59 protein-coding genes (2 of these 59 running past the window's edge) are annotated in these 54,778 nt (G+C 72.9%); 18 read left to right on the top strand and 41 right to left on the bottom strand.

What is annotated here, in order from left to right:
• Both GA0074694_RS06445 and GA0074694_RS06440 read right to left on the bottom strand, forming a co-directional pair.
• Positions 1-209: the start of an LppU/SCO3897 family protein gene (locus tag GA0074694_RS06445; protein ID WP_176737932.1), read on the bottom strand. The gene continues 313 nt to the left of window position 1, outside the view; only the first 209 of its 522 coding nucleotides appear in the window; it begins with the start codon at positions 207-209; its stop codon lies off the left edge, out of view.
• Between the two features lie 351 nt (positions 210-560).
• Positions 561-3,758 carry a UvrD-helicase domain-containing protein gene (locus GA0074694_RS06440; protein ID WP_091453907.1) on the bottom strand — a complete coding sequence of 1,066 codons (3,198 nt, stop codon included), beginning with the start codon at positions 3,756-3,758 and terminating at the stop codon, positions 561-563.
• Between the two features lie 279 nt (positions 3,759-4,037).
• Between GA0074694_RS06440 and GA0074694_RS06435 the strand changes: the two genes are divergently transcribed.
• The 3 genes from GA0074694_RS06435 to GA0074694_RS32630 are packed head-to-tail and all read left to right on the top strand — an operon-like array spanning position 4,038 to position 4,891.
• Positions 4,038-4,487: a hypothetical protein gene (locus tag GA0074694_RS06435; RefSeq protein ID WP_091453904.1), complete on the top strand. Its 450-nt coding sequence runs from the start codon at positions 4,038-4,040 to the stop codon at positions 4,485-4,487.
• Positions 4,484-4,615, top strand: coding sequence for a hypothetical protein (locus tag GA0074694_RS33550; protein ID WP_281189709.1), 132 nt, complete (start codon positions 4,484-4,486; stop codon positions 4,613-4,615). Before GA0074694_RS06435 ends, GA0074694_RS33550 begins: the two co-directional genes overlap by 4 nt.
• 48 nt (positions 4,616-4,663) lie before the next feature.
• Positions 4,664-4,891 carry a hypothetical protein gene (locus GA0074694_RS32630; RefSeq protein WP_245714565.1) on the top strand — a complete coding sequence of 76 codons (228 nt, stop codon included), beginning with the start codon at positions 4,664-4,666 and terminating at the stop codon, positions 4,889-4,891.
• 9 nt (positions 4,892-4,900) lie between these two features.
• Here the strand turns inward: GA0074694_RS32630 and GA0074694_RS06425 are convergent, their stop codons facing one another.
• From GA0074694_RS06425 to GA0074694_RS06410, 4 genes are read right to left on the bottom strand one after another with little or no spacing between them, the layout of a single operon-like run.
• Positions 4,901-6,148, bottom strand: a complete 1,248-nt coding sequence (locus GA0074694_RS06425; RefSeq protein WP_091453900.1) for a metallophosphoesterase — start codon at positions 6,146-6,148, stop codon at positions 4,901-4,903.
• A gap of 12 nt (positions 6,149-6,160) precedes the next feature.
• Positions 6,161-6,406 carry a MoaD/ThiS family protein gene (locus GA0074694_RS06420; RefSeq protein WP_091453897.1) on the bottom strand — a complete coding sequence of 82 codons (246 nt, stop codon included), beginning with the start codon at positions 6,404-6,406 and terminating at the stop codon, positions 6,161-6,163.
• 1 nt (position 6,407) lies between these two features.
• Positions 6,408-7,421, bottom strand: coding sequence for a GTP 3',8-cyclase MoaA (moaA, locus tag GA0074694_RS06415; protein WP_091453894.1), 1,014 nt, complete (start codon positions 7,419-7,421; stop codon positions 6,408-6,410).
• Entirely contained in the window at positions 7,418-8,335 is a 918-nt protein-coding gene (locus GA0074694_RS06410) for a fructosamine kinase family protein (protein ID WP_091458758.1), read from the bottom strand. Before GA0074694_RS06410 ends, moaA begins: the two co-directional genes overlap by 4 nt.
• Before the next feature lie 239 nt (positions 8,336-8,574).
• Between GA0074694_RS06410 and GA0074694_RS06405 the strand changes: the two genes are divergently transcribed.
• Positions 8,575-9,618 (top strand): DUF4192 domain-containing protein, encoded by a 1,044-nt coding sequence (locus tag GA0074694_RS06405; protein WP_091453891.1) that lies wholly within the window; start codon positions 8,575-8,577, stop codon positions 9,616-9,618.
• A 55-nt stretch (positions 9,619-9,673) separates the two neighbouring features.
• Here GA0074694_RS06405 and GA0074694_RS06400 read toward each other — a convergent pair whose 3' ends face one another.
• Positions 9,674-10,285 (bottom strand): tyrosine-protein phosphatase, encoded by a 612-nt coding sequence (locus GA0074694_RS06400; protein ID WP_091453887.1) that lies wholly within the window; start codon positions 10,283-10,285, stop codon positions 9,674-9,676.
• A gap of 101 nt (positions 10,286-10,386) precedes the next feature.
• Positions 10,387-11,232 (bottom strand): formate dehydrogenase accessory sulfurtransferase FdhD, encoded by an 846-nt coding sequence (fdhD, locus tag GA0074694_RS06395; protein ID WP_091453883.1) that lies wholly within the window; start codon positions 11,230-11,232, stop codon positions 10,387-10,389.
• A 147-nt stretch (positions 11,233-11,379) separates the two neighbouring features.
• On the opposite strand from fdhD, the gene mobA reads away from it, so the two are divergent.
• From mobA to GA0074694_RS06380, 3 genes are read left to right on the top strand one after another with little or no spacing between them, the layout of a single operon-like run.
• Positions 11,380-11,985: a molybdenum cofactor guanylyltransferase gene (gene mobA / locus GA0074694_RS06390; protein ID WP_425413579.1), complete on the top strand. Its 606-nt coding sequence runs from the start codon at positions 11,380-11,382 to the stop codon at positions 11,983-11,985.
• Positions 11,982-12,239 (top strand): DUF6457 domain-containing protein, encoded by a 258-nt coding sequence (locus GA0074694_RS06385; RefSeq protein WP_091458756.1) that lies wholly within the window; start codon positions 11,982-11,984, stop codon positions 12,237-12,239. The genes mobA and GA0074694_RS06385 overlap by 4 nt, the downstream gene beginning before the upstream one ends.
• Positions 12,240-12,290: 51 nt before the next feature.
• Positions 12,291-13,403, top strand: coding sequence for a T3SS (YopN, CesT) and YbjN peptide-binding chaperone 1 (locus GA0074694_RS06380; RefSeq protein WP_091453877.1), 1,113 nt, complete (start codon positions 12,291-12,293; stop codon positions 13,401-13,403).
• 149 nt (positions 13,404-13,552) lie between these two features.
• Here the strand turns inward: GA0074694_RS06380 and GA0074694_RS06375 are convergent, their stop codons facing one another.
• Positions 13,553-15,439: a beta-propeller domain-containing protein gene (locus GA0074694_RS06375; protein ID WP_091453874.1), complete on the bottom strand. Its 1,887-nt coding sequence runs from the start codon at positions 15,437-15,439 to the stop codon at positions 13,553-13,555.
• A gap of 141 nt (positions 15,440-15,580) precedes the next feature.
• Positions 15,581-16,039: an Lrp/AsnC family transcriptional regulator gene (locus GA0074694_RS06370; RefSeq protein WP_091453869.1), complete on the bottom strand. Its 459-nt coding sequence runs from the start codon at positions 16,037-16,039 to the stop codon at positions 15,581-15,583.
• 59 nt (positions 16,040-16,098) lie between these two features.
• Here GA0074694_RS06370 and ddaH point away from each other — a divergent pair, with 59 nt between their 5' ends.
• Positions 16,099-16,932, top strand: a complete 834-nt coding sequence (gene ddaH / locus GA0074694_RS06365) for a dimethylargininase (protein ID WP_342670918.1) — start codon at positions 16,099-16,101, stop codon at positions 16,930-16,932.
• A gap of 60 nt (positions 16,933-16,992) precedes the next feature.
• Here ddaH and GA0074694_RS06360 read toward each other — a convergent pair whose 3' ends face one another.
• Positions 16,993-18,180, bottom strand: a complete 1,188-nt coding sequence (locus tag GA0074694_RS06360; RefSeq protein ID WP_091453862.1) for an ABC transporter substrate-binding protein — start codon at positions 18,178-18,180, stop codon at positions 16,993-16,995.
• Positions 18,181-18,248: 68 nt separating this feature from the next.
• The gene (locus GA0074694_RS06355) at positions 18,249-19,067 is read right to left on the bottom strand and encodes an alpha/beta hydrolase family protein (protein WP_091453859.1); all 819 of its coding nucleotides are present in this window, start codon (positions 19,065-19,067) and stop codon (positions 18,249-18,251) included.
• Positions 19,068-19,144: 77 nt separating this feature from the next.
• Between GA0074694_RS06355 and GA0074694_RS06350 the strand changes: the two genes are divergently transcribed.
• Both GA0074694_RS06350 and GA0074694_RS06345 read left to right on the top strand, forming a co-directional pair.
• Positions 19,145-20,107 carry a GNAT family N-acetyltransferase gene (locus tag GA0074694_RS06350; RefSeq protein WP_245714564.1) on the top strand — a complete coding sequence of 321 codons (963 nt, stop codon included), beginning with the start codon at positions 19,145-19,147 and terminating at the stop codon, positions 20,105-20,107.
• 58 nt (positions 20,108-20,165) lie between these two features.
• Positions 20,166-20,771: a bacterial proteasome activator family protein gene (locus GA0074694_RS06345; RefSeq protein WP_091453856.1), complete on the top strand. Its 606-nt coding sequence runs from the start codon at positions 20,166-20,168 to the stop codon at positions 20,769-20,771.
• 15 nt (positions 20,772-20,786) lie between these two features.
• Here GA0074694_RS06345 and GA0074694_RS06340 read toward each other — a convergent pair whose 3' ends face one another.
• The 3 genes from GA0074694_RS06340 to GA0074694_RS06330 form a co-directional block, all read right to left on the bottom strand.
• Positions 20,787-21,626 carry an HAD family hydrolase gene (locus GA0074694_RS06340; RefSeq protein WP_245714563.1) on the bottom strand — a complete coding sequence of 280 codons (840 nt, stop codon included), beginning with the start codon at positions 21,624-21,626 and terminating at the stop codon, positions 20,787-20,789.
• The gene (locus tag GA0074694_RS06335; RefSeq protein ID WP_091453852.1) at positions 21,626-22,447 is read right to left on the bottom strand and encodes an HAD family hydrolase; all 822 of its coding nucleotides are present in this window, start codon (positions 22,445-22,447) and stop codon (positions 21,626-21,628) included. Before GA0074694_RS06335 ends, GA0074694_RS06340 begins: the two co-directional genes overlap by 1 nt.
• A 175-nt stretch (positions 22,448-22,622) precedes the next feature.
• Positions 22,623-23,480, bottom strand: a complete 858-nt coding sequence (locus GA0074694_RS06330; RefSeq protein WP_091458748.1) for a hypothetical protein — start codon at positions 23,478-23,480, stop codon at positions 22,623-22,625.
• A gap of 224 nt (positions 23,481-23,704) precedes the next feature.
• Between GA0074694_RS06330 and GA0074694_RS06325 the strand changes: the two genes are divergently transcribed.
• The 3 genes from GA0074694_RS06325 (at position 23,705) to GA0074694_RS06315 (ending at position 25,415) form a co-directional block, all read left to right on the top strand.
• Positions 23,705-24,136 (top strand): OsmC family protein, encoded by a 432-nt coding sequence (locus GA0074694_RS06325; RefSeq protein ID WP_091453849.1) that lies wholly within the window; start codon positions 23,705-23,707, stop codon positions 24,134-24,136.
• Between the two features lie 98 nt (positions 24,137-24,234).
• A complete protein-coding gene (locus tag GA0074694_RS06320; RefSeq protein WP_176737798.1) occupies positions 24,235-24,597 on the top strand; it encodes a metallopeptidase family protein in 363 nt (120 codons plus the stop codon).
• Positions 24,598-24,692: 95 nt separating this feature from the next.
• A complete protein-coding gene (locus tag GA0074694_RS06315) occupies positions 24,693-25,415 on the top strand; it encodes an AIM24 family protein (protein ID WP_091453846.1) in 723 nt (240 codons plus the stop codon).
• A 106-nt stretch (positions 25,416-25,521) separates the two neighbouring features.
• Here GA0074694_RS06315 and pheA read toward each other — a convergent pair whose 3' ends face one another.
• The 5 genes from pheA to GA0074694_RS06290 form a co-directional block, all read right to left on the bottom strand.
• Positions 25,522-26,478, bottom strand: coding sequence for a prephenate dehydratase (gene pheA / locus GA0074694_RS06310; RefSeq protein WP_091458741.1), 957 nt, complete (start codon positions 26,476-26,478; stop codon positions 25,522-25,524).
• A 10-nt stretch (positions 26,479-26,488) separates the two neighbouring features.
• The gene (locus GA0074694_RS06305; RefSeq protein ID WP_091458743.1) at positions 26,489-26,992 is read right to left on the bottom strand and encodes a hypothetical protein; all 504 of its coding nucleotides are present in this window, start codon (positions 26,990-26,992) and stop codon (positions 26,489-26,491) included.
• 99 nt (positions 26,993-27,091) lie between these two features.
• Entirely contained in the window at positions 27,092-27,481 is a 390-nt protein-coding gene (locus tag GA0074694_RS06300; protein WP_091453842.1) for an ACT domain-containing protein, read from the bottom strand.
• Between the two features lie 61 nt (positions 27,482-27,542).
• Entirely contained in the window at positions 27,543-28,001 is a 459-nt protein-coding gene (locus GA0074694_RS06295; protein WP_091453840.1) for a hypothetical protein, read from the bottom strand.
• Between the two features lie 166 nt (positions 28,002-28,167).
• Complete coding sequence (locus GA0074694_RS06290; RefSeq protein ID WP_091458739.1) at positions 28,168-28,908, bottom strand: hypothetical protein; 741 nt, start codon at positions 28,906-28,908, stop codon at positions 28,168-28,170.
• A gap of 163 nt (positions 28,909-29,071) precedes the next feature.
• Between GA0074694_RS06290 and GA0074694_RS06285 the strand changes: the two genes are divergently transcribed.
• Positions 29,072-30,280: an arginine deiminase gene (locus GA0074694_RS06285; RefSeq protein WP_091453836.1), complete on the top strand. Its 1,209-nt coding sequence runs from the start codon at positions 29,072-29,074 to the stop codon at positions 30,278-30,280.
• A 123-nt stretch (positions 30,281-30,403) separates the two neighbouring features.
• Here GA0074694_RS06285 and GA0074694_RS06280 read toward each other — a convergent pair whose 3' ends face one another.
• The 13 genes from GA0074694_RS06280 to GA0074694_RS06220 form a co-directional block, all read right to left on the bottom strand.
• The gene (locus GA0074694_RS06280) at positions 30,404-31,288 is read right to left on the bottom strand and encodes a DUF5926 family protein (protein WP_091453833.1); all 885 of its coding nucleotides are present in this window, start codon (positions 31,286-31,288) and stop codon (positions 30,404-30,406) included.
• Between the two features lie 70 nt (positions 31,289-31,358).
• Positions 31,359-31,778 (bottom strand): ATP-binding protein, encoded by a 420-nt coding sequence (locus GA0074694_RS06275; RefSeq protein ID WP_176737931.1) that lies wholly within the window; start codon positions 31,776-31,778, stop codon positions 31,359-31,361.
• Positions 31,779-31,851: 73 nt separating this feature from the next.
• A complete protein-coding gene (locus tag GA0074694_RS06270; protein ID WP_091453828.1) occupies positions 31,852-33,300 on the bottom strand; it encodes a sensor histidine kinase in 1,449 nt (482 codons plus the stop codon).
• Between the two features lie 67 nt (positions 33,301-33,367).
• On the bottom strand, positions 33,368-34,153 hold the full coding sequence (locus GA0074694_RS06265; RefSeq protein WP_091453825.1) for a glycerophosphodiester phosphodiesterase: 786 nt from the start codon (positions 34,151-34,153) through the stop codon (positions 33,368-33,370).
• Positions 34,154-34,163: 10 nt separating this feature from the next.
• Entirely contained in the window at positions 34,164-34,499 is a 336-nt protein-coding gene (locus GA0074694_RS06260) for a rhodanese-like domain-containing protein (RefSeq protein ID WP_091453823.1), read from the bottom strand.
• Between the two features lie 29 nt (positions 34,500-34,528).
• Positions 34,529-35,527 carry an LCP family protein gene (locus GA0074694_RS06255; protein WP_425413578.1) on the bottom strand — a complete coding sequence of 333 codons (999 nt, stop codon included), beginning with the start codon at positions 35,525-35,527 and terminating at the stop codon, positions 34,529-34,531.
• A gap of 155 nt (positions 35,528-35,682) precedes the next feature.
• Positions 35,683-36,897: an LCP family protein gene (locus GA0074694_RS06250; protein WP_091453821.1), complete on the bottom strand. Its 1,215-nt coding sequence runs from the start codon at positions 36,895-36,897 to the stop codon at positions 35,683-35,685.
• A gap of 206 nt (positions 36,898-37,103) precedes the next feature.
• Positions 37,104-38,324: an LCP family protein gene (locus GA0074694_RS06245; RefSeq protein WP_091453818.1), complete on the bottom strand. Its 1,221-nt coding sequence runs from the start codon at positions 38,322-38,324 to the stop codon at positions 37,104-37,106.
• A gap of 77 nt (positions 38,325-38,401) precedes the next feature.
• Positions 38,402-39,379 carry an NAD-dependent epimerase/dehydratase family protein gene (locus GA0074694_RS06240; protein ID WP_091453815.1) on the bottom strand — a complete coding sequence of 326 codons (978 nt, stop codon included), beginning with the start codon at positions 39,377-39,379 and terminating at the stop codon, positions 38,402-38,404.
• Positions 39,380-39,495: 116 nt separating this feature from the next.
• The gene (locus tag GA0074694_RS06235; protein WP_091453811.1) at positions 39,496-41,169 is read right to left on the bottom strand and encodes a solute symporter family protein; all 1,674 of its coding nucleotides are present in this window, start codon (positions 41,167-41,169) and stop codon (positions 39,496-39,498) included.
• Positions 41,147-41,515, bottom strand: a complete 369-nt coding sequence (locus GA0074694_RS06230) for a DUF485 domain-containing protein (protein WP_091453807.1) — start codon at positions 41,513-41,515, stop codon at positions 41,147-41,149. The genes GA0074694_RS06235 and GA0074694_RS06230 overlap by 23 nt, the downstream gene beginning before the upstream one ends.
• Positions 41,516-41,680: 165 nt before the next feature.
• Positions 41,681-42,256: a flavin reductase family protein gene (locus GA0074694_RS06225; protein WP_425413608.1), complete on the bottom strand. Its 576-nt coding sequence runs from the start codon at positions 42,254-42,256 to the stop codon at positions 41,681-41,683.
• Positions 42,243-42,734, bottom strand: a complete 492-nt coding sequence (locus GA0074694_RS06220; protein ID WP_091453800.1) for an SRPBCC family protein — start codon at positions 42,732-42,734, stop codon at positions 42,243-42,245. The genes GA0074694_RS06225 and GA0074694_RS06220 overlap by 14 nt, the downstream gene beginning before the upstream one ends.
• A gap of 104 nt (positions 42,735-42,838) precedes the next feature.
• Between GA0074694_RS06220 and GA0074694_RS06215 the strand changes: the two genes are divergently transcribed.
• Entirely contained in the window at positions 42,839-43,093 is a 255-nt protein-coding gene (locus tag GA0074694_RS06215) for a hypothetical protein (RefSeq protein WP_245714562.1), read from the top strand.
• A gap of 56 nt (positions 43,094-43,149) precedes the next feature.
• Here GA0074694_RS06215 and GA0074694_RS06210 read toward each other — a convergent pair whose 3' ends face one another.
• The 4 genes from GA0074694_RS06210 to GA0074694_RS06195 all read right to left on the bottom strand — a co-directional run bounded on the left by GA0074694_RS06210 (position 43,150) and on the right by GA0074694_RS06195 (position 47,803).
• Positions 43,150-44,838, bottom strand: coding sequence for an ABC transporter permease (locus tag GA0074694_RS06210; protein ID WP_091453792.1), 1,689 nt, complete (start codon positions 44,836-44,838; stop codon positions 43,150-43,152).
• Entirely contained in the window at positions 44,823-45,587 is a 765-nt protein-coding gene (locus GA0074694_RS06205; protein ID WP_091453788.1) for an ABC transporter ATP-binding protein, read from the bottom strand. Before GA0074694_RS06205 ends, GA0074694_RS06210 begins: the two co-directional genes overlap by 16 nt.
• Before the next feature lie 166 nt (positions 45,588-45,753).
• Positions 45,754-47,394: a sodium/solute symporter gene (locus GA0074694_RS06200; protein WP_091453784.1), complete on the bottom strand. Its 1,641-nt coding sequence runs from the start codon at positions 47,392-47,394 to the stop codon at positions 45,754-45,756.
• 1 nt (position 47,395) lies between these two features.
• The gene (locus GA0074694_RS06195) at positions 47,396-47,803 is read right to left on the bottom strand and encodes a hypothetical protein (protein ID WP_091453781.1); all 408 of its coding nucleotides are present in this window, start codon (positions 47,801-47,803) and stop codon (positions 47,396-47,398) included.
• A gap of 235 nt (positions 47,804-48,038) precedes the next feature.
• Here GA0074694_RS06195 and GA0074694_RS06190 point away from each other — a divergent pair, with 235 nt between their 5' ends.
• Positions 48,039-48,485: a hypothetical protein gene (locus GA0074694_RS06190; RefSeq protein WP_091453778.1), complete on the top strand. Its 447-nt coding sequence runs from the start codon at positions 48,039-48,041 to the stop codon at positions 48,483-48,485.
• Between the two features lie 35 nt (positions 48,486-48,520).
• Here the strand turns inward: GA0074694_RS06190 and GA0074694_RS06185 are convergent, their stop codons facing one another.
• The 4 genes from GA0074694_RS06185 to GA0074694_RS06170 all read right to left on the bottom strand — a co-directional run bounded on the left by GA0074694_RS06185 (position 48,521) and on the right by GA0074694_RS06170 (position 53,272).
• Positions 48,521-49,279, bottom strand: a complete 759-nt coding sequence (locus GA0074694_RS06185; protein WP_091453775.1) for a LytR/AlgR family response regulator transcription factor — start codon at positions 49,277-49,279, stop codon at positions 48,521-48,523.
• Positions 49,276-50,520 carry a sensor histidine kinase gene (locus GA0074694_RS06180; protein WP_091453772.1) on the bottom strand — a complete coding sequence of 415 codons (1,245 nt, stop codon included), beginning with the start codon at positions 50,518-50,520 and terminating at the stop codon, positions 49,276-49,278. The genes GA0074694_RS06185 and GA0074694_RS06180 overlap by 4 nt, the downstream gene beginning before the upstream one ends.
• 58 nt (positions 50,521-50,578) lie before the next feature.
• Complete coding sequence (locus tag GA0074694_RS06175) at positions 50,579-52,090, bottom strand: sugar transferase (protein ID WP_245714561.1); 1,512 nt, start codon at positions 52,088-52,090, stop codon at positions 50,579-50,581.
• Between the two features lie 321 nt (positions 52,091-52,411).
• The gene (locus tag GA0074694_RS06170) at positions 52,412-53,272 is read right to left on the bottom strand and encodes an Fpg/Nei family DNA glycosylase (RefSeq protein WP_091453765.1); all 861 of its coding nucleotides are present in this window, start codon (positions 53,270-53,272) and stop codon (positions 52,412-52,414) included.
• Between the two features lie 24 nt (positions 53,273-53,296).
• Between GA0074694_RS06170 and GA0074694_RS06165 the strand changes: the two genes are divergently transcribed.
• A complete protein-coding gene (locus GA0074694_RS06165; RefSeq protein WP_091453761.1) occupies positions 53,297-54,478 on the top strand; it encodes a glycosyltransferase family 4 protein in 1,182 nt (393 codons plus the stop codon).
• 247 nt (positions 54,479-54,725) lie between these two features.
• On the top strand, positions 54,726-54,778 hold the 5' portion of the coding sequence (locus GA0074694_RS06160) for an NYN domain-containing protein (protein ID WP_176737797.1). The gene runs 601 nt beyond the window's last position; the window shows 53 of its 654 coding nt (coding positions 1-53); the start codon lies at positions 54,726-54,728; the stop codon falls past the right edge of the window.

Here is a 54,778-nt window from a genome sequence, read left to right as displayed (position 1 = left end):
TGCCCGGTCGGGGCGGTCGTGGCCGAGGGCAGCGCGGTGACCGGCGGCGGGTCGGCCCGGTCGGTGCCCGCGAGATAGAACAGGGTGGCGCCGCCGCCGAGCACCAGCAGCGCCAGCACGGCGAGCACCGCGACCATCCGGCCCCGACCGCCGGAACGCCGGCGTGGGTCGGTCGGCTGCGAGGGATGGCGCTCCGGCTCGTCGCCCAGGTACGCCGGTTCCCCGACCGGGTACCCCGAGCCCTGCGGGTCGTCGTCGGCCCACGGTTGGTGGCCGGGCTGCGGCGGGTCGTCGCCGTAGCGGCGGTCGCCGCGCCACGGGTACGACTCGTCGGGCGGTCGCCCGTGCCACGGCTCCGGGCCGTTCGCACCCGGTGGTCCGTAGTTCGCCATGCTCGCCTCCTGGGCACGAATGGTGGGCGGCCGGACCCCACGGAGGACGCCGCGGCCCAGGTCACGGTAGCGTGACCGGCCTCTCCGCTCACGCCCCACGCAATGCTTCGGCGGACGCGGGCGGCGGGCCGCTCACCGTCCGGAGGGGCCGGCCAGCGGCCCGACCGTTCACATGAGCCGGAGCTGACGGTTCTTCGGCCGGGCCGGCTCCGCGCCACCGAGCCGCTCGAACAGGCCCGGGTCGATCACGTCGAGGAAGGGCGACGGACGGCAGTCACGTTCCGACCCGTGCCGGACCCGCCGGCCCGTGTGGCTGACGTAGAGCCGGTCCTGGGCGCGGGTCAGCCCGACGAAGAACAACCGCCGCTCCTCCGCGACGTCGTCCTCGTCCGGGCTGGAGCCGGGCCAACGCAGCGGCAGCAGCCCGTCCTCGCAGCCGACCAGGAAGACAACCGGGAACTCCAGGCCCTTCGCGGCGTGCAGCGTGAGCAGGGTGACCGCCTCGGCGCGTGGGTCGAGCGCGTCGACCTCCGCGCCGGTGGCGAGCTGCGAGAGGAACAGCGGCAGGTCGTCGCCGCAGCGCCGGGCCAGCGGGGTGAGCAGGTCCACCGCCGTCCGGACGTCCTCGGGGCGGACCGAGCCGGTGGAGTCCAGGGTGGGCGTGGCGAACCGGTCGGCGAGAACCTGCCCGACCAGGCGTACCCGGGCCGGCAGGGCCCCGTCGAGCCCGTCGGCGTGGCGCAGCTCGCGGGCGATGGCCGACACGCCCGGCCGGTCCCGCAGCCGGTCGTGTGAGCGCTTCTGCACCGGGATGTTCGCCCGGGCCAGGGCGTCCACGATCGGGGCCGCCTGGGCGTCGGTGCGGTACAGCACGGCGATGTCGGAGAAGGACACCGTCGAGCTGCGCCCGTCGATCCGGCCCGAGTCCAGCGACCGGTGGGAGAGGCCGCCGACCAGATCGTCGATGGTCCGTACCACGAAGTCGGCCTCGTCGGCGACGGTGGCCGCCGGGTAGCGGCCGACCAGCGGCGCCTCCGGATCCAGGCGGGCCGGGTCCAGCCGGCGTCCCCGGACCAGCGAGGACGGTGTGATGGCCTGCACCGCCGCGGCCAGGATCGGGGCGGACGAACGGTAGTTGCGGTTCAGCCGCACCAGCCGGGCGTCGGTGAAGTCCTGCGAGAACCGGAGGAAGTAGCCGACGTCCGCGCCCCGGAACGAGTAGATCGCCTGGTCCGGGTCACCGATCGCGCAGAGGTTGCCGTCCGCCGGGCTGAGCAGCCGCAGCAGCTCGTACTGGACCGCGTCGACGTCCTGGTACTCGTCTACGAAGATCCACTGCCACCGGTCCCGGTACCGCTGCACCAGCCTCCGGTCGCCGCGCAGCAGCTCGACCGGGAGGGTGAGCAGCTCGTCCAGGTCGACGAGTTGCTGTTTGCGCAGCAGGGCGGTGTAGGCGGCCGCATCCTCGCCGGCCTCGGTCCGGGCCGCCGTCCGGTCCGCGTCGTCGGCGATGCGGAAGTCCCCCGGCAGCCCCACCGCCTCGGCGTTCTCCCGCAGGATGGTCAGCCCGAGCGAGTGGAACGTGCCGACGGTGACGTCCTCCGCGACCGGGCCGAGCAACCCGTCGAGACGGTGCCGCAGTTCCTCGGCGGCCCGCCGGGTGAAGGTGATCGCCAGGCAGGTCTCCGGGAAGACGCCCAGCTCGGCGCAGAGGTAGGCGATCCGGTGGGTCAGCGTCCGGGTCTTGCCGGTGCCCGGCCCGGCCACGATCAGCAGCGGACCGCCCGGCGCGGAGGCGGCCACCCGCTGCATGGCGTCCAGCCGGTCCAGCAGGCCGGTGCCGACCTCCTCCATCCCGGCGAGCATCGGCTCGAACGGCTCGTGTGGCGAGGGCGGGGGCGCGATCGGCGGGGCGGGCACGGCCGCCTCGCGTGCCGGCCGCCGTTTCGGTTCGGCCTTCGCCGGGCTCTTGGCCCGGGGCGCGGCCGGCGGCTCCTTCGGCGACCGCTGCTTCGGCACCGGTACGTCGAACAGCGTCTCCTGCCCGCCCGACCGGCCGTCCGCGCCCAGCTCGGCGGGGTCGAAGAGGGTGATCACCCCGTACTCGCCGTCGAAGCCCGGCACCCGGCGCACCTCGCCCCGCCGGAGCCGGCCGATCCCCTCGGCGAGCAGTTCCCCGCCGACCCGCTGGATCTCGTCCAGCGGGGAGGTGGTCAGGATCTCCAACTCCGGGCCGAGGCCGGCGACCAGGTCGTTGAGCTTCCCCTCCACCTTCTTCGAGCGGGGACCCACCTTGTTGATCTCGCCGAGGATCTCGGCGAGCGGCACCAGGTGGGTGACGTCTCGGGCCTGCTCCGGGCGGTGCCCCTCGGTCCGGTCGGCCAGCTCCTCGACCCGGCTGAGCACGCCGACGGTGAGCGGCTTGCCGCACTCCGGGCAACGCCCGCCGGCCGCCCGGGTCTGCTCGGGCGACCAGTTCACCCCGCAGACCCGGTGCCCGTCGGCGTGGTACTTCCCCTCCTCCGGGAAGAACTCGATCGTCCCGGCCAGCCCGTCGCCGGTCCGCAGCGCGTCCCGGATGGCGAAGTAGTCCCGCCCGGTGGCGAAGACCGTCGCCTCGCGGGCCAGCGCGGGCGGCGAGTGGGCGTCCGAGTTGGAGACCAGCCGGTACGCGTCGAGGCTGGCCACCCGCCAGTTCATGGCCGGGTCGGAGGAGAGCCCGGTCTCCACCGCGAAGATGTGGCCGGCCAGGTCGGCGTAGCAGTCGGCGATCGCGTCGAAACCGGACTTCGAGCCGAGCGCGGAGAACCACGGCGTCCAGATGTGCGCGGGGACGAGGTACCCGTCCGGGCTCGCCTCCAGGGTGATCTCCAGTAGGTCCCGGGAGTCCAACCCGAGGATCGGGCGGCCGTCCGAGCCGAGGTTGCCGATCCGGCCGAGGGCGGCGTTGAACCGGGCCACCGCGTCCAGGTCGGGCAGGTAGATCAGATGGTGCACCTTGCGGGTCCGGTCGCCCCGCTTGTAGATGGTGGAGATCTCCACGCTGAGCATGAACCGGACCGGGTCCGCCTCGGCCGCGTCGGACAGCCGGGGCGGGAGCCGGCGCGCGATGTCCCGCTCGGCCTCGGGACCGAGCCGGTACAGGCCGGGCTCGGCCGGGTGCAGGGTCTCCCGCAGGTGGTCGTACCAGGCGGGGTGGGTGAAGTCGCCGGTGCCGAGCACGCCGATGCCCTTGCGCCGGGCCCACCAGCCCAGATTCGGCAACGTCAGGTCGCGGCTGCACGCCCGCGAGTACTTCGAGTGGATGTGCAGGTCCGCGACGAACGGCGAGGGGCCACCGGAGGGTGCGGCGCTGAACGGAGGCACGCCGCATCCTGTCACGCCCGGTTGGAGGCCCGCTTCCCGCCACGCGCGGCGGTGACGTGGGTAATCCTCGTGAGGCCAGCCGTCCCATCGTCGTCCGGCCGCCGAGGGTGACGCTGCCGTGACGACCGGCCTGCTGTCATGAGCCATCCATGCAGAGGAACGGACGATGAGAGCAGCGGTGGCGACCTGGCGGATTTCTCCGGGCCCTGGCGGACAGGGCCGAACCCGTGGTGGCGGGAAACCGGTCCGGCGGATCCACCAGGGGCCGGAGGAGACGCGGTGGGAAGAATCCTCGACCAGACACGCATCCGTCCGTTCGAGACGGTGGTACTCCTGGTGGCGCCGATCTGCGGCGCCCTGCTGGTGGCGCTGGACGTCCGGCCCCCCTCGGTGGAGCAGGCCATGCCGGATCTGGTGCAGACGGGCTGGGCGGCCGGCCTGCTGGTCGCGGGTCTGACCGGACTGCTGGGCATCTTCTGGCCGGGGCGGTGCGCCACCCGGCTCGGGATCGAACTGGCCGCCGTCCTCATCCTCGCCACGGTGACCGGGATGTACGTGGTCGCCCTCTCCGCCACCGCGGGTCGACAGGCGATCCCCGCCACGTCGTTCATCGTCGCGGTCGCCCTCGGCTCGGTCTGGCGTTCCGTGGAGATCGTGCTTGTGCTCCGCCGGCTGTCTCGCAACGGTCGGGAGGTGGAGCGCGAGTCACCACTCGGGCGGACGCGGTGAGGACGCCGACCGAGGGGCCGACCCCGAGCGTCCCGAACGCGCCGCAGTGGGTCCAGGTGCTGCTCTCCGTGCTCGGGGTCGTGGGTGGTCTCGGCGGTCTGAGCGCGATCGTGGCGGTCATCTTCTAACGGGGCAAGTTCAAGGCCGACGCTGCGGACACGCTCACCGACGCCGCGTTGACGCTGGTGCAGCCGTTGCGGGCGCGTCTGCTCGAACTGGAGCGGGAGATGGTGGAGTCCCGTACCGAGCTGGTGTCGGCGCAGCGGACCATCGCCCAGCTCAGCGCCCGGGTGTACGAACTCCAGGCCTTGGTCGAACGATGGCGGGAGGCGGTGAACGACCCCGAGGCGACGCTGCGCAAGGTCCGCGTCATCGTCAGCCGCAGCTACCGGCCACCGCCGTAGCCGGCGGGATCAGCGGGAGCGGAGTTCGACCAGGGTGATCTGGGGCTCCGCGCCGACGCGTACCGGCGGGCCCCAGAAGCCCGCGCCGTTGGTCACGTAGACCTTCGTGCCGTCCACCTCGCCGAGCCCGGAGACCACCGGCTGCTGGAGCCGGACGGCCAGGTTGAACGGCACGATCTGCCCACCGTGGGTGTGCCCGCTCAGTTGCAGGTCCACGCCGAACGTCGCGGCCTCCACCGCGGCCACCGGCTGGTGGGCCAGGAGCACCACCGGTCGGGAGGGGTCCCGGTCGCCGAGCGCGGCGACGTAGTCCGGCCCGGCGGCCAGCCCGGTGCCGCCCTCGCCGGCCGGGTCGTTCACCCCGGCCAGGTCGAGCACCCCACCCCGCGCGGTGATCTCCAACCGCTCGTTCTGGAGCACCTGGAGGCCGATCCGGTCCAGCTCCCGCACCCACTCCTCGACGCCGGAGTAGTACTCGTGGTTGCCGGTGACGAAGTAGCTGCCGTAGCGGGAGCGCAGGCCGCGCAGGGGTGCGGCGGCCTCGCCCAACTCGGCGACACTGCCGTCGACCAGGTCGCCGACGACCGCGACCAGGTCCGCGTCGAGCCGGTTGATGGCGGCCACGATCCGCTCGGTGTGCGCCCGGCCGCGCAACGGACCGAGGTGGATGTCGGAGACGGTGGCGATCCGCAGGCCGTCCATGCTCCGGGGGAGCTTGGCCAGCGGGATCTGCACCCGGTCGAGCTGGGGCGGGCCGAGCGCGGTGCGGATGCCGTACCCGGTGACACCGGTCGCGGTGAGCCCGGCGAAGATCGCCGCGCCCCGGGCCAGCAGCAGCCGCCGGGCCGGGTCGTGGTCGGGCTGCCCCACCGCCTCGGCGGCCGGCGGGTCGGCGGTGCCGGTGGCCCCCACCAGGGCCGGCTCCGGCGCGGCGGCGGTCGGCTCGGCGGCGACGACCCGGCGGCGCAGCACCAGCCGGGTCACCAGCATCGGCACCTCCAGGGCGACCAGGGCCACCAGCAGGTAGAACATCACCGCCAGCCAGAGGTATCCGGGCCAGGCGAGCCAGTAGAGGCCGGCCTGGGTGCCGGCCATGGTGACCGGTACGAGCAGCGCCAGCACCAGCGCGCTGACCGTGCCGATCCGCCGCCAGCGGCCGGGGCGGGTGGTGTCCCGGACGAGCCGCCTCCAGAGGTAGAGGTGGATCAGGCCGGTGACCAGGGCCAGGGTGCCCACGAAGCCCAGGACCGCCAACACGCCATGCCTCCCTCAGCCCCCGGCGAACGGGGGTAGGACGTCGATCGTGGCCCCGGCCGGGAGCGGGGTTCGACGATCATGACAGGTCACGCCGTCGACCAGGAAGCTCGCGACCCGGAGCACCCGGGCGAGCTGGTCGCCGTGCCGCGCGGTCAGCTCGTCGAGGACCTCGTCGAGCGTACGCCCGCCGGCCGTGTGCTCCTCGGCGCGTCCGGCGGCGGCCCGAGCCCCGGCGAAGTATCGGATGGTCACCTGCACGTCAGCCTCCGATCGCCGACATGGGTCGGGCCGGTTGCAGGAAGGTGGGGTCGTCGATGCCGTGTCCGGCGGCCTTGCCCCACATCGCCCGCCGCCAGCGGTGGGCCAGTTCGGTGTCGTCGGCCCCGGCGCGCAGCGCGCCGCGCAGGTCGGACTCGGAGGTGGCGAAGAGACACGACCGGATCTGCCCGTCGGCGGTGAGCCGGGTGCGGTCGCAGTCGCCGCAGAACGGCCGGGTGACACTGGCGATCACCCCCACCCGGGCCGGACCGCCGTCGACCAGCCAGCTCTCGGCCGGGGCCGCCCCGCGTACGGCCGGGTCCGGGCTCAGGTCGAACTCCCCGGTCAGGGTGGTGAGGATCTCGTCGGCGGTGACCATGGTGGACCGGTCCCAGCCGTGCTGGGCGTCCAGCGGCATCTGTTCGATGAACCGCAGCTGGTAACCGTGGGCCAGGGCGAAGCGGAGCAGCGCGGGCGCCTCGTCGTCGTTGACCCCCCGCATGAGCACCGTGTTGACCTTGACCGGCCGGAGCCCGGCCGCTGCCGCGCCGGCCAGGCCGGCGAGCACGTCGGCGAGGCGGGGACGCCGGGTCAACCGGACGAACCGGTCGGCGTCCAGGGTGTCCAGGGAGACGTTCACCCGGTCCAGCCCGGCGGCGGTCAGCGCGGGTGCGACCCGGTCCAGCCCGATCCCGTTCGTGGTCAGCGAGATCCGGGGCCGGGGTTCCAACGCCGCCACGGCGGCCACGATGCGGGGGAGGCCGGGGCGGATCAGCGGCTCCCCGCCGGTGAACCGCACCTCGGTCACGCCGAGCTGGCGTACCGCCACCCCGACCAGCCGGACGACCTCGTCGTCGGTGAGCAGATCGGGCCCGGCCAGCCAGGGCAGCCCCTCCGCCGGCATGCAGTACGTGCAGCGCAGGTTGCACTTGTCGGTCAACGAGACGCGCAGGTCCCGGGCGGTGCGCCCGTGCCGGTCGACGAGTCCGCCCGCGCTCGGCTGGTCTGCGCTCATCGCTCGACGGTAGCGCGGCCGGCGGCGCCGTCGAGCACCCGCCGGGCGGCCCGGCCGACCGCCTCGCGCCAGCTCGCGCCGAACAGCGCGGTGTGCACCAGCAGCAGGTGGAGCTGGTGCAGGGGCACCCGCGCCCGCCACCCGTCGGCCAGCGGCCACGCCTCCCGGTAGGCGGCCAGGACCCGGTCCAGGTGAGGTGCGCCACCGAAGAGCGCCAGCTGGGCCAGGTCGGTCTCCCGGTGGCCGCCGTGCGCGGCCGGGTCCACCAGCCAGACCCGCCCGTCCAGGCCCCAGACGAGATTGCCCGGCCACAGGTCGCCGTGGATCCGGGCCGGCGGCTCGTCCCCGCCGTACTCGCCGATGGTGTCGACCACCCGCTCGACCAGCGCGGTCTCGGTGGCGGTGAGCGCACCCCCGTCGACCGAGCGCCGCAGGTGGGGCAGGAGCCGGCGCTGCGCGAACCAGGTGGACCACGGTCCCGCCTGCGGGACGTTGTCCTGGCCGAGCGCGCCGACGAAGCCGGGCCAGTCGGCCCCGAACGTCGGCGCGCCGCTGCGGTGCAGGGCGGCCAGCTCTCGCCCGAACCGCTCGGCGGCGGCGGGCGTCGGCTCGCCGGGCTCGACCCACTCGACCGCCAACAGCTCCGGCAGCGCCACCAGCACCTCCGGTACGGCCACCGCGTCCGCCGCGCGCAGCCAGCGCAACCCGGCCGCCTCGGCCGCGAAGAACCCCGCCGGGACCGGCTGGGCGGCCTCCTCGGGCCAGCTCTTCGCGAAGACCGAGTGACCGTCGTCCAGGGTGAGCCGGGAGGCGGCGCAGATGCTGCCGCCGGAGACCGGCGTCTCCCGGATCCGCTGATGGGTCAGGAAGGTCGGCAGGTGCGCCGGGTGCGCCCGCAGATAGGCCAGGTCCATGAGCGCAAGGTAGCTGGTCGGCGGCGGCATGGTGCCCGGCGGGACGCTGTCGAGCTGCCCCGTCTGTGCGCCCGCCGGCCGGCACGTCGCCCCTCGGGTGGCCGGCTTCCGCCGCACGCACAACCTGCACTGACTGCACGTTCGCGCTGACCTGGGCCGGACGGTCCCCGGCCTGTGGACGGGACGCGTGTCGTCCACAGGGCCTGCCCGCCGACCCGTTCGCCACGCAGGCTGCCGGCATGAACTCCACCGACCGCCCCCGGCTCGCCGTCCGCTCCCCTGCCGATCTCATCGCCGCCGTGCCGTACCTGCTCGGCTTCCACCCGGCCGACAGCGTGGTGGTGGTCGCGCTCCGGGAGAAGCAGATCATCTTCGCCGCGCGCGCCGACCTGACACCGTCCGGTGCCGACCCCGGACCCGTCTCCCGGTATCTCGCCGCCGTGATCGGCCGGCAGGGTGCCGACTCGGTCACGGTCGTCGGGTACGGTCCGGCCCTCCGGGTCACCGTGACGCTGGACGCGGTCCGCCGGGAGCTGGACGAGGCCGGCCTCGCCGTGCTGGACGCCCTGCGGGTCGAGGACGACCGCTACTGGTCGTACCTCTGCGTCGATCCCGGATGCTGCCCGCCCGAGGGCACCCGATACGACCCCCGGGCCAGCCAGGTCACCGCCGCCGCCGTCTTCGCCGGGCAGGTCGCGCTCCCCGACCGGGCGGCGTTGACCGCCCAGGTGGCCCCGGTGGAGGGGCCGGTCCGGGAGGCGGTGCGCGAGGCCACCGTCCGGGCCCGGGAACGGCTCGGTGACCTGCTCGGTGCGGTGGCCCCGGAGGAGCTGATCTCCGGAGAGGCGATGATCGGGGCGGCCCGGCAGGCGCACCACGCTGCGGTGGAACGGACCCGGCGTGGGGAGCGGTCGACCGACGACGAGATCGCCTGGCTCGGCGTCCTCCTGACCTTCGTGCCCGCGCGGGACGTGGTGTGGGAACGCACCGACGGCGCGGACGAGCACATCGTGCTCTGGACCGACGTGTTCCGCCGGAGCGAGCCGGAGGTGACCGCCGCCCCGGGCTGCCTGCTGGCCTTCGCCGCGTTCCGGGCCGGTCAGGGCGCGCTGGCGGCGGTGGCCCTGGAGCGGGTGCTCGCCCGGAACCCCGACTACCCGATGGCGCTGCTCCTCGACGACCTGCTCCGCCGGGGCGTGCCACCCGCACGACTGGCCAACTGGCCGGTGCTCAACGACAAGCGCACCAGCCGTCGCCGCCGTCGCCGCCGCGGTGGCCGCTGACCTACGGGCCGCACTCGACCGCGCCGACCTTCGGCCGGGCACCGGCCGACTGCACTCACTCCAGCAGCCGGTCCCGGACCGCGGTCAAAGTGGCAGCCCGGACGCCCGTTCGCCTCAGGTACGCCCGGACGCCGCCGTAACGGTCGTCGAGATGGGTGAGGGTACGCAGCATGGTCTGCGGCGAACAGCCGTCGGTGCGTCCGTAGTCTGCGGCGACGTCCCCAGCGGCGACCCCGGCCACGGCCAACAGGAGTGCCACCAGCACCCCGGTCCGGTTCCGTCCGGCCGTGCAGTGCACGAGGACGCCGCCCGATGGTGCCTCGGCCACGGCCCGGAAGGCCGTACCGATCCGCTGGTGGTTGTGGTCGAGCATCGGGGCGTAGGTGTCCGGCGGCGGAGTGTACGGCAGGACGTCGTCGAGCATCGGCACGTGCCGGTAGACCGGATCGCCGACGAACGGACTCGGCCGGGCCTCGCACTCCCAGGTCCAGCGCAGATCGACGACACGGCTCACCCCACCGAGACGGAGTGCCTGGACGGTGTCCGCTGTCAGACGTTCGTGGCTGTCCGAGCGCAGCAGCGCGCCCGTGCGGATCCGGCGACCGTCAAAGGTGAAGCAACCACCCACGTCACGTGCATTACCGCAGCCCGACCAGTCCAGGACCATGTCTGGAATCAGATCACGTTGGATCAGCGGCAGGCCGAGGGGAAACCTGTCGGGATCTTCGCGAGCGGCACCTGGACAGCCGGGGTCTCGCCCGCAGCCGGTCAGCGGCTGATCCGGTGGTCGCCGGTGTAGACGTTCATGCTCTCGTCCCGCAGGAAGCCGACCAGGGTCATCCCCGCCTCGGCAGCCAGGTCGGCGGCGAGGGTGCTCGGCGCGGAGACCGCCGCCAGCAGCGGTATCCCGGCCATCCACGCCTTCTGGGTCAGCTCGAAGCTGGCCCGTCCGGAGACCAGGAGCAGGTGCCCGGCCAGCGGCAGCCGTCGTTCCCGGACGGCCCAGCCGACCACCTTGTCCACCGCGTTGTGCCGACCCACGTCCTCCCGCAGCACGACCAACTCTCCGGTGGGGGTGAACAGGCCGGCGGCGTGCAGTCCACCGGTGCGGTCGAAGCCACGCTGGGCGGAACGCAGCGTGTCCGGGAGCGCGGCCAGCACCCCGGCCGGCACGATCGTCGGGTCGTCGGCGACCCGGTACGCCGAGCGGGTCCGTACCGAGTCGATGCTCGCCTTGCCGCACACCCCGCAGGAACTGGTGGTGTAGAAGTTGCGGGCCGGATCGGTCAACGGCTCGGGCACGTCGGGGGCCAGCACCACGTCGACCACGTTGTACGTGTTCGGGGTGTCCGCCCCGGCGCAGAGTTGGGCGGTCTGCACGTCGTCGGTGGACCGGATCAGCCCCTCGGTCAGCAGGAAGCCGAGCGCCAGGTCGAGGTCGTCCCCGGGGGTGCGCATCGTCACCGCGAGGGGGCGCCGACGGGCCGGGCCGGCCGGGCCGACCCGGATCTCCAGCGGCTCCTCGGCGGCCAGGTTGTCCGGCCGGCGGACCACCCGCCCCTCCGGCCCGAGATCGATGCGGAGCACCCTGCGTCGGTCAGTCGCCCGTCCCATCCGCCCATCCTGCCCCGGCCGGTGGTCGTCGGTGGCCCGCCCCCGCCGACAGACGGACGGAGCCTGTCGGTGGGGGCGACGTGCCCCCGGCGGGCTGAGATGCCCCCGGCGGGACTGGGATGCCCTCGGCAGGGCTACCGTGGTCGGGTGTCCGGCTATGCGGCGGTGGTGCTGACCGGTGGCGCGGCGCGCCGGCTGGGCGGGGTCGACAAGCCCGGCCTCGCGGTCGGAGGCCGCCCGATGCGGGACCGCGTCCTGGCGGCGGTCGCCGACGCGGAGCCCCGGATCGTGGTCGGCCCGGACACCACCCCCGTGCTCGCCGACGTCCGGCTGACCCGGGAGGAACCCGCCGGTGGCGGACCGGTCGCGGCCGTCGCCGCCGGGCTGGCCCTGCTACCGCCGGGTACGACCACGGTCGCGCTACTCGCCGGTGACCTGCCGCTGCTCACCGCCACGGCAGTGGGTGAGCTGCGCCGGGCGCTCGCCGCCGACGCCACCGCCGACGGGATCTGCCACGTGGACGCCGACGGACGACGCCAGTTCCTCTGCGGCATCTGGCGTGCGGCTCCGCTGCGGGCCGCCGTCGACCGGCTCACCGCCGACCGGGGCGGGACGCTCACCGGGGCGTCGGTCCGGGCGCTCCTGGCCGGGCTGACCGTGGCCGAGCTGCACTGGTCCGGCGGCGGCCCGCCGCCCTGGTTCGACTGCGACACTGACGACGACGTACGGCGGGCGGAGGAGTGGACGCGATGACGCGGATGGACGACTGGGTGGCGGCGGCCTGTGCCGAACTGGACCTCGACCCGACCGGGGTGCCGGTGCCGGAGGTGCTCGACCTCGCCCGGGACGTCGCCCACCACGTGGTGCGCCCGGGTGCCCCGGTCACCGCGTACCTGCTGGGGCTGGCGGTCGCCCGGGGTGCGGACCCGGCGGCCACCGCGACCCGGCTCGGTGGGCTGGCCCGGTCCTGGCCGGTGGAGTGGGGTGGTGAGGGCACGGCGGGTTGATTGGCCGGGTGGGGGCCGTGGGTAGGGTGGCCCTGACGGACGGAGACGATCATGAGGGCAGACCACCCCCCGACGCCGGCCGATGACGCGGCCGGCACCATGCCGGATCACCATGAGTCGATCCTGCTCGACGAGCCGACCACCGCCGACCTGCGCGCCAAGGTCACCGAGGCGTGGCGGGAGTTCGCCCGGGCGCTCGCCGCACGGCTCGGCGACCTGCCGGTGGGCGCGCACCTCGCGGTCACCCTCGATCCCACCGCCTCCGGCACCGGCGACGCGGTCTACTCGATCAGCGTGGACGTCGACGACGACGGACGGCTCGTCGCCCGAGCGGTCGGCAACGCCACCCTGCCGGAGGGCTACCGGCTGGACCGCGCGGCGGTGGCCGACATGATCGCGCTCGGCTGGTCGCCGCCCGGCGTGGTGGAGGGTTCCGGCGAGTACTTCGGCCTGATCGGCTCGGCCGACGGGGCGACCCGCCTGGCGGCGGCCGTCTCCCGTACGCTCCGGGACGTCTACGGGGCACCGCACCCGGCGTTCCTGGTCTACCTGGTGCACGACGCCGGGGGAGAGCCGCTCCCGACGGGCCCGCTCGGCACCGCCCGCAGCGAGTTCGGCCCGGACCACGACGTCGAGGCGGACCTCGACGAGGCACTCGCCGCCGCGGCCACCCAGACCGGGACGAACGACGTCCTGGCGCTTGCCGAGCAGGTGCGCACGGTCGTCTCCAGCATGCTCAAGTCCGACTCCGACAAGCTCCAGGTCGACTCGGACGGCGACATCAACATCCGGGCCGGCTCGGCGATGGTCTTCGTCCGGGTCCGCGACAATCCGCCCCTGGTCGACGTCTTCTCCCCGGTGCTCACCGAGGTGGAGCCGACCGAGCGCCTCTACGTCAAGCTCTCCGAGCTGACCAACCGCATGCCGATCGGGCGGCTCTACTGCGCCGAGGACACGGTGTGGGCCTCCATCCCGGTCTTCGGCCGAAACTTCCAGGCCACCCATCTGATGCTGGCCGTGCAGGTGATGACGGGGCTGGCGGACGAGCTGGACGACCGGTTGCACGGCGAGTTCGGCGGCAAGCGGTTCTTCGGGGAGGGCGACAAGCCCAGCCGGCGCGAGCAGGACGAAGAGGGCGGGCACCGCACCGGCATGTACCTCTAGCGCAGCCTCGTCGTCGCCGGGCTCTCCGGCCGTGCCGTCGACCTGCTGACCGACGCGCCGGTGGTGGGGTGCGTGGGGCTGCGGGGGGAGGGCGGTTGGGGCCCGGCAACCCCGAGAGCCGGGCCCCAACCGCTTGAGGGGAGGAAGGATCAGGTGGCCGGGATCCAGCCCCGGGTGGTGAGTCCGACGGGGTCGGTGGCCTGGAGCCCGACGCCGGAGAGGGTCCAGAGGGTGTCGCCGACGACCAGGGAGCGCATGATCCCGCCCTGGTGGCCGTCGCCGGGGTGGGTGATCCGGCCGACCTCGGTGAGCCGCGACCCGTCGGTCCGCAGCACCAACGCCTCCTGCCCGACACGCTGCGGCCCGGACACCGGCAGCACCACCAGTCCGCTCGCCGGCCAGAACAGCAGGGCGTGCGGATCGTGCTCGGCCGGCGAGTACGCCTCCGGCCGGTGGTAGTGCGCCAGCCGTGTCGGCTTCGCCGGGTCGGCGACGTCGAAGAGGGAGACCAGCAGGCCCTGACGGGCACCCCGCGTGTCGGCCTCCTGCCCGACTCCGAGCAGCCGGCCCTCGCCCGCCGGTTGCAGGTGCCCGGAGTAGCCGGTGATCTTCAACTCTCCGGTGACCCTCGGGGTGGTGGGGTCGCGCAGGTCGAGCGAGTAGAGCGGGTCGGTCTGCCGGAAGGTGACCACGTATCCGGTGCCGCCGAGGTAACGCACCGAGTAGATCCGCTCGCCCCGGCCCAGCCCGGTGACCGCGCCGACCTGGCGCAGCTCGTCCCCGTCGGTCCGTAGCACGTACACCGCCGAGCTGGAGGCCCCGCTGCGGGAGCGGCCGCCCGGGTCGGTGGTGGTGGCGACCCGCAGGTGCCCCTCCCACTCGGAGAGCGCGTACTGGTTGAGCAGGTGGCCGGGGACGGACCCGGAGGCGACGTACCGGGGGCGGCCGGGCGAGGTCAGGTCGAACCGGTGGAGCCCGGTGCTCACCTCGGACGGGGTGCCGGAGCCGCCCATCCGGGTGACCATTCGCCCGCCCTGGTTGTGGGCGACGTAGAGGCTGGTGGCGGTGCCGTAGACGGTGTCCCCCTCCGCCACCACCCCGATCGGGTCACCGTCGCCCAGCCGTCCGGCGTCGAGATCGAAGCTGAGCAGGTTCAGCAGCGCGGCGCCGGTGTGCCCGGCCGGCCGGGACACCCGGTCGCAGGGAAGCTGGCCGGTCCGTCGGCCACCGTCGTCGCTCCACTCGTACCGGGGCAGCCAGTTCTCCAGCGGAGCCCGGTCGATCGCCGCCTGGTTCGCCGCGACCCGCTCCGTGTCGGTGGCGTCCCGGGCATGCTCCGGGAAGGCGATGCGGGGCCGGGACCGGACCACCACCCGGGCGGTGTCGCCGATCCTGCGGGCGTCGACCAGTTCCCCGTCGATCCGGTACGAGCCGAGCATCCGGGGGGTTCCGGCCAGGTCGACCAGGAGTACCCGGGTCTCCATCGAGGGGCCGACGTCGGGCCGGGGGATGCCGCGTGCCGGGCGGAACGCGTCGGCGGCCAGGACGATCGCCCGGTCGCCGTGCAGCAGCAGCTGGCTGGCCCACCAGTGGCCGTCCCCGGCGACCCGGTTCAGGTCGAGTCGGCCGGCCGCCGCACGGCGGGCGGGGTCGACGACGCGCAGCACGCCCCCGGTGAGCGTGACGATTCGTTTTCCGTCGGTCTTGACCACGTCGGGCTCGTCGGCGTCGGCCTCGTGGTTGTTCGTGGCCGAGTGTGGCTGTTGTTCCGGGGCGGCAGCGGCCGGACCGGCACCCGATCGTGCGCCACCTGCCTCGGCCGCGACGGACAGCGGCACCGGGCCGCCCGGCAGGCCCCACGGACCGACCGCGCTCCGGGCAGCGGCGCGCAGGTCGGTCAGGGCGTCCGCGCAGGAGTCGAAGGCGACCAGTCGCATGGCGACCACGGTGCGGTCGGTGCGGTCCCGCTGTGACGTGCCGGCCGTGCAACCGGTCACCAGGGTGAGCGCGGTGAGGGCGACGATTCCCCGTCTCATGGGGTGTTCCGACGCACCCGGCGCCTGTTCGGTTCCGTCGCCCGGCGACCCTGTCCGGTTCGGTGTCCGCCGTGCCGTTCCCCGGCGGCGTGCGTCCCGTCGTGCCGCCCGTCCGTACCGCGGCCGGGCCGGATCGGGACCTCAGCGGGCGGAGGGGCCGACCCCGGGCGACTCGACCAGCCGGGACAGCACGATGGCGCTGCGGGTCGAGGTGACGAAGGGCTCCGCGCGGAGCCGTTCCAGCGCCTGTTCGAGGTGGCTCATGTCGGCGGCCCGCAGGTGCACCAGGGCGTCCGCCTCGCCGGAGACGGTGTACGCGCCGACCACCTCCGGGTTCCGGCGGGCGACCGCGCCGATCTGGGCCGGGGTGGTCCGGCCGGCACAGAACAGCTCGACGAACGCCTCGGTCGTCCAGCCGACGGCGGCCGGGTCGACGACGGCGGTGAACCCCCGGATCACCCCGGTGGCCCGCAGGCGGTCGACCCGGCGCTTGACCGCCGGGGCGGAGAGCGAGACCCGACTGCCGATCTCCGCGTACGAGGCGCGGGCGTCGGCGACGAGCAACGCAATGATTCGCTGGTCTACGGCGTCGATCTGCAACGTTCCGCCCCTTGGAAGCAATGGTTGTGGCTGTTGACGACGGTCAACCGTACCTAATCTTGGTCATCGTGAACCAGCAGCGAGTGCCGCGAAAGCGGACATATCTCATGTGCTCGCCGGAGCGCTTCGCGGTCGAGTACGCGATCAACCCGTGGATGGACGTCACCACGCCGGTTGACACCGCACTGGCCGTCAAGCAGTGGGACCGGCTGCGGGAGACCCTGGTCAACCTCGGCCACACCGTGCACCTGCTGAAACCGCAGGCGGGCCTGCCGGACATGGTCTACGCCGCGAACGGCGCGTTCGTGGTGGACGGCATCGTCTACGGGGCGCGCTTCAGGCACGAGCAGCGCGCCGCCGAGGCCGCGGCGCACCGCGCCTTCTACGAGGAGCAGGGCTGGCGGTTCATCGCCCCGAACGAGACCAACGAGGGCGAGGGCGACTTCGCGTACGTGTCGGAGGCCCACGGCGGGCTGGTCCTCGCCGGCTACGGCTTCCGCACCGACCCGGCCGCCCACGCCGAGGCGCAGGAGGCGCTCGGTCGTCCGGTGATCTCGCTGCACCTGGTCGATCCGCGCTTCTACCACCTGGACGTGGCGCTCGCCGCGATCGACGACACCAACATCGTCTACTTCCCCGGCGCGTTCTCCCACGCCAGCCAGCGGGTGCTGGCCCAGCTCTTCCCGGACGCGGTGGTCGCCGACGACACCGACGCCCTCGCCTTCGGGCTCAACCTGGTCAGCGACGGGGCGCACGTGGTGCTCAACAGCGAGGCCACCCGCCTGGCCGAGAAGCTGAAGGCCGCCGGGTACACCCCCGTACCGGTCGAGCTGGCCGAACTGAAGAAGGGCGGCGGCAGCGTGAAGTGCTGCATCGCCGAGTTGCGGCACTGACCGCAGCCGTACGCGACGACGGTCGGTGACCGGGCACCGGTCACCGACCGTCGTCGTCGCTCAGCCCAGCGTGGCCAGCTCGGTGACCAGCATGTTCGCCAGCACCTGGCCGTCGAGCTGCACCCGGCGCAGGTACCACCGCTGCTGCGGGGTACGCGGCTGGTTGAACTGCCAGGAACCGCGTGGGCTGTCGATCTGGCCGACCTTGCCGAGCGCCAGGTTCACCTGCTGCGAGTTGGCGTTCGGGCCGGCGAGCCGGATCGCCTTGTCCAGAACCTGCGCCGCGTCGTACGACGCCATCGCGTACGTGGTCGGCGAGGCGTTGTGCTTCTTCCGGTACGCCGCCGCGAACCGCCGGTTCGCCGCGTTGTTCAGGTCGGCGGAGTAGTTCAGCGAGGTCATGATGTTCGCCGCCTCGGCCGGCTTGATCTCGCTGAGCACCGAACCCTCGGTGAGGAAGCCGGGGGCGTAGACCGGGCCCCGGTAACCGGCACCGCGCAACTGGCGGATGAACTGCACCGCCGCCGAGCCGGCGTAGAAGCAGAAGATGGCGCCCGGGTCGCGGGCCAGGGCCTGCTGGATGTCGGCGCGGAAGTAGTCGCCGCCTGGGTCGGTGGAGAAGCGGGTCCAGATCGGCTCGCCGACCAGCCGGGGGTCGGACGCCCCGAACTCCTGCCGGAACCCCTTGACGACGTCGAGGCTGCCGACGTTCTCCGGAGCGATGATCACCACGCGGCTGCCCGCCGGCATCTGCTGCCTGAGGTAGCCGCCGAGGGCCCGGCCCGGCTCGTCGAGCACGTACGACGTCCGCCAGATGTAGACGACGCTCTGCAGGGTGGCGGGGGAGGCGTCGGAGCCCATCAGGGGCACCCGGGCCTGCTCCACCGTGTCCCGGATGCCGACCATGACGGAGGAGTTGACCACCCCGGTCAGGGCGAGCACGCCCTGCTGGAGCAGGTTGTCGACGGCAGCCTTGCCGCTGGCGGCGTTCTCCCCCTCGTCGGCGGTGAGCAGGGTGACCGGTCGGTTGCCGAGGTGCTGGTCGTTGAGGTCGAGGAAGAGCTGGAAACCGTTCAGAAGCTCGTCGCCGATCGGCTTGTAGCCCCCGGCCCGGGGCGCGATCAGCCCGATCTTGATGGGGCTGCCCGCCTCCGGCGCGTCGTCGCCCATGTCGGTGCCGCACGCAGCGGTCAGCCCTGTCGTCCCGACTGTCGCGGCCAACAGTTGAAGCACCCGCCTGCGGTTCATCTGCTACACCGAGTTCCTTCCGGGAGGTGTTGCCTGGACAGTCGCAGTCCCTCCGGCGTTCTACTCTCTCATCGACGCTGCGTCAATGGTCGTTGACCTTGTTGTAATGATCGCAGCGCGCCCGTCACCTCCGGCCACGCCGGCGAGGCTGGGTCGATAAGCCCGAAATGCTCGCACCTGGCCAGCTCGACCAGCGAGACGGGTGCGCCCATGGCCCTGGCTTTTGCGACGAATGCCCGACTCAGTGCGATCGGCACCTGCTCGTCCAGCACACCGTGAACGACCACCGCAGGTGTTCGCGTCGGCACCGAGATCGACGGGTCGGCGTGCGCGTACCGGTCGGGCACCTCTGTCGGGCCGCCGCCGAGCAGCGCGGCCACCGCCCCGCCGTCCAGGTCCCGCCGGTACGCCTCGGCCAGGTCCGCCACCGGGGCCAGGGCCAGCACCCCGGCCATGGTCTCCGGGGCCGTGGCGGCCACGTACAGCGCGAGGTGGCCACCGGCGGAGTGCCCCACCAGGAGCGGCGGCCCGGGGGCGACCCGGTCGGGCAGCTCCCGCGCCGCCAGGCCGGGCAGCGTGGCCACCGCGTCGCGGACGTCGGTGAGCGTCGCCGGCCAGCCACCCCCGGGCTGCCCGGTACGCCGGTACTCCACCTGGGCCACCGGGTACCCGAGCGCGGCCAGTCCGGCCGCCAGCGGACCGGTGTGCGCGCGGTCGTACTCCGCCCGCCAGAAGCCGCCGTGCACCACCACGACCAGCGGTCGGGTCGGCCCGGCCCCCACCGGCCGACGCAGGTCGGCCACCTGGTCCGGCAGGGCGCCGTAGGCGACCGTGACGTCCGGGTCGGGGGCGGGGCGGGTCAGCACCTCACGGGGGCCGCTGGACATGCCGTGACCGTAGAGCGCGGCGCGACCCGGCGAAAACGGGGTGTCCGCCCGGACCGCCCGTGGGTACCGTGCCCGCCATGCCCCGCCTGGAGATCCGACCGTTCGGCACCGAGCATCTGGCGGCCTGCGGTGCGCTGCTGGCCGACCGGCACCGTCGCCACCGCGCCGCCCAACCGTTGCTGTCCCCCCGGTTCGCCGACGTCGACGCGGCCGTCGCGGAACTGACCGCCGTGTTCGGGACGGCGGACGCGTCCGGCGCGGTCGCGTTCCGCGCGGATGTCCCGGTCGGCTTCGTGCTCGGTGCCCCGAAGCCGTCACCGGTGTGGGGACCGAACGTCTGGGTCGAGGCGGCCGGCCAGGCGGTCACGGACGCCGAGGTGGCCCGGGACCTGTACGCGGCCGCCGCCGCCCGCTGGGTCGACGAGGGCCGCACGGCGCACTACGTCCTCGTGCCCGCGCACGACACGGAGCTGGCGCACGCCTGGTTCCGCCTGGGCTTCGGCCAGCAGCACGCGCACGCCATCCGGCGGGCGTCCGGCCCGACCCCGACCACCGGGCCGCCCGTGCGCCGAGCCACCCGGGCGGACGTCCCGGTGCTCGCCCGGCTCGACGTCGAACTGCCCCTGCACCAGGGGCGCTCCCCGACCTTCTCCGCCGGCCGGCTAGGCAGCGTCGAGGAGAGCCTCGCCGAGTGGGCGGAAGACATCGACAACCCTGACTACGCCACTTTCGTGGTCGAACGCGACGGCGAGGTCGTCGGGTCGGCCGTCGGATGCGCCATCGAGAAGTCCGGGTCCCACCTCGGCCTGGCCCGACCGGAGAACGCCGGGTTCCTCGCGTTCGCTGCGGTCTTCCCGCCCGCCCGGGGGACCGGGGCCGGCCGGGCACTGGGCGCTGCGGTGGTCGACTGGGCCGCCGACAGCGGATTCGACAGCGTGGTCACCGACTGGCGGGTGACCAACCTGCTCTCCTCACGCGCCTGGCCGGCGCTCGGCTTCACCGAGACGTTCCTCCGGCTGCACCGCCTGGTCGGCTACTGAGCACCGTGGCGGCCCGGTCGGCGTCCCGGCGAGCGGTGGCACCCCGGCCTGGGTAAAGATGGGTGCCATGACCGAAGGACGTTCCGCTGAACAGAACGAGGAGCCGGGCCGGGACGGCACCGGGCACTCCGGCACCGTGGTGGTGGTCGGCCCGGACGGCCGGCCGGTGGGCACGGTTCAGACCGACGAGGCGCACCAGGAGGACCCCACCCGTCTGGTGGAGCAGCCGGCCAAGGTGATGCGGATCGGCAGCATGATCAAGCAGCTTCTGGAGGAGGTCAAGGCCGCCCCGCTGGACGACGCCAGCCGGCACCGGATGCGGGAGATACACGAGCGGTCGATCGTCGAGCTGAAGGAGGGTCTCGCCCCGGAACTCCGCGAGGAGCTGGAACGGATCTCCCTACCCTTCACCGAGGAGAAGGCCCCCAGCGAGGGCGAGCTGCGGATCGCCCACGCCCAGCTCGTCGGCTGGCTGGAGGGTCTCTTCCACGGCATCCAGGCGGCGCTGGTCGCGCAGCAGATGGCCGCCCGGGTGCAGCTCGAACAGATGCGCTCCGGAGGCCGGCACGCGCTGCCCAGCGGCCCGGGCGCGGTGGTCCCCGGCATGCCGGGGATGCCCCCGTCGCCGACGGGAGAGGGGCACAGCACCGGCCAGTACCTCTGACCCCGGGACCGGGCGTCAGCTCGCGCTGAAGACCCGGTCCAGGTACGTCGCCACGCCGTCCTCGGTGTTCGCCGCCGTCACCTCGTCGGCGATCGCCAGGACGGCGTGGTGCGCGTTGCCCACCGCCACCGCCCGTCCGGCCCAGGTCAGCATCGGTACGTCGTTCGGCATGTCACCGAAGGCCAGCACGTCCCGGGCGGACAGTCCCAGCCGGGAGCAGTACCAGGCCAGCCCGGCGGCCTTGGTCACCCCCGAGGCGGAGATCTCCACCAGCCCGGAGCGCGACGAGTGGGTGGCCTCGGCCAGCCCGGCCAGTGCCTCCGCCACCACGGAGGTGAACCGGTCCGGATCCTGTTCCCCGGCCCGCGCCAGCAGCTTCACCGCCGGGGCGGCGTGCAGTTCCTCCGGCGTCTCGATGGCCCGGATCACCGTCGGGTCGGCGTCCCAGTACAGCGGGAAGTGCGCCTCGTGCCGCATCTGACGGCTGTCCACCACCTCCACCGCGAGGCTCACCCGCGGCACCGCCGCCCGTAGCCGCCGGGCCACCTCGGCCAGCAGGTCCGGGGCGAGCGGGTCGGCACGCAGCACCTCGTCGGCGGCCGGGTCGTAGACCACCGCCCCGTTCGCACAGATCGCCGGCAGCGGCGCGTGGAGCTGCTCGTACACCACCTGTAGCCAGCGGATCGGACGGCCGGTCACCAGCACGACTGGCGTGCCCCGGGTGCTGATCCGCTCCAGCACCCGTGCGGTGTACGGACTCAGCGTCCGGTCCGGGCCGAGCAGGGTGCCGTCGATGTCGGTGGCGACGAGCCGAGGGGTGGGCCGGATGGTGGCGAGGGGCGGGGTCGGGTCCATCAGCCGGACAGTAGCCGGTCCAGGTACACCGCCACCCCGTCGTCGTCGTTGCGCAGGGTCACCTCGTCGGCGACGGCGCGCAGCACCGGGTGGGCGTTGGCGACCGCCACCCGAGCCCAGCCGGCCCACTCGAACATCGGCAGGTCGTTGGGCATGTCCCCGAAGACCAGCACGTCGGCCGGGTCCACGCCGAGCGCCTCGGCCACCACGGTGAGGCCGGTCGACTTGTCCACTCCCGGCGGGCAGATCTCGACGAAGCCGAGCCCGGCCTGGGTGAGCGTGGCCACGTCGGCCGGCACGATGCCCCGCGCCACCTCCAGCAGCTCGTCCACGTGGTGGTCCTGCGTACGCGCGAACGCCTTGATCACGTCGCGGGTCAGGCACTCCGCACGGGTACGCGGCTCGAACAGGTCCTGGTAGGGCCAGCTCGGGTGGTAGTCGCCCCAGAGCGGTGCACTCGGGTCGTCCAGCGCCTCGACCATCACGGTCAGCGGGCCGACCGCCGCCTCCAGGTCGGCGACGATCTCGGCCAGCACCGGCCCGGGAAGCCGCTCGTCGCGGAGCACCACCGGTCCGTCCGGGTCGCTCTGGTCCACCACCCGGCCGCCGCCGGCCATCACCAGGTAGTCGGCGGCCCGGATGTCGTTGCGGGTCAGTTCGGTCAGTCTCGGCCCCCGACCGGTCGCGCCGACGACCGGAATGCCGGCGGCCCGGACCCGGTCGAGCACCCCGTGGGTGTACGCGGAGACCGTCTCGTCGCTGCGGACGAGCGTTCCGTCGAGGTCGGTGGCGATCATCTTCGGCAGTCCCGGGCGGGTCATCGCTCCTCCTTCGCCCGCCGCCGCCGCGCCACCCGAATGGTCGTCGGAGCCTCGCGGTGCGTGACGGCGGGCAGCCACCGTACCTCGCTGATCCGCTCGCGACCACGGCTTCCCGGCGAATCGACCACCAACTCCCGGTGTCGGTTCGGCTACCCGCGCCGGACGGGGAGCGCCGTCAGCGGTCGGTGGGTGGCTCGGGGCCGGCGAACGGGGCGGACGGCTCCACCGTGAGCCCCTCCGGCGCGGGCGGGTGCTCCTCCGCCGCCCGGCGCCGCCGCCTCGGCCACCACGGCCGGTCGGAACGCTCCGCCGTGGCCCCCGGCTCCGCCGTCGCCTGCTCCGGGGAACGGGCCGTCCCGTCCCGCGCCGCCGGCCCGTGCTCCGGGGAATCGCCCGCCCCGCCGCGCGCCGCCGGCCCGTGCTCCGGGGACCGGGAGCCGTCCCCGGACTCCGGACCCGGCCCACGTTCGGCCGACCCGCCCAGTCGTAGCGCCGAGCCGAGCAGCGCCACGGCCACGAACGCCATCACCAGTCCCCGCCCGTACTCGACCTGGAAGCCGCTGTCGGCGCTGTAGAAGAGGGACCGCCGGGTGGAGTCGTCGAGCGAGACGGCAGCCGCGACGAGGAGCGCGAGCAGCGCCACCGCGAGGCCCGAGCCGAGCACCCGGGCGTTGCGCCGGGCGTCGCGGGTGCCGCCGAGTGCGAGCGCCGCCGCGCCGGCCAGGCCGAGCAGCCCGACCAGGTAGGTGACCCCGAAGCCGCCCACCTCGGAGACCCCGCCGGGGACGCGGAGACGGCCACTGCCCTCCGGCCCGTTCTCCGGCAGCGTCATCACCAGCCACTCGCCCATCAGCGAGGCGAGCGCGGCGGCACTTCCCAACCCGACCAGGACGACGGGGAGCCGGGGGTCCCGGCCGAGCCCGGCCACCGTACGGGTGAGGCGTTCCGGCGCGGGGTCGGCCGCGCCCCACTCCAGGATGGCCGGGCCGTCGGACCGGTTGCTCTGGCGGGGAATGGGGAGATCCTGGGACATCGGCCACCCTTCCGCGGTCGCGGGTCCGATCTGCACCGTTCGTGGGCCTGCGCCGAATCATGACACAACCGGCCCGGGACGGCCGGGAGCACCGGGCCGCGCCCGGCCGGCTGGACCGCCGGCCGTGTGACCTGCGCTCCGGGCCGCACGGTGGGGACGACCCGACCGGGTCACGGCGGACGCACCCGGTCGCCGGGCGGGGGCGGGTCGGATAGCGTCGGGACATGCCTATCCGAACCGCATCCGCACGCTGGCAGGGCAACCTGACCGAGGGCTCCGGCACGCTCCGCACCGGCCAGGGAGGGTACGAGGGGAACTACTCGTTCAAGTCCCGCTTCGAGGAGGGCGCGGGGACCAACCCGGAGGAGCTGGTCGGCGCGGCACACGCCGCCTGCTTCTCGATGGCTCTCTCGAAGGCACTCGCCGACGCGGGCACGCCGGGCACCTCCGTGGAGACCACGGCCAAGGTGCACCTGGACAAGACCGACGCCGGCATGACGGTGACCCGGATCGACCTCGACACCACCGGGCAGGTGCCCGGCATCGACGAGGCGGGGTTCACCGCGCTGGCCGAGGAGGCCAAGCGGAACTGCCCGATCTCCCGGCTGCTCTCCCCGGGAGCCGAGATCAGCCTCACCGCCCGCCTGGCGTCCTGAATCCGGGGCGTCGCCCGTCCCGAGCCGGAGCCGGGGGCCTCGCCGCGTCCCGAGCCGACGTCGAGCGGGACGTCGCCGGGGCCACCGGCTACGGCAGAATGGGTGCCGTGCCGGTCGAGATGAGTCGCGAGCGCTTCGAGGAGCTGGTCGGCGACGCCCTCGACGAGGTGCCCGAGGAGCTGCTCAGCCTGATGAGCAACGTGGTGATCCTGGTCGAGGACGATCCACCGCCCGGCGATCCCGAGCTGCTCGGCCTCTACGAGGGGCACGCGCTGACCGAGCGCGGCTGGGACTACTCCGGGGTCCTGCCGGACCGGATCCTCATCTACCGACGGCCGATCCTGCGCATCTGCGACAGCGACGAGGACGTCGTCGACGAGGTCGCGGTGACCGTGGTGCACGAGATCGCCCACCACTTCGGCATCGACGACGACCGCCTGCACGAGCTGGGCTGGGGCTGACCGCCCACCGGTCGTCGGACCCACCACCGCCGGCACGCCGGTTGCGGCGGTCACCTACCCTCCGGGCAGGCAACCCGGATTCAGGAGGAAGACCCATGCGCAGCGCGCTGTTCTCCGCGGAGAACCTCGAGAAGGAGTCCGCTCAGCCCGGCATGCGGCTGCAGAACTCCAAAATGTTGAAGATCGAGCTGAACGGCGAGGCGATGGCCCGCGTCGGCTCGATGGTCGCGTACCAGGGGCAGGTGCAGTTCCAGGCCCTCGGCTCCGGTGGCCTCGGCAAGTTCCTCAAGCAGAAGCTCACCGGTGAGGGCGTCCCGCTGATGAAGCTCACCGGCCGGGGTGACGTCTTCCTCGCCGACTTCGCCAAGGACGTACACATCATCGACCTCGAACCCGGCGACGCCCTGTCCATCAACGGTTCGAGCGTGCTGGCCTTCGACTCGTCCCTCCAGTACGACATCAAGATGGTCGGCGGCACCGGGATGGCCGCGTCCGGCCTGTTCAACTGCGTCTTCAGCGGCCACGGCCGGATCGCCATCACCACCAAGGGCACCCCGGTGGTGCTCAACGTCGACGCGCCAACCTACGTCGACCCGCAGGCCGCCGTCTGCTGGTCGGCGAGTCTCCAGACCGGCTACCACCGGGCGGAGCAGCTCGGCCTGGGCACCCTGCTCGGCCGGAGCACCGGCGAGGCGTTCACGATGAGCTTCGCCGGCCAGGGCTTCGTGGTGGTCCAGCCCTCCGAGGAGCCCCCTCTCCAGGGCAGCGGCAGCACCCAGCAGCAGCAGGGCGGCCTCCTCGGCGGCCTGCTCAGCTGATCCACCTGCCCGCTGAGTGATCCACTGCCTGCAGGGGCCCCTTCCTCACGCATTTTGGTGAGCAGGGGGCCCCTGCAGGCATCTCAGCCGGGCAGCGGGGCGCGGATCAGGGCAGGGTGCCGGCGCGGATGCGGGCCAGCCAGGCCGCCGCGTCGGTGTAGTCGCCGTCGGAGAGGCCGGCGGGGGCGGGGACCGGCCGGTCACCCGGCGCGTCGCTGGAGCGGTGCCGGGGGTACGACCCCAGGAAGCGGACGTCCGCGCAGACCCGGCGCAGCCCCTGCAACGCCTCCCCGAGCCGGACGTCGGCGACGTGGCCGGCGCAGTCCAGGAAGAAGACGTACCGGCCGAGCGCCTCACCGGTCGGGCGGGACTCGATCCGGGTCAGGTTCACCCCGCGTACCGCCAGCTCCATCAGCACCGACAGGAGTGCCCCGACCCGGTCGTGGGCGATGTAGACGGCCAGCGAGGTGAGGTCGTCGCCGGTCGGCGGGGGCGGCGGGCCCGGCCGGGAGACCAGCGCGAACCGGGTCACCGCGTCCGGGTGGTCGGCGATCTTGTCGGCGAGCACCGCCAGTCGGTGCCGGGCGGCGCCGATCGGGGCGCAGACCGCCGCGTCGTACTCGCCGGCGGCGGCCCCGCTGGCGGCGGCCCCGTTGGAGAGGACGTCCACCACCACCGCGTCCGGCAGGTGGCCCCGCAGCCAGTTCCGGCACTGCGTGGACGCCTGTGGATGGGCCGCGACGGTACGGATGTCGGCGAGGGTGGTGCCGGGGCGGGCCCCGAGGACGAACTCCACCGGCAGGACCACCTCGCGGGTGATCACCAGCGGCTCCCCCTCGGCCATCTCGTCGAGCGTCACGCCGACCGCGCCGCCGATCGAGTTCTCCAGGGGCACCAGGGCGGCGTCCGCCTCCCCCGCCCGTACGCCGTCCAGCGCCTCGCCGACGCTGCGCGCGGGCGTACGGGTGCCGCGCTCGGCGGCGGGGACGGTGCGCAGAGCCTGCTCGGCGAAGGTGCCCTCGGGGCCGAGGTAGACGAAACGGGTCGGCGGTGTTCCCGGCATGCCGACCAGCCTACGCACCCGGCAGGCCGCCCGTGCCGTCACAGGCCAGCGTCCGGATCCCGGTCGGCGCGGCAGTCCGCACCTCGATCGTGCAGACGTCCGTGCCGGCGGTGACCAGCCGGAGCGCACCCGGTCGCCCTTGGCTGACCACGGTCAGATCCTCGTACCCGGAGACCGCGAGCACCGTGTACTGCCAGTCGTCCGTGCAGAGCGGCGCACTGCGCACCCGGACCCCGGTGTCCCCGGGCAGCACCCCGGCCGAGCCGCGCACCAGCCGCAGGACCTGCTCACCGGAGGGACCGTTGCGACAGGCGACGGCGACCGCGCCGGAGCCGGGGGTGGACGGCAGGCCCGTCGGCGGCGGGAGCGGAAGACCGGTGGGTGGGGTGGGGGAGGCGGTGGCGGGCGGGACAGCGGTGGCGGTGGGCGTCGACCGTCCGGCCGACTGCTGCTCCAGCTCCGGTGGAGCCCCGCACCCGCCGAGTACGACGGTCAGCAGGCTGAGCGCCAGCATCCGGGAGAAGGTGGTGGGCACGAACCGGTCCTTGACATAGGTGGAGGTCGTTCCGACGGGGTCGTGCCCATGGTAGGTCGAGACGGCCCCGGGGTGAAGTCAGTCGGCGATCCGGTGTCCGGCCTCGCGCAGGGCGGCCGTCGCCTCGACCAGGCGTACCGCCGGCACCAGAAGGTGGTCGGTGTCGTAGGTGGAGAATGCCACCGCGTCGACTCTGGCCTCGGCGAGCGGCCCGACCAGTGCGGCGAGCATCCCGGTCACCACCGAGCCCAGCGGGCCGACGACGCGCAGGCACCGCCAGGCCGTCTCCACGGGAAGGCCGCCGGGCATCCGGTCCACCGGGCAGATCACGGAGACCCCGTCGGCCGCCCAGCTCACCGAGACGACCTGCCCGGTGCCGAGGTCGCTCCAGAGCCCGGGTGGGAGGGCGGCACCGGCGGTCAGCCGGCACACAGCGTACTCGCCCGGCAGCAGAGCGATATCCAGCATGAGGGCACCTTACGGCGTCGAGGAGGCCCCGGTACACGCCTGTTGCCGCGTCGGGCGGACTTCAGACCTCGGAGAAGAAGGTGAGCGAGCCGGCGACGACGCCGTCGGCGAGCACCGGCGTGGAGATGGCGTCGACGGTGGCGTCCGGCGCGTCCGCGCAGGCGGCCTGCACCCGGAGCAGGCCACGGGCGAGTCGACCGGAGGAGAGGGCCAGCAGCGGGGGGATCTTGTCGACCTCCTGCTCGGTCAGCTCGCACCGGTTGGCGGTGAAGTCGAGCAGACGCAACCCGCCGTCGAGCAACGGCAGGCCGATCAGCTCGTCCGGCGTGCCCAGGCAGAGCAGTTCACAGCCGGACGCCGACACGGCGGCGACCTTGGTCTCCACGTCGATCAGAAGGCAGGGTTCCAGGGCGCGGGAGACCGTGGTGGACCATTGCTCGAAGTTGCCGAACCCGTGCTCTGTCGGGGTTCGCGCCGCCGGCACGAACACGTCCGAAAGCGAGAGTTCGACGTGGGCCACCGAGCCTCCTCTGTGCACCGCCGGGCTGTCCATGCTGGCTGGCCGCCTGCCCACCGGCGACCCGCGGAAGCCACCGGACCGCAGGTGGAAAGGGTGCCCGCCAGCGGATGACCGGCGACGGCGCGGACCGGTGGGGGACCCCGGCCGCGTAGCGTCGCCGGTGACGTTACCGGTGGTTGGCCCGCTTGTCAGCGGCCATTCGGCTCTCCTCGTACCACCGGTAGTCGGCAGTTGGACGGTAGGTGTCGTTGGTCCAGGTCCCTGGATGCTGGGCGACCTGCGCGAGCTTCTCCGCGGTGGCCGGGCTGATCCGCGCGCCACCGGCGATGAGCAACCGGTCGAGTTCGCGGTGGGTGGCCATGAGGATGTCCTTCGGCAGGCCGTAGACGCTGATGTCACCGGACCCGACGAAGGCCAGCACCGGCGTCACCGGGATGGTCTTGCCGACGGCCTTGGTGAGCGCCTTGCTGGCCCGCTTGGCGTCCCGGCGGGCCTCCGCCACGTACGGCGGGCGCTTGCCGTTGATCTGGACGACGTCACCGGCGACGAGCACGCGGGTGCGGCCGTGGTCGACGATGCTGATCGCGAACAGCCCGCTGGGGCCGATGGCGAGGAACCCGGCACGGTCGTCGTGGACCGGGTCGAGCAGTGTGTCCGCCAGGTCCGCCCGCGGCCACTCGATCACGTGCCAGGCCGGCCCGAGGGTGTCGAGCTGGCCGAGCGCGCGGGCCCCGGCGGCCTCCAGCCGACGGGCACCCCGTTCCGCGCGGCGACGACGTGCCCACCCGAACGGCGAGGGCCGAACCGGGGCGGGGAGGCCGGAAGCCTCGATGTGGGACGGTGGAGCCCCCATGGGCGGCAGTGCCCGGCTGGTGGGTACGGCTCGACGTGCGGGAAAGACAGACATCGCGACCTCCGGCAAAAGGTCCCTCGAAGTTATGTCCTCACTACCCTACGTGGCTAGGCCGGTGTGTCGGCAAGTCGAAGCACCGGAGTGAGTGTGGATGAATGTCACATTCATGACCACCTCTTTTCCCGGATGCCGTCAACCACTGGCCTAGGCTGCGTGGGTGACCCACTACGTGGACAGTGAGGTCGGCCGGCTCCGCACCGTGCTCCTGCACCGGCCCGGCCCCGAACTCGCGCGACTCACCCCCCGCAACAACGACTCACTTCTGTTCGACGCTATCCCATGGGTGGGTAGGGCACAGGAGGAGCATGACGCCTTCGCCGCCGCCCTGCGCGAGCGCGGGGTGGAGGTGCTGTACCTCGCCACCCTACTGGCCGAGACACTGGCGGTCGCGGACGCCCGCGCGGAGCTGACCGACCAGGTACTGCGGGACCGGCGTCTCGGCGAGACGCTGCGTCGCCGGGTCGCCGACCACCTCGCGTATCTCGATCCGGCCGCCCTCGCCGACGTGTTCGTCGCCGGCCTCGCCCACGAGGAACTGCGGACCAGCTGGGACCGTCCCGGCGGGCTGGTCTACACGTTGATGGACCGGCACGACTTCGTCATCGACCCGCTGCCGAACCTGCTCTTCAGCCGAGACTCGTCACTGTGGATCCGGGACCGGGTCGGGGTGACCAGTCTGGCCATGCCGGCCCGGCGTCGGGAGACCTCGCTCACCGCCGCGATCTACCGGCACCATCCCCGCTTCGCCGACTCCCGGTTCCTCTACGAACCGGGCCTGGAGCACCTCGAGGGCGGGGACGTGCTCCTGCTCGCGCCGGGCGTGCTGGCGGTGGGGGTGGGCGAGCGGACCACGCCCGCCGGCGCGGAGCGACTCGCCCGGCGGGTCCTCGCCGCCGGACTGGCCCACACCGTTCTGGTGGTGCCGATCGCGCAGGAGCGGGCCACCATGCACCTGGACACCGTCTGCACCATGGTCGACGTGGACGCCGTGCTGATGTACCCGAACGTCGCCCACACGCTGTCGGCGTACACGGTGGTCGCGGGGCCGGACGGCGAGCCGCAGGTCGACGGGCCGGCCCCGTTCCTGCGCGCGGCGGCCGACGCGATGGACCTCGACGCGCTCCGGGTGATCGACACCGGACTGGACCCGGTGACCGCCGAGCGCGAGCAGTGGGACGACGGCAACAACACGCTCGCCCTGGCCCCCCGGCTCTGCGTCGGCTACGAACGCAACGTCGAGACCAACGCCCAGCTCGAACGGGCCGGCATCGAGGTGATCCCGATCGCCGGATCCGAGCTGGGCTCCGGCCGGGGCGGCCCGCGCTGCATGTCCTGCCCGCTGGTCCGCGACCCGCTGCCCGGCTGAGGGTTTGCAGGGGTCCCCTGCTCGTCAAGAAGCGTGAGGAGGGGGCCCTGCAGGCACCTGGGAGGGCTCAGCTCAGCCCGGTGAGCCCGGGAAGGCTCAGCAGCCCGGTGAACATGGGCGGGCTCAGCGGAGCGTCAGCTGCCTGCCGAGCAGGCCCTGCCGGGCCCGGCGGCCCGCTGCGTCGAGCGGCGTCCGGTCGGCGAGCGCCTCGGCGTACCGCTTGGCGAACTGCGCCAGCGGCTCCTCCCAGTCGGCGGCGGGCGGCGACGCGGGCAGGTCCCAGACCGGCACCAGCCGGCCGTGGGCCCGGAACATGCCGGCGAAGCGGGTCTGCTCGCCCAGGGTCAACGTGCCGGCGGCGCCGAGGCGCGCCAGCGTGTCCAGCGCGGCGTCCTCGTCGTCCGGGAGGACCCAGCGCACGTGCGCCTGCTCCGGCACCTGGCACCAGTACGCGGCGCGGGCCGCGGAAAGCTTGACGGTTGGGTAGACCGCCGCGTTGGCGCGCTCCAGCGACGCCTGCACGTTCGGGTCGTCGCTCGCGCCCGGGTCCAGCCAGAACTCGAACCCGTCGTGCATGGTGACCTCCAGCGGTCCGTCGACCAGCACGTCCTGGAGGCGCGGACCCGGACCGGGTAGCGGCGGCACCGGGACGGACCGGCCCGGCTCGGTACGCAGTGCGCAGAGCAGCGCCTCCGCCAGGTCGCGGGAGACGTCACCGGACTGGAGGTGCCGCTGGAGCCCGATGAAGATCCGCCCGTCCGGCTTGGTCATGGCCGGGGTGGCCATCGGCAGCACCGTCGCCAGAGTCACCGGGCGGTCGCCGTACTCCTCGACCAGCGCGGGCGTCAGACGCAGCGGCGCGGACGCGGCCGGCACCAGCTCGCGTAGGGCGATCCACTCCGCCTCGTCGGTGAGTCCCTCGAAGGGGCGGGGAACGAAGATGTCCCGCACCTTCTCCCGCTTCGGGGTGTCTTCGGCGGCCCGCTGGTTCTTTCGACGCTTGCTCACGGCGAGACAGCCTAAGGGCCGGGGGCACGGATGTGGGGCGTGGTACGTGGGACCCGTCGGCGCGTCCCGGTCACCCGCCCGCGGCCACCAGATCGGGCCGGTTCACCTCGGCCGGGTCGAAGTCGGCCCAGACGCTCTGCCCGAGACCGTCGCGGTCGACACCCCACCGGCTCGCCAGACCGGCGACGATGTGCAGTCCGCGCCCGTCGGCCGCGTCCAGTCCTGCGGTCCGCATCCGGGGCGGTGACGCCGCCCCGCCGTCGGTCACCCGGATCCGGACGTGCTGCCCGTCGCCCTCGGGGCGCAACCGCCAGGCCACCCGGACCACCCCGCCGGGGAGCGGTTCGGCGTGCCGGACCGCGTTGCCGACCAGTTCGGCGAGGACCGCGACCAGATCGGCCAGCAGGGGCGGTGGCACCTCGGCGGAGAGCACCGCGGCCAGCCGGTGCCGGGCCAGGCGTGCCCCACTCGCGTGGTGGGGCACCACCACGCACCAGGACCGCTCCGCCGACCTCGCCGACACGCCCGTGCCTCCTCGTCGCGTACCTCGCGCCGGTGGGATCTCACCCGCGCGGCAGCCGCACCTCTGCGACCGTACCTCCCTGTGTCCCTGGCCGTAGTGATACCCACCCGTTCCGACGTTCCACGAGCCGGCGGACGAGATAGAGGCCGAGCCCCGCGCCGGGATAGCGCCGCCGGTCCCCCGACTCGCCCTGCCAGAACCGCTCGAAGGCCCGTTCCACGTGCTCCGGCCGGATGCCGACGCCCCGGTCGCTGACCCGGAACGCGACGGTCTGCTCGTCGGCGTCGACGCTGATCGTTATCGGGGAGTCGGGCGGGGAGTACTTGTCGGCGTTGGTGGTCAGCTCGGTCAGGACGGTCGCCAGGTCGGCCCGGTCGCCGAGCGCCGGGGGCAGGCTGGCGGGCAGGTCGAGGACGATCCGTTGCCGCAGCTCGGCGGGGAGATCGGTGACCGCCGAGCGGAGCGCCTCGACGAGGTCGATCGCGGTGGGCGGGGTGTCCGCGCCCGTCCCGAGGTCGGTGGCGGAGGAGAGCAGCCGGTCGAGCAGGCGGGCCAGCTCGTTGGCCCGCTGGCCGATCACCCGGGCCGCCTTGCGGCGGTCCGCGTCGGTCAGGGAGTCCCAGTGGTCGGTGAGGGTGTTCGCGTACCCCTTGATGACGGTGACCGGGGTGCGCAGCTCGTGGCTGGTCACCGCGACGAAGAGGTCCCGCTCCTGGTCGCGGCGTTGCTGGTCGGTGATATCGCGGAAGGTCACCACCCGCAGGGAGCCCGGTCCGGGCAGCTCACCGGAGGCGACGCGCAGCCAGCGCCCGTCCGGCAACCGGTGGTCGAGCACCTGCCCCGGCGGCGGCAACGGGAACGGCAACGGGTGGTCGAGGGCCTGCCCGGTGCTGCGGCCGGTCACCTCGGCGGCGGCCGGGTTCCACAGCCGGACGTAGCCTTCCCCGTCCACGACGGCCAGGCCGTCGGCGAGCGCCGCCACCACCGGGCCGTCGCCGTGCACCGGCAGCCCGGTCTGGTCGCCGTACATGTGCGCGATGCAGGAGGCGAGGTAGCCGACCACTGCGGTGGCCTCCCCGTCCACGGTGGGGTGCAGGGCGTGCAGACTGCCGACCGGCCGACCGCCGATCTCGGCCCGCGCCGCGATCAGCCAGCAGAGCCCCCGCCGGGTCAGCTCCTCGGCCAGGTTGCCGGTGAAGCGGTCGATCCGGACCCGCTGCACCCGGGGACCGTGCATCAGGCAGGCGGTGGCCGGATCGGAGGGGGGTAGCGGCCGACCGAGCGCCCACTCGGCGGCGCCGGTCGCCGCGATCACCCGTCCGCCGTGCGGGGTGAACTCCACGAACGCCATCCCCGTCGCCCCGAGGGCCGGCTGGGCCACCCGGAGCAGCTGGGTGAGGACGGGCAGCCCGGTGTCACCCGAGTTGATCCTCTCGACCACGACGGTGTGGCCGGCGATGAGAGCGGCGTAGTCGGGTCGCTCCGGCATGCCCCAGAGTGTGCCTTCCCGCTCGGGTTCCCGACACCCCAGACCTGATCCGGCCCCGCCGTCGGGCTCAACCACGCCGGGCCAGGGCCAGGGCCGGTCGATCGGTGATGATGCCGTCCACCCCGGCGGCGAGGACCAGGTCGACGTCGTCCGGCTCGTTGACCGTCCAGACGTACACCTGGTGACCGGCGGCCCGCAGCGTCGGGACGAGCCATGGCCGGGACCGGACCAGCGCGATGCCCGGCCCGGCGATCCGGGCCCCGAAGGGCAGCCGCCCCAGCCGTAGCCACCCGGGCAGCGTGTCCAGCAGCAGCACGGTCGGCAGCGTCGGGGCCAGTTCCCGGGTACGCCGCACGGCCAGCGGCGAGAACGACATCACGGTGACCCGTACGGGGTCGTCCGGTCCCTGCTCGGTGAGGCCGTACCGGCGCAGCACGTCGACCAGCCGTCGTTCCACGTTCCCGCCGTACCGGGTGGGGTGCTTGGTCTCGATCAGCAACCGCACCGGTCGGCCGGCCCCGTGTACCGCGTCGAGCAACCGCTCCAGCGTGAGCAGCCGGGTACGCGCGGGGTCGACCGGCTCGTCGGCGTCGGGTCCGCAGCCCGGGTGCCACGAGCCGAAGTCCAGCGCCTCCAACTCGGCGAGGGTACGTGCACTGACCTTGCCCCGCCCGTTGCTCGTCCGGTCCAGCCGGCGGTCGTGCACGCAGACGAGGTGCCCGTCCCGGGTCAGCCGGACGTCGCACTCCAACCCGTCCGCGCCCTCCTTGAGCGCCCGCAGGTACGCCGCGAGCGTGTGCTCGGGCAGGGCGGCGGAGGAACCGCGGTGGGCGAAGACCAGTGGCCCACTCATCGCCGTCGACCTAGACGACCTGACCCGGTGCTCCGCTGTCGGTGGTGACCGGACGACCGGCGGCGGCCCACTGCTGCATCCCACCCTCGACGTTGCGGACCCGGTTCCACCCGTTCTGCACCAGGTGCGCGACGACGTGGCCCGAGCGACCGCCGGACCGGCAGATCACCGCGACGTCGACGTCGGTGGGCACCTCGGCGAGCCGGGCGGGCAGTTCCATCATGGGCAGGTGGTGTGCGCCGGGGGCGTGCCCCGCCGCCCACTCGCCGTCCTCCCGTACGTCCATCAGGTAGGTGGCGTCGGTGATCTCGTTCACGGTCACGGTGGGAATCTCGGGTCCGAACACGGGTACCAAGGTTAGACCCCCGAACCGGTTCAGAGTGGGCTCACCCACCGTGGATTCGCGGCGGCCCAGCGGGGCATCCGCGCGCCACGCACGGCCTCGAAGAGTTCGTTGCCGCCGTCGTCCAGGACGACGTACGACACCTGGCCGATGAGCTGTGGCGACGAGGGCACCCGGATGCCGAGGAGCGCGTCGGCGGGGAGCGCGCGCAGCGCGAGGACCAGGTCCTCCAGGGGTACGCCGTTGGTGTCCACGGTCAACGAGTCGCCCACCGCGCGGATCAGCTCGTCCAGCTTGAGCGGGTCACCCAGCAGGTCGGTCTGGCCGGCGCGGTCGAGCATCGCCCGGAGCAGCTGCTGCTGGTGCCGCTGCCGGTCGTAGTCGCCGTCGGGCAGGTCGTACCGCTGTCGCACGTAGTCCAGCGCGGCGGCCCCGTCCATCTGCCGGCAGCCGGGGGCGAAGACGGTGCCGGTGTGCACCGACCGGACCTCGGTGTCGACACACATGCGGACGCCGCCGAGCAGGTCGACGACCCGGCGGAGCCCGGTGAAGTCGACCACGGCGGCACCGTCGAACTCCAGCCCGGTCAGCCGGTGCAGGGTGGCCGAGAGCAGCTGGGCGCCGCCGTCACCCCCGCCGCCGAGGTCGTACGCCGCATTGATCTTGTCCTGGCCGCCGCCGTACCCGTTGGGGGCCGGTGGGATGGCGACCAGCAGGTCGCGGGGGACGGAGATCAGGTATGCCCGGCGCAGCCCGGCGGGCAGGTGCACGATCAGGATCGTGTCCGAGCGCTGGTCGGCGTCGGCGGTGCCCCGGAACCGGTCGGAGCCGACGAGCAGGTAGTTGAGCGGCCCCTCCGGATCGGTCCGGTTCCGGCGTGCGTCGTCGTCGAGCAGGTGTCCCCGAGCCACCGCGCGGTCGTACCGCTCGGTGAGGACCTGTACCCCCACCACCGCGGCCACCGCGACCAGGGCAAGGGCGAGACCGACCCCGACCAGGGCCCGCGCCCAACGTGGCGCGCCGCTGCCCACCGGCCCCGACCCGGTCCGCGCTGACCTGGACGTGACGCCTCCCCCGTAGCCTGAGACGAGCCCTGCTCACCTCAGGTTACGAGTCCGTTTCGCGTTACGGGCGTCATTCGCCCGATCCGCCGGATCTGGCCCCGGTCGCCGGAGCCCGGTCGGACCTACGCCCGGGTGGAGAGGACACTCGGGTTGGCGAAGACGAACTCGGCCAGCCGGTCCTCCTTGACCGCCTTGAACATGTCCAGGGTCAGCGGGCTGAGCGCCTCGCGGCCGTGCTCGTTGACGTGGAAGGTGCCGTTGTTCGTCCGCAGCATGGTCAGCTCGTTGTCGGTGACCCCGCGCATGGTGAAGACCAGGTCCGCGACGTCCGCCCGGCCGGTGTCCAGGATCAGCGTGTCCCCGGCGGCGTCCATCAGCTTCTTCAGCTTCAACGGGTTGGTCATCCCCCCGTCGCTGATCGCCTTCTTAGCCATGGCCTTGATCAGCTGCTGCTGGTTCTGCTGGCGGTCGTAGTCGCCGTTCTTCAGGCTCTTCCGCTGGCGGGAGTAGTCCAGGGCCTCCCAGCCCTCCATCTCCCGGCAGCCCTTCTTGTGCACCACCGGGGTCCGCTCCTTGCCGGTCTTCTTGGCGTCGGCGTTCCACATCGGCTTGCCGTCGACGTACGACATGTGGATCGACTCGACCTCGTGGCTGACGCAGATGCGTACGCTGCCCAGGGCGTCGATCACCTTCTTGAAACCGCCGAAGTTGATGATCGCAGCGCCGTCGAAGCTCACCCCGGTCATGTTCTTGATGGTCTGCGCCATCAACTGGGCGCCCCCGGCCCAGCCGCCACCGTTGCGCGCCCCGTACTGGAACGCGGCATTGATCTTGTCGGTGGTGCCGTTGAAGCCCGTCTTCTTGAAGGCCGGGATGTGTGCCTCGGTGTCCCGGGGAATCGAGATCAGGTACGCCTGGTCATGCGTCGCCGGGATGTGCAGGATGATGATGCTGTCCGCCCGGACGTCGTCGGCGGCCCAGCTTGCCCGGGCGTCCACGCCGAGCAGCAGCATGTCGATCGGGCCCTCCAGGGTGTCGCCACCCTCGGCGTCGCTCTTGCCGGCGTCGCCGAGCAGGTTCTGCTGGGAGATGTTCCCGGTGGCCTGACCGATGATCGCCTTGCTGCCCACGATCGCGGCACCGCTGGTCATCATCAGGACCGCGCCGACGACCACGGTGATCCGGGCCCAGAGCGGGTCCTTGCGTCGCTTCCGCTTCGGGGGCGCGTCCGTACCACGACCGCCACCCCGGCGGGGTGGCGGAACGACGGAGGCGGAAGCCCGGCCCGCGGGGACGGGTTCCCGCGATGGAGGGCGACGGCGGGTCTGAACCGGCATGCGTGCTCCAGTCCGCGATATCGGGGGCGGGACCACTTTACGGATCCGCTCCCGATCTGGCGAGTTCTTCCCGCCGATATGTGCGGTCCATCCGCCCGCACCGCGGATTGCTGTCCGAACGGCTGATATATTGGAGCCGATCGGCGGTCGGAGAGCCCGTTACCGGCGCTCCGACCGCCGATCTGTGCTGACGTCCGTCGAAGCCCTCAGCCGCCGTTGGATTTAGCGGGCTGATTCGCCTTGACCCATTCCGTCATTCGGTCCCCGGCCATCGCCTGGTACATCGCCAGCGCCTTCTCCCGGTCGGAGACCACCACCGACTCGCCGTCGATGGTCTCGCTGCCCAGGTGCGGGCTGGTCACGAAGGTGAGGTTCTCGCCGCGCAGCTTCCGGAACTGCATCGCCATGTCGACCAGCGAGAAACCCTCGTCCACGGTCACCGCGTCGGTAACCGACTGGAGGAAGGCGTTCAGCTTGCGCGGATTGGTCAGCGTGCCGCTGCTGGCCGCCTTGTCCATCAGCGCCCGAAGGAACTCCTGCTGGTGCCGCATCCGGGCGAAGTCGCCGTCCGGGAACTGCTTGCGCTGCCGGATCCAGTCCAGCGCCTCGGCCCCGTTCATGTGGTTGACGCCCTTGGTGAAGGTCCGGTACGGCTTGTGAATCGAGGTGACGGTCCGCTCCACCGGCAGGTCCACTCCGCCGAGCGCGTCGGTGACCTGCTTGAACCCGGCGAAGTCGACCGCCATCACATGATCCAGGTGCACGTCGGTGAAGCACTCCACCGTTCGTACCGCCAGCGGTAGCCCACCGAAGGCGAACGCTGCGTTGATCTTGCCGCGCTGGCCGGATGCGCAATCCGCGTTCGCGCTCTCCGGGATCGGCACGTAGAGGTCGCGGGGGATGGAGACCAGGTAGGCCTCGGCGTGGCTCGACGGGATGTGCATCACGATGATGGTGTCCGCCCGCCACTTGCTGGACTGGTCGATCGGCGCGTCCGGGTCCCGCGAGTCGCTGCCGACCACCAGGATGTTGACCGCGCCGTCGACCTCTTTGGCCGGCCGCCCCTCGGTGATCTGCTTGAACGGGTCGGTGCGGGCCAGGTCCTCGTCCAACCCCCGGGCGTAGACCCAGGCACCCAGGCCCCCGAGGAGCGCGAGCACCAGCACGGCGACGCCGGCGACCAGCGCGATCCGACCCCAGCGGGGACGGGGACCCGGCCGGAGCGGACCACCAGGTCCGCCAGGTCCGCCGGGACCGGTCGGACCGCCCGGCCCCTCGTCGGCCCGCGCGGGCCCGGCATCGGCGCGGCTCCGCTCGGCACCCGGCCTGGATCGCCGGCCCGGGCCGGAGCCGGGGACCGAGGCGCGCCCGGTGGAGCCCCGGCGCAGGTACAGGAGCGGGAGACCGGCTGACGAGGTCGCTGACATGTAACTCAGGGTACGGACCCGGAGCCAGTCATGCCTTCAGGTGACGCTCAGCCGGCTGCCGAACACCGGCGGGGAAATCAGCCCAACCGCTTCCGGAAGTGGTCGATCGTGCGTCGGAGGCCGTCTTCCGGCGCGACCCGGGGCTCGTATCCGAGCAGTTCGCGGGCCAGGGTGAGGTCCGGTCGCCGCATCTCCGGGTCGTCGGCGGCCCGGGTGACGTAGGTCACCTCCGAGGTGCTGTCGGAGAGCGACACGATCAGTTCGGCGAGCTGCCGCATCGACATCTCGTGCTCGGTGCCGCAGTTGATCGGCCCGGTCTCGGTCGAGTCGAGCAGCAGCAGGATGCCGCGCACCAGGTCGTCGACGTAGCAGATCGAGCGGGTCTGCGCCCCGGTGCCGTGCACGGTGATCGGTTCGCCGCGCAGGGCCTGGGCGATGAAGGTGGGGATGGCCCGACCGTCGTCCGGCCGCATCCGGGGGCCGTACGTGTTGAAGATCCGCACGATGGCGACGTCCAGGCCGTGACGCCGGTGGTAGGCCATGGTGGCCGCCTCCGCGAACCGCTTGGCCTCGTCGTAGACGCTGCGGACGCCGATCGGGTTCACGTTGCCCCAGTACGTCTCCCGCTGCGGGTGCTCCTTCGGGTCGCCGTACGCCTCCGAGGTGGAGGCCAGCAGGAACCGGGCCCCGTCGGCGACCGCCCGGTCGAGCAGGTGCAGCGTGGCGACCGAGCCGACCCGGAGGATCTCGACCGGGAGGGTGGCGAAGTCGGTCGGGCTGGCCGGGGAGGCCATGTGCAGGATCGCGTCGAAGCGCTCCGCCAGCGCCGGGTGGTGGGTCGGCAGGCCGTCCGAGACGTCCGCGTCGACCAACGTGAAGGTGGGGCGCTCGGCGAGGTGGGCGACGTTCTCCTTCGACCCGGTGACGAAGTTGTCCACCGCCACCACTGTGCAACCACGGTCCAGCAGTACGTCGACCAGGTGCGACGGGACGAAACCGGCACCGCCGGTGACGAGAATGCGGTGACCGGCGCCGAAACGGGGAGCTACCTTCATGCCGGCCAGCCTACTCAGCGGTGCCGCCCGACGGGTGGTTGCAGGGGCCCCCTCCTACCGCAAACTGATGAGGAGGGGGCCCCTGCAACCGCCGGAGCGGCGTGGATCATCACCTGTCAGTGGGCGCCGGCCCCGGTCAGGGCGCGGACTTCCAGTTCGGCGTACTTCTCCTGGTCGCTCTCCTTCGAGATCACCGTGCCGAGCCAACCGCAGAGGAAGCCGAAGGGGATGGAGAGGATCCCCGGGTTGGACAGCGGGAACCACTGCCAGTCGTGGTCGGGGAACATCGACGTCGGTAGCCCCGACACCACCGGCGAGAAGAAGACCAGCCCGACCGCCGAGAGCAGGCCGCCGTAGATGGCCCAGACCGCGCCGGAGGTGTTGAACCGCTTCCAGAACAGGCTGTAGAGGATCGCCGGCAGGTTGCCCGAGGCGGCCACCGCGAAGGCGAGCGCGACCAGGAACGCCACGTTCAGGTTCTGCGCGAAGATCGACAGCAGGATGGAGACCGCGCCGATGACCAGGGCGGAGATGCGGGCCACCCGGACCTCCTGCCGTTCGGAGGTCTGGCCGTTCTTGATGACGTTGGCGTAGAAGTCGTGGGCCAGGCTGGACGAGGACGCCAGGGTGAGCCCGGCCACCACCGCCAGGATGGTGGCGAAGGCCACCGCCGCGATGATCGCCAGCAGGGTCGCGCCGCCCAGGTCGCCGCCGAGGAAGTCCGCGCCGAGCACCTCGGCGAGTTGTGGCGCGGCCGTGTTGCCCGCCTTGTCCTGGGCGGTGATCGCCTCACTGCCGACCAGTGCCGCCGCCCCGAACCCGAGGGCCAGGGTGAGCAGGTAGAAGGTGCCGATGATGCCGATCGCCCAGAGCACGCTCTTGCGGGCCGCCTTCGCGGTCGGCACCGTGTAGAAGCGGATCAGGATGTGCGGCAGGCCGGCCGTGCCGAGCACCAGGGCGATGCCGAGCGAGAGCAGGTCCATCTTGTTGTAGAAGGTCTGGGTGGCGTTACCGGCCACCTCGACGCCGTACCGGAGCCCCGGTTCGAGGAAGGCGCTGCCCTTACCGGAGGAGGAGGCGGCGTCGCCGAGCAGCGACGACAGGTTGAACTTGTACTTCGCCAGCACCAGCAGGGTCATCACCAGCGCGCCGCCCATCAGCAGGAACGCCTTGACGATCTGCACGTACGTGGTGCCCTTCATCCCGCCGACCGTGACGTAGATGATCATGAGTGCGCCGACCATGATGATGGTGGCGACCTTGGCGGTGCCCGCGTCCATGCCGAGGAACGTCGTTCCCGGCCGGATGCCGAGCAGGAGCGCCACCAACGCGCCCGCGCCGACCATCTGGGCCAGCAGGTAGAAGATCGACACGGTGATGGTGGAGGCCGCGGCGGCGGTCCGGACCGGGCGCTGCCGCATCCGGAACGCCAGCACGTCGGCCATCGTGTACCGGCCGGAGTTGCGCAGCAGTTCGGCGACGAGCAGCAGCGCCACCAGCCAGGCGACCAGGAAGCCGATCGAGTAGAGGAAGCCGTCGTAGCCGTACAGGGCGATGAGCCCGGCGATGCCCAGGAACGAGGCCGCCGACATGTAGTCGCCGCCGATCGCCATGCCGTTCTGGAAACCGGAGAAGGACCGGCCGCCGGCGTAGAAGTCGGTGGCCGTCTTGGTCTGCCGGCTCGCCCAGATGGTGATCGCGAGCGTGGCCGCCACGAAGACCAGGAACAGGGCGATGGTCAGGTTGCGGGCGGTGGTGCTGCCCGCCTCAGCCGCGAGGACCGTGTTCATGGTTCACCTCCCCGATCTCGGCACGGATCCGGTCGGCGACCGGGTCGATCTTGCGGTCGGCGTACCGGGCGTAGAGCCAGGCGATCAGGAACGTCGAGACGAACTGGAGCAGCCCGAAGACGAGCGCGACGTTGACGTTGCTGCCGAAGAGCTTCGTGCCCATGAAACCCCGCGCGTACGCGGAGAGGATCACGTAGAGCGCGTACCACAGGAAGAAGGCCACGGTCATCGGGAAGACGAAGCCGCGCAGCGCGCGGCGCAGACCGGCGAACTCGTCCGACCGCTGCACGGCGAGATGCCGCTCGCGGCTCGTCGGCGTGGCGGGCGCGGGTGTGTCCGTCGACATCTGTAGATCACCACCTTTCGCAGGCTTGGGGTGTTCCGCGCACCGTAGGGAGGGCGCGCCCCGCCGGGAAAGGGAAAGATCGGTGCCGGCCGCTCGCTGCGCCGAACGGCCGATTACCTGCGCCGAGTGACCTAGATCACTCAGTCGAGTGGTCGTCGCAGACGCTCAGTCCGCCAGGGTGCGGTACCGGCCCCGGTGGTGCAGCAGCGGCTCGGCCCGCTCGGTCAGTTCGACCACCTCGACGGTCGCCTCGACCAGCAGCGCCCAACCGCACTCGCGGCTGCCGTCCAGCCGGCAACCCACCCAGCCGCCGGCGTCGGCCGGCACCGGGCCGTACGGCGTGTCGACCCACTCGTCCAGGGCGAAGAGGCCACCGGGGGACGGGAAGAGACCCGCGAACCGGTCCGCGAGCTGTCGATGCGCCGGGCCGAGTACGGCGACCGCGAACCGGCCGGACTCCTCGACCGCCGCCCACAGGTCGGCCTCCGGATCCACCAGCCCGAGCAGCCGGTCCGGCTCACCCTCGGCGACCAGGGTCGACGAGACGGTCAGCCCGGCCGGTCCGGGCGCGGTCCACAGGGTCACCGGGGAGGCCAGCCGTCCCCGCAGCCGGCGGGCCGGTGACCGCTCCCCGGCCGGCGTGGCGAACGGATCGACGTGGTGGATCTCCGCGCCCGGCTGATGATTCACGTGAAACATTGTGACCCGGCCGGCGGTTCCGTGGGCCTCACCGCTCGCTATCGGGCCGGGCGGCGGCGGCCACCACCACCGGGTCGGCGCAGCCGGCCGCGAAGCCGGCGATCCGGCGGCGGATGTCCCGGCCGAGCAGCCACGTCCCGATCCGCTCCGCCACCGGCCGCAGGAACGCCGGACGGCAGCGGAAGTTGTACCGCCAGGTGGCGACCGTGGTGTCCGGCTCGGGGCCGGGGGCGAACCGCCAGCCGCCGGCGAACACCTCGAAGAACCACGGGCCCCGGACCATCTTCATCCCCACGTGACTCGGCGGGACGTACGAGACGTACTCGCTGACCATGAGCAGCCCGTGCCGGGAGCGGGTGACCGTGCGTACCCCCTTGCCGGGCCGGGTCGCCCCGTCGGCGAAGTGCTGTTCCCGGACGAACGGGTCCCACCGGTAGCGCACCGACCCGACGGTCTGCGACACGGCGAACGCCAGTTCCGGGGGCACGGGGACGGTGACGACCGATTCGACGACGGGCATCGGCCCATTGTGCCGCCGTCGGCCAAGCCGGGCACGGGTCGCCGGCTGCCGGCCGGGTGGCGGCTGACCAGCGGGGGATGCGGGTGGCCTCTATCGTGCTGGGCATGGCCCCTGTGACACCGCAGCAGCTCGCCAGCAGTCGACTCGTCATCGCGGAATCCGTGCTCCGGAACGAGGTGGACTTCCGCGGCTACCCGCACCGGCACCTCGCGGTCGTCACCCGGCCGCGAATGGCGAGCAGCTCCATCACCCAACTCCTGGAGGCCGTCGAGTACCTCTCCCACTTCGGGTGGGAGCTGGTCAGCGTCACCAGCGCCACCGACAGCCGCATGCTCTACGCCTTCCTGCGCCTGCGCTGAGCGGAGCGCCCGGCCAGCACCACGCAGCCACACAGCGGAGCGAGTAGCGCGCCCGGTCAGCGGCGGGGTGTCACCGCCGTCAGCAGCTCCGGCATCCGGTGGTCGAGCACGTCACCGGCGAGGTACGCGCCGAGCAGCGCCGCGCCCAGCCCGTACCCGAGACCCAGCGGCGCGGCCAGCCAGAGCCAGGCGTCCCCGAGCAGCGCCGCCGCGACCACCATCGGCACCGCCGTCACCGTCGAGACGAGCATCGACAGCAGGGTGAGCAGTCCCTTGGCGATGCCGGCCCCGCTGTTCACCGCGAAGGGGTTGCTCGTCTCCGGCAGCGAGTACGCCCCCAGGATCGAGACGTACCCGTTGATCGCCAGGCCCACCCCGTACGCGGCGAAGAGGCTACCGGCCATCAGGCCCAGCCACGCCGGCCGGCCCAGCAGCACCGCCAGGAGGACCGCGACGACGGCCAGCATCGGCAGCACGTACACCGTGAACGCGGTCATCCGGGCGCGCAGCTCCAGCCGACCGGGCACCCCGGCGACCACGTTGGCCGCGTACGCGCTGCCGTCGAAGCCGAACTGGTTGGCCAGGGTGACCGAGGCGAGCACCCCAACGAAGATCATCGAGATGCTGACCGTCACCGGGGAGGAGCCGGGGGTGGTCAGTTCCGCACCCTCCCCGGTCGAGAAGGTGATTCCGCCAGCGTTGACCATCACCGGCACGAAGATGCCGACCACCGCGATCGTGATCAGATTTGCCCGCCGCCGGGCGTCCCGCCACCAGTAACGGCACTCCCGTGCGACCAGCGCGCCGAACCGGTCCCGCCGGCTCCAGCCCACCGCACGCGGGAAGAGCTGCGCGACCGCTCCGCCGACCGGGCCGCGGCGGGTCCTGGCCGGCCCGGAACGTGCCGCCCCGACCATCGCCGACTCCAGCGACCGGGACCACCACAGCAGCAACCCGCCGACGGCAGCCACGGTGATCAGCAGTTTCACCGGGACGGTCCACGCCCGCCCCTCGGCCACGTCGATGCCGAGCGTCCAGGGCGCGCCGAGCGGGGTCCAGCCGACCACCCGGGCCACCCCGGCCAGCCGGTCCCAGTCGGCGTCCTGCACGGCGGCCAGTACCACGAGCTGCAACGGACCGAGCAGCGCGGCGAGCGCCGCCAGCAGTACGGCCGCCAGGTCGCGTACCCGCCGGGAGCGCAACATGGTGGCGAAGGCGCTGGTGATCGCCCGGCTGGCCGCGACGCAGAGCAGCAGCCCGGCGACCACCCCGACGGCGGCGGCCACGGCCGCCGCCGGACCGCCGAGCGCCCCGGCGGTGACCACCAGCCCGGTCGTGGCGAGCAGCGTCGCCACCGCCGGCACGCTGACCAGCGCGGCGGCGAACAGGCCGGTCACCAGGGTGCGCCGGGAAAGCGGCAGCAGCGCGAACCGGGCCGGGTCGAGCGTCTCGTCCACACCGAAGAAGACCAGCGGCAGCAGCAGCCAGCCGAGCACCAGCAGGCCCCCGCCGAACGCGGCGGTCATCAGCGCGTACCGGGACTCGCCGGCCAGCCCGGGGGCGGCCAGCAGGAAGAAGCCGGTCCCGCCGAACCAGAGCCCGGCGATCACGCCGCCGACGAAGAGGGCGACCCGCCAGCCCTGACCCCGGAAGTTGTTGCCCATCACCCGCAGCTTGAGCCGGACGAAGTGGCGGGCCGAAACGGCACGGATCCGCTCGGCGGGTGCCGTCACCGGGACAGCCACGACAACTCCTCGCCCGTCGCGGTGCGCCCGCCGACCACCTCCACGAAGACCTGCTCCAGCGAACGCTCCCCGCGCACGTCGTCGAGGGTGCCGACCCGCTTGATCGTCCCCTCGGCGAGGATGGCCACGTGCGAGCAGAGCCGCTCCACGACCTCCATGACGTGGCTGGAGAAGACCACCGTCCCGCCGCCGACGACGTACCGGTGCAGGATGTCGCGGATCAACGCCGCCGAGACCGGGTCGACCGCCTCGAACGGCTCGTCCAGCACCAGCAGCCGGGGGCCGTGCAGCAGCGCGCAGGCCAGTCCGATCTTCTTCTTCATCCCGGCCGAGTAGTCGACCACCAGGGTCCGCCCGGCGTCGTTCAGGGCCAGCACGTCGAGCAGCTCCGCCGCCCGCTGGTCGACCACCGTCGGGTCCATGCCGCGCAACAGCCCGTGGTACGCCAGCAGCTCCGCGCCGCTGAGCCGGTCGAAGAGGCGTACGCCGTCCGGCATCACTCCGAGCAGTTGCTTGGCGCGGACCGGGTCACCCCAGACGTCGTGCCCGAGCACCCAGGCGCCACCGGCGTCCGGCCTCAGCAGGCCGACGGCCATCGACAGGGTGGTGGTCTTGCCGGCGCCGTTCGGGCCGAGCAGCCCGTAGAACGAGCCGGCCGGGACGTCGAGGTCGACGCCCGCCACCGCGACCTTGCTGTCGAACCGTTTGGCCAGCCCACGCAGTTGCAGGGCCGGGCGCGCAGAAGTCATGCCCCGAAACTATCCGCCGGAGGCCACCGGTCTCTCCTGCTCAGGGACGATCTCGACCTACGACTCCGGTGCCGCTGAGGTGGTTGCAGGGGACCCTTCCTCGACAAAAAGCGGTAACAGGGGACCCCTGCTTCCACGCCACCCGAAGCCCAGCGGGGCTACAGGGCTACAGGCGCAGGGACTCCGGGGTGTGCAGGCGGAGCATGGTGGTGGCGACGTCGGTGGGGACGCGGCGGCGGGAAGCCACCGAGACCGCCACCATCACCGTGAACGCGAGCGGGACCGTCCAGGCGGCCGGCTGGGCGACGAGCGTCGCCGGCCAGCCGGCCAGGGGCGGACCGACGACGGTCAGCAGTACGGCGGTGACGGCCGTCCCGCCACCGGCGAGGATGCCGGCGGCGGCCCCCACGTCGGTCAGTCCCCGCCACCAGATGCCGAGCACCAGCAGCGGGCAGAAGCTGGACGCGGCCACCGCGAACGCGAGCCCGATCACCTGGGAGACGTCCATCCCCGAGACGTTCAGCGCCAGCAGCGCCGGTACCGCCCCGGCGATCACGGTGGCCAGCCGGAAGCCGCGTACCGAGCCGCGTCCGAGCACGTCGGTGGAGATCACCCCGGCGACGCTGGTGAGCAGCCCGGACGAGGTGGACAGGAACGCCGCGAACGCCCCGGCGGCGACCAGCGCGGCGAGCAGCCGCCCGGTCGTACCGTCGCCGAGCGCGGCACCGGGCAGCAGCACCACCACCGCGTCGGTCTGCCCGGTCACCAGCAGCTGCGGGGTGTAGACCCGGCCGAGCACCCCGTAGAGGGTGGGCAGCAGGTAGAAGGCCCCGACCATGGCCAGCACCACCAGCGTGGTCCGCCGGGCCGCCGCGCCGTCCGGGTTGGTGTAGAAGCGGACCAGCACGTGCGGCAGTCCCATGGTGCCGAGGAAGGTGGCCAGGATCAGCGAGTACGTGCCGAAGAGCCCCCGGTCGTCGTCCCCGGCGGTGCTCGGCAGCAGCCAGTCGGCGGCATCGGTGACCACGCCGGAGACCTCCGGCACCGGGGCCCCGGCGTCGAAGGTCAGCTCGTCGCCGGGGCGTACCTCGCGGGTGGTGCCGTCGGCGAGGGTGAGGGTCGCCGGATGGTCGACCACGACGGTGGTCGCGGTCCGGAACGCCGGCCCGTCGGGCGGGGTCACCGCGGGGCGGCCGTCGGCCTGCCACTGCAACACCAGGAAGATCACCGGTACGGCGAGCGCGGTGAGCTTCAGCCAGTACTGGAACGCCTGGACGAAGGTGATCGCGCGCATCCCGCCGAGTGCCACGTTCGCGATGACCACCACGGCGACGACCAGCGCCCCGACCGGGTACGGCGAGCCGGTCAGCGTGGTCAGCGTGAGCCCCGCCCCCTGGAGCTGCGGCACCAGGTAGAGCCAACCGATGAAGATCACGAAGACGGTGGCGAGTGCCCGGAGCCGGCGCGAGTGCAGCCGTAGCTCGCAGAAGTCCGGCAGGGTGAACGCCCCGGAGCGGCGCAGCGGCGCGGCCACGAACAGCAGCAGCGCGAGGTAGCCGGCGGCGAAACCGACCGGGTACCAGAGCACGTCGACGCCGTACTTGAGGATCAGCCCGGCGATGCCGAGGAAGGAGGCCGCGGAGAGGTACTCCCCGCCGATCGCGGCGGCGTTCCAGGTCGGGCTGACCGCGCGCGAGGCGACCAGGAAGTCGGAGGTGGTCCGGGCGACCCGCAGCCCGTAGAAGCCGATGGCGAACGTGGCCAGGGTGACCGCCACGAGCGCCGGCACCACGTACCCGTTGTCCACCTCAGCGCTCCGGCCGCTGGACGAGGTCGCTGAAGTCCTGCTCGTTCCGTTCGGCCAACCGCACGTACGCCCAGCCGACCGCGACCAGGAACGGGAAGGCGGCCACCCCGAGCAGCAGCCACGGCAGGTTGACCCCGAAGAGCGTCACGCGGCCGACCGTGGGTGCGATGGCGAAGAGCCAGGGGAGCCCGCCGAGGCCGATCAGCACCACCACGGCCAGCCGCAGGGCCAGCGCGAGCTGGGCCCGGACCAGGCCCCGGACCAGCGCCTCGCCGACTCGGGTCTGCTCGGTCAGCTCGCTGCGGGTCCGGTCGGCACCCCGCCGGGACACCTCGGCGAGCACGATCCGCGTCCGAGGGCGCGGCTCCGGTCGCCGAGGGGCCGGTACGGGGTCGGTGGGGGCGGCCACTGACGCAGTCTCGCCGCCCCCACCCGAATGTCAAGCCCCGGCCGGCCTCCGGGCCGGCTGTGCACAACCTGTGGACAACCGGCCCGGAGGCTGTGGATAACCCGGTCAGCCTGTGGACACCACCAGTGCCTGTCGTTGATTCGACAGGTGCCCGGTATCGACCTGCCTGCTCATTCTTGGCAAAGTTTGCCGCTACAGGCACTTCGCCTGTCGAGCGCACCGAAGGGAGCAGATCTTGCGTCACGGTCGCAGCGTTCTCGCACTCGTCCTGGCCCTGGTGGTCGTCAGTGGTGGGTTGGTCGTCACCACCGGGTCAGCCGCACAGGCCGCCGTCTCGTGCTCCGGGACCGTCACCTACAGCAAGACCTACGGTCCGGGCGAGTTGACGATCTTCTACAACACCTCCGACGGCGGCACGAACAGCGCGTGCTTCTACCACAAGGGCGCCGCGTACGGCGTAGCCGCGCCGACCTACGTACGCGCCTACCGGTGCACGGAGCGGTCCGGTGAGGGGCAGCCGTGCACGGTGGCGGTCAGTTCCAGTGCGGACTTCGGCAACTACGCCTACTATGCGGGACCGCGAGGTGTGACCGGCACCGCGAACTACTGCGTCGCGGCCGTCGGCTACATCGACTGGCAGGGCTACCGATACCAGATCAGCAGCGGCCGACAGGGCTGTTGACCCGGGCTCGGCCCGGCGCCCGCGTCCGATGAGGTTCAGCGGCTCCAGTCCTGCTTGGCGGCGCGGACCAGCCGGTCCTTCAGCTCCCGGGTGTGCCGGCGACTCACCGGCAGTTCGGTGGAGTCGACCACCACCACGTAGCCCGAGTTCGCCAGCCGCAGTTCGGCGATCAGCCGCAACTGCACCAGGTAGGAGCGGTGGATCCGGACGAAACCGGCATCCGCCCAGCGCTCGGCGAGGGTGGAGAGGGACACCCGGACCAGGTGCGACCCGTCGGCGGTGTGCAGCCGTGCGTAGTCGCCCTGCGCCTCCACCCAGCGCACCGCCGAGCGGGGCAGCATCCGGGTCGTCCCGGCCAGCTCGACCGGGATGGTCGGGTCGTCCTCGGCCCGGGCCAGCGCGGCCGGGTGACTCGGCACCACCCGCGACCCGATCACCCGGCGCAGGGACTCGGCCAGCCGTTCCGCCCGGACCGGCTTGCGCACGTAGTCGGTCGCGCCCAGGTCGAAGGCGTCCACCGCGCCGTCGTCGTACGCGGTGACGAAGACGATCGACGGTGGACGGGCGAAGCGGCGCAGCACCCGGGCCAGCTCCATGCCGTCCAGGCCGGGCATCCGGATGTCCAGGAACACCACGTCCACGTCGTCGTCGCGGAGCACCCGCAGCGCCTCGGTGGCGTCCGAGGCGGTGTGCAGCCGGGCCACCCGGGGGTCGGCACGCAGGTGGTACGCCAACTCGTCCAGCGCCGGGGGCTCGTCGTCGACGGCCAGCACCCGCAGGAATCCGCCGGTCACGAGCCGGCCCGGACGCCGGGGTGGAACTTCGGGATCCGCATGCTCACCTTCGTACCCGATCCGAGGCCGGTCTCCACGACCAGGCCGAACTGGTCGCCGAAGGCCGACCGGAGCCGCTCGTCGACGTTCGAGAGCCCGACGTGCTGGCCGGCGTCGTCCCCCGGGCCACCCGGGGCCCCCATCGCGCCCGACTCCCCGGCCAGCTCGGCGATCCCGGCGGTCAGCGTCGCCGGGTCCATCCCCACGCCGTCGTCCTCCACCGTGATGTGGCACTCCGCGCCGGCGTCCCGGGCCTCGATGCTCACCATGCCCGTGCCGGGCTTGCGGGACAACCCGTGCCGGACGGCGTTCTCCACCAGCGGTTGCAGGCAGAGGAAGGGCAGGGTCACCGGCAGCACCTCCGGGGCGATCTGGAGCCGCACCTGGAGCCGGTCGCCGAACCGGGCCCGTTCGATGGTCAGGTAGCGGTCGATCGAGCGCAGTTCCTCGGCCAGCGTGGTGAACTCGCCGTGCGCCCGGAACGAGTACCGGGTGAACTCGGCGAACTCCAGGATCAGCTCCCGGGCCCGCTCGGGATCGGTCCGGACGAACGAGGCGATAGCGGTCAGCGCGTTGTAGATGAAGTGCGGGCTGATCTGCGCCCGGAGCGCCCGGACCTCGGCCCGGGCCAGCCGTTCCCGGGAGGAGTCCAGCTCGGCCAGGGCGAGCTGGTCGCCGGCCCAGTCGGCGGTCTCCAGGGTGGCCTGCACCAGCCCCGGCGCGGGTGCCTCGTCGGCGACGGCCACCAGCGCCCCGACCACCCGCCCGTCCGGGCCGCGCAGCGGAGCGACGACCGCGCCGCGTACCGGGCAGTCGACCCGGTCGCAGCGCAGCTCCGCCTCGCCCAGCACGGTCGAGCGGCCGGCGGCCACCGCCTTCCGGGCCGCCGCGCGCAGCTGGTCCGCGTGGTGTGCGCCGCGCCCGTCGAGGGCGAGCAGGTCGTCCCGGTCGGTCAGCGCCAGCCCGGCCGCGCCCACCAGGGCCCGCAGGTGACGGACGGCCTTGCCCGCGCCGGTCTCGTCCAGCCCGGTACGCAGCGGTGCGGCGGCCAACCCGGCGGTGTGCAGCACCTCGTAGGTGGCCCGCTGGGTGGCGGTCGCGATGCCCCGCCGGGCGCGCAGCCGACCCACCCCGAACAGGGCGGCCACCAGCGCGGTCACCAGTGCGACGACCGCGAGCCCTGCGGAGACGTTGCCGCTCACCCGACGATCCTGTCCGGTCGGGCCACCGTCCGCCAAGCCCCCGTACGGCCGGCAGCGGTCAGTACGCGCCCTTGCGGGCGAGCACGACCCCGACAGTCCGCCAGAGAATGCTCAGGTCGTACGCGAGCGACCAGTTGTCGACGTAGTACAGGTCGAGCCGGACCGCCTCGTCCCAGGAGAGGTCGGAGCGCCCGGAGACCTGCCACAGACCGGTCATTCCGGGCCGGACCAGCAGTCGGCGGCGGACGTCGCCCAGGAAGTCGCCGTCGTCGGCGGGGAGCGGACGGGGCCCGACCAGCGACATCTCGCCCCGGAGCACGTTGATCAGCTGGGGCAGCTCGTCCATCGAGGAGGCGCGCAGGAAGCGGCCGACCGGGAAGACCCGGGGATCCTCCTTGATCTTGAATAGCATGCCGTCGGTCTCGTTCCGGTCCACCAGGGCGGCGAGCCGGTCCTCGGCGTCGACGTACATGGTGCGGAACTTCCAGACCCGGAAGGTCCGCCCCTCGTGCCCCACCCGGGGCTGCCGGAAGAAGACCGGCCCGGGATCGGAGACCCGGATCGCCACCGCGATGGCCAGGAACGCCGGGACCAGCACCAGCAGCCCCAGCCCGGCGGCCACCCGGTCCAGCAGGCTCTTCGTCAGCAGCGCCGGGCCGGAGAGGGTGGGCTCCTCGACGTGCAGCAGCGGCAGGCCCTCGATCGGCCGGATGTGCACCCGGGGGCCGGCGATGTCGGTGAGCTGCGGCGCGACCACCAGGTCGACCCCGGAGCCCTCCAGCTGCCAGGCCAGCCGGCGCAACTCGCCCGGCTCGGCGCTGGCCGAACCGCAGACCGCGATGGTGTCCCCGCCGACCTCCCGCACCAGGGCGAGCACGTCCCGGCCGGCGTACACCGGCACCGGGGTCTCGATCCCCCGCGCGGCGGCGTACCCGTCGGTGATGTGGATGGCGACCGGCACCAGGCCGGCGGCCGGGTTGCGGGTGACCGCCGCGTACACCTCCAGGCACTCCGGCAGCGTGCCCACCAGCACCATCCGGTGCCCGGCGTGCCCGGTCCGCCGCCGCACCCCGTGCAGCGTGAACCGACCCACCATCCGACCGAACAGGATCAGGCAGGCGGCGCCGAGCAGCGCGGTACCCACGGTGTACCGGGAGAGGTCGGTCTTGGTGGCGAAGGCCAGGAACGACACGCTGGCCGCCACGGTGACCGCCGCCCGGATCACCCGCTTGAACTCGTCGGGGCCGAGACCCAGGTAGCGCCGGTCGTACGCCCGGTTGCTCCAGAGGGTGACCACCCAACCGAGCGGGAGCAGGACGTACGAGACGGTGTAGAACCAGGTGGGGTCCTCCTCGGAGCGGGTGAATCCGGAGGCCGCCTGGTCGAAGAGCTGGATGGCGATCCAACTGGCCAGCGCCGCCGCGCCGAAGTCGAGCAGCAGCAGCAGGAAGGTGTAGGGACGGTGCCACCGGGAGACCCGGCGACTGGCCCGCGCCCACGCCGACCGGGGTACGCCGTTGTGCGATGGCGGTGTCGGCGGCTGGATCTCGAAGCTGTCGACGTGCCGCACGATTCTGCTCCGGCCTTCGTTGGTCACCGGGCGCTGGAGGCTTGCCGTCACCTCAACTGTGTCCTCCCGCATGACACGCGCCGCCCACACAGTGAGGGGCCCGGTCGCCCACCGTTACCAGTCTCCCACGCGAGCCCCGCCACCGTCGTCGACCCTGAGGAGATGACGTCGGTGCCGGGACCGGGATCCGGCCGGCTCCGATCAGCGGGAGCCGGGGACCGAGCCACTATACCGATGGATCGGGGTGGGGGTAGAGCCACGCAGCCGACGGTGGGGAACCGGATGGGCGATCTTGGCGCCGGTGTCCGAGTTCGACGTCACTCACCGTACGAGACGGGACAACCGTCGGTCAGCGAGCGGCTTGCCGCCGGTCTGGCACCGGGGGCAGTACTGCAGGCTGGAGTCGGCGAAGGAGACCTCCCGGACGGTGTCCCCGCAGACCGGACAGGGCAGCCCGGTCCGGGCGTGCACGCTCAACCCGGACCGCTTCTCGGCCTTCAGCTCCGCCGTCCGCTGCCCGACCGAGCGGGCCACCGCGTCGCCGAGGACCCGCCGGGTCGCCTCGTGCAGGGTGGCGAGCTGCGCCTCGGTCAGCCGGTCGGTCAGCGCGAACGGCGAGAGCCGCGCCGCGTGCAGGATCTCGTCGGAGTACGCGTTGCCGACCCCGGCCAGCACCTGCTGGTCGGTCAGCACTCCCTTCACCTGGCCCCGGCGGCTGCGCAGCCGCTCGGTGAAGGTGGCCAGGTCGGCGTCGAGGGCGTCCGGGCCGAGCCGGGCCACCCCGGGCACCTGCGCCGGGTCGGTCACCAGGTACGCCGCGAGACTCTTCTGGGTGCCGGCCTCGCTCAGGTCGAAGCCGGAGCCGTCGTCGAGGCGTACCCGCAGCGCGATCGGGCCCTTGCCGGGGCGCAGCGGCACCGTGGACGGGAACGACTCCCGGTAGTGCAGCCAGCCGGCACGGGCCAGGTGCACCACCAGGTGCAGGTCCCCGTCGAACCGGACGTCGAGGAACTTGCCGTGCCGGCCGGCGTCGGTCACCGTCCGCCCGGCCACCGCGTCCGGTGCGGGGTCGTACGTCTTCAGCGCGTTGATCGCCGCGACCTCCACCCGCCCCACCTGGTGCCCGACCGCACGTCGGCGCAGGTGATCGGCGAGCGCTTCCACCTCGGGTAGCTCCGGCACCCTTCAACGGTAGCCTTGGCACCCGTGAAAATCGTCGTGGCGCACAATCGGTACCGCCAGGCCCAGCCGTCCGGCGAGAACACCATCGTCGACGCGGAGATCGCCCAGCTCAGGGCGGCCGGGGTCGAGGTGCTGCCGTTCATCCGCAGCTCCGACGAGATCCCCACCATGCCGAAGACGGCCAAGGCGCTGCTGCCGATCTCGCCGATCTACGCCCCCCGCGCCCAGCAGGACCTGAGCCGGCTGCTCACCGAACACAAGCCGGACGTGCTGCACCTGCACAACCCGTACCCGCTGCTGTCGCCCTGGGTGGTGCGGACCGCGCACCGGCACGGGGTGCCGGTGGTGCAGACGGTGCACAACTACCGGCAGGTCTGCTCCTCCGGGGTCTACTTCCGCGACGGCGCGATCTGCCAGGAGTGCAAGGGGCGCACGCTCGGGGTGCCGGCGATCCGGAACCGCTGCTACCGGGGCTCGACCGTGCAGAGCGCCCTGATGGCGACCACCCTGGCCGTGCACCGCCCCACCTGGCGTTCGGTGGACCGGTTCATCGCGCTCACCTCGCAGATCGCCGAACACCTGCGCGAGTACGGGATCCCCGCCGACCGGATCGTGGTCAAGCCGAACGGCATCCCCGACCCGGGGCGGCCCGCCCCGCTCGGCGAGGGCTTCTTCTACCTGGGCCGGCTCTCCCCGGAGAAGGGCCTCGGCCTGCTGCTCGACGCCTGGCGGCGGCACCCGGACGGCGCACTCGGCCCGCTGCGCATCGCCGGGGACGGCGAGCTGCGCCACCTCGCCGAGGCCGCTGCCGCCGAACGCGCCGACGTGACGTACCTCGGCTCACTGGACCGGGACGGCGTGCGGGCGGTGATGGCGCAGAGCGCCGTGGTGATCGCCGCCTCGCTCTGGCACGACGTGCTGCCGACCGTGGTGATCGAGGCGATGGCGAGCGGCCGGCCGGTGCTCGGCACCGACCTGGGTGGCATCCCGTACCTGGTCGGCGCGGACGATCCGGCCGGCGCGGTCGGTTGGGTGGTGCCCGCCGACCCGGCCGCGATGGCCGCCGCCCTGCCGGTCGCGGCAGCCGGTGCCGCCGCGCTGTCGGCTCCGGCCCGGTTGCGCTACGAGCGCACCTTCCACCCGGACGTGGTCACCAGGCGCCTGATCGACGTGTATGCAGGACTGCCAGGAGGGGCACCTCGTTGACGCCCAGCGGACCGAGCACCAGCAACCCGTACCTCTGCACACTCGACTAACAGATGTGCGAAACGCCCTCAATAGTTAGGTTCGCCCAGGCCTGACTGTGCCACGATGGCTCGCTACAGTAGCAGCCCAAGCACCAGCAGGGATCCGGTCAAGAAAAAACGGCCCCCGGAGGGGCCGTTCCTGCCGTATCTCTCGGCGTCGTATGGCACCACCATACACGACGCAGAAGAAGACCAACGAGGTGAACGTGACCACACTCGCCGCCTACATCGACGGCTTCAACCTGTACTACGGGATGAA

The organism is Micromonospora inyonensis (assembly GCF_900091415.1).
Lineage (GTDB): Bacteria > Actinomycetota > Actinomycetes > Mycobacteriales > Micromonosporaceae > Micromonospora > Micromonospora inyonensis.
The sequence above is the reverse complement of the archived record's forward strand: the minus strand, read 5'-3'. Positions and strand labels throughout refer to the sequence as shown.

What these genes read in the sequence shown, in the direction of transcription:
- pheA (WP_091458741.1), bottom strand. Translation starts at nt 26,478, where the DNA reads ATGCCGGGAACACCGCCGACCCGTTTCGTCTACCTCGGCCCCGAGGGC.
- GA0074694_RS06265 (WP_091453825.1), bottom strand. Translation starts at nt 34,153, where the DNA reads ATGAGTGGGCCACTGGTCTTCGCCCACCGCGGTTCCTCCGCCGCCCTG.
- fdhD (WP_091453883.1), bottom strand. Translation starts at nt 11,232, where the DNA reads ATGGGACGGGCGACTGACCGACGCAGGGTGCTCCGCATCGATCTCGGG.
- GA0074694_RS06240 (WP_091453815.1), bottom strand. Translation starts at nt 39,379, where the DNA reads ATGAAGGTAGCTCCCCGTTTCGGCGCCGGTCACCGCATTCTCGTCACC.
- GA0074694_RS06215 (WP_245714562.1), top strand. Translation starts at nt 42,839, where the DNA reads ATGGCCCCTGTGACACCGCAGCAGCTCGCCAGCAGTCGACTCGTCATC.
- GA0074694_RS06340 (WP_245714563.1), bottom strand. Translation starts at nt 21,626, where the DNA reads ATGGACCCGACCCCGCCCCTCGCCACCATCCGGCCCACCCCTCGGCTC.
- GA0074694_RS06335 (WP_091453852.1), bottom strand. Translation starts at nt 22,447, where the DNA reads ATGACCCGCCCGGGACTGCCGAAGATGATCGCCACCGACCTCGACGGA.
- GA0074694_RS06320 (WP_176737798.1), top strand. Translation starts at nt 24,235, where the DNA reads ATGGGTGCCGTGCCGGTCGAGATGAGTCGCGAGCGCTTCGAGGAGCTG.
- GA0074694_RS06375 (WP_091453874.1), bottom strand. Translation starts at nt 15,439, where the DNA reads ATGAGACGGGGAATCGTCGCCCTCACCGCGCTCACCCTGGTGACCGGT.
- GA0074694_RS06290 (WP_091458739.1), bottom strand. Translation starts at nt 28,908, where the DNA reads ATGTCTGTCTTTCCCGCACGTCGAGCCGTACCCACCAGCCGGGCACTG.
- GA0074694_RS06405 (WP_091453891.1), top strand. Translation starts at nt 8,575, where the DNA reads ATGAACTCCACCGACCGCCCCCGGCTCGCCGTCCGCTCCCCTGCCGAT.
- GA0074694_RS06345 (WP_091453856.1), top strand. Translation starts at nt 20,166, where the DNA reads ATGGGTGCCATGACCGAAGGACGTTCCGCTGAACAGAACGAGGAGCCG.
- GA0074694_RS06220 (WP_091453800.1), bottom strand. Translation starts at nt 42,734, where the DNA reads ATGCCCGTCGTCGAATCGGTCGTCACCGTCCCCGTGCCCCCGGAACTG.
- GA0074694_RS06250 (WP_091453821.1), bottom strand. Translation starts at nt 36,897, where the DNA reads ATGCCGGTTCAGACCCGCCGTCGCCCTCCATCGCGGGAACCCGTCCCC.
- GA0074694_RS06360 (WP_091453862.1), bottom strand. Translation starts at nt 18,180, where the DNA reads ATGAACCGCAGGCGGGTGCTTCAACTGTTGGCCGCGACAGTCGGGACG.
- GA0074694_RS06230 (WP_091453807.1), bottom strand. Translation starts at nt 41,515, where the DNA reads ATGTCGACGGACACACCCGCGCCCGCCACGCCGACGAGCCGCGAGCGG.
- GA0074694_RS06315 (WP_091453846.1), top strand. Translation starts at nt 24,693, where the DNA reads ATGCGCAGCGCGCTGTTCTCCGCGGAGAACCTCGAGAAGGAGTCCGCT.
- GA0074694_RS06385 (WP_091458756.1), top strand. Translation starts at nt 11,982, where the DNA reads ATGACGCGGATGGACGACTGGGTGGCGGCGGCCTGTGCCGAACTGGAC.
- GA0074694_RS06245 (WP_091453818.1), bottom strand. Translation starts at nt 38,324, where the DNA reads ATGTCAGCGACCTCGTCAGCCGGTCTCCCGCTCCTGTACCTGCGCCGG.
- GA0074694_RS06205 (WP_091453788.1), bottom strand. Translation starts at nt 45,587, where the DNA reads ATGACTTCTGCGCGCCCGGCCCTGCAACTGCGTGGGCTGGCCAAACGG.
- GA0074694_RS06380 (WP_091453877.1), top strand. Translation starts at nt 12,291, where the DNA reads ATGAGGGCAGACCACCCCCCGACGCCGGCCGATGACGCGGCCGGCACC.
- GA0074694_RS06325 (WP_091453849.1), top strand. Translation starts at nt 23,705, where the DNA reads ATGCCTATCCGAACCGCATCCGCACGCTGGCAGGGCAACCTGACCGAG.
- GA0074694_RS06330 (WP_091458748.1), bottom strand. Translation starts at nt 23,480, where the DNA reads ATGTCCCAGGATCTCCCCATTCCCCGCCAGAGCAACCGGTCCGACGGC.
- GA0074694_RS06305 (WP_091458743.1), bottom strand. Translation starts at nt 26,992, where the DNA reads ATGCTGGCGCTCAGCCTGCTGACCGTCGTACTCGGCGGGTGCGGGGCT.
- GA0074694_RS06355 (WP_091453859.1), bottom strand. Translation starts at nt 19,067, where the DNA reads ATGTCCAGCGGCCCCCGTGAGGTGCTGACCCGCCCCGCCCCCGACCCG.
- GA0074694_RS06270 (WP_091453828.1), bottom strand. Translation starts at nt 33,300, where the DNA reads ATGCCGGAGCGACCCGACTACGCCGCTCTCATCGCCGGCCACACCGTC.
- GA0074694_RS06410 (WP_091458758.1), bottom strand. Translation starts at nt 8,335, where the DNA reads ATGGACCTGGCCTATCTGCGGGCGCACCCGGCGCACCTGCCGACCTTC.
- GA0074694_RS06300 (WP_091453842.1), bottom strand. Translation starts at nt 27,481, where the DNA reads ATGCTGGATATCGCTCTGCTGCCGGGCGAGTACGCTGTGTGCCGGCTG.
- GA0074694_RS06350 (WP_245714564.1), top strand. Translation starts at nt 19,145, where the DNA reads ATGCCCCGCCTGGAGATCCGACCGTTCGGCACCGAGCATCTGGCGGCC.
- GA0074694_RS06400 (WP_091453887.1), bottom strand. Translation starts at nt 10,285, where the DNA reads ATGGTCCTGGACTGGTCGGGCTGCGGTAATGCACGTGACGTGGGTGGT.
- GA0074694_RS06235 (WP_091453811.1), bottom strand. Translation starts at nt 41,169, where the DNA reads ATGAACACGGTCCTCGCGGCTGAGGCGGGCAGCACCACCGCCCGCAAC.
- moaA (WP_091453894.1), bottom strand. Translation starts at nt 7,421, where the DNA reads ATGAGCGCAGACCAGCCGAGCGCGGGCGGACTCGTCGACCGGCACGGG.